General features: G+C 47.4%; 45 protein-coding genes and 2 pseudogenes (1 of these 47 running past the window's edge). 22 read left to right on the forward strand and 25 right to left on the reverse strand.

Annotation, left to right across the window (positions count from 1 at the left end; translation table 11 throughout):
• Positions 1 to 163: 163 nt before the first annotated feature.
• The 11 genes from NK638_RS01955 (at position 164) to purF (ending at position 10905) form a co-directional block, all read left to right on the forward strand.
• Positions 164 to 820 (forward strand): alpha/beta hydrolase, encoded by a 657-nt coding sequence (locus NK638_RS01955; RefSeq protein ID WP_198336051.1) that lies wholly within the window; start codon positions 164 to 166, stop codon positions 818 to 820.
• A gap of 117 nt (positions 821 to 937) precedes the next feature.
• Positions 938 to 2038 (forward strand): cell division protein ZapE, encoded by a 1101-nt coding sequence (gene zapE, locus NK638_RS01960; RefSeq protein WP_274631724.1) that lies wholly within the window; start codon positions 938 to 940, stop codon positions 2036 to 2038.
• Between the two features lie 182 nt (positions 2039 to 2220).
• Positions 2221 to 2865: a nitroreductase family protein gene (locus NK638_RS01965; RefSeq protein ID WP_274631725.1), complete on the forward strand. Its 645-nt coding sequence runs from the start codon at positions 2221 to 2223 to the stop codon at positions 2863 to 2865.
• Positions 2866 to 2982: 117 nt separating this feature from the next.
• On the forward strand, positions 2983 to 4272 hold the full coding sequence (locus NK638_RS01970; RefSeq protein ID WP_274631726.1) for an NAD(P)H-dependent glycerol-3-phosphate dehydrogenase: 1290 nt from the start codon (positions 2983 to 2985) through the stop codon (positions 4270 to 4272).
• Between the two features lie 74 nt (positions 4273 to 4346).
• Complete coding sequence (gene sixA / locus NK638_RS01975; RefSeq protein ID WP_274631727.1) at positions 4347 to 4805, forward strand: phosphohistidine phosphatase SixA; 459 nt, start codon at positions 4347 to 4349, stop codon at positions 4803 to 4805.
• A gap of 116 nt (positions 4806 to 4921) precedes the next feature.
• Complete coding sequence (gspL, locus tag NK638_RS01980) at positions 4922 to 6157, forward strand: type II secretion system protein GspL (protein WP_274631728.1); 1236 nt, start codon at positions 4922 to 4924, stop codon at positions 6155 to 6157.
• Between the two features lie 44 nt (positions 6158 to 6201).
• Positions 6202 to 6777, forward strand: a complete 576-nt coding sequence (gspM, locus tag NK638_RS01985; RefSeq protein WP_274631729.1) for a type II secretion system protein GspM — start codon at positions 6202 to 6204, stop codon at positions 6775 to 6777.
• A gap of 200 nt (positions 6778 to 6977) precedes the next feature.
• Positions 6978 to 7382 carry a DUF4870 family protein gene (locus NK638_RS01990; RefSeq protein WP_105246715.1) on the forward strand — a complete coding sequence of 135 codons (405 nt, stop codon included), beginning with the start codon at positions 6978 to 6980 and terminating at the stop codon, positions 7380 to 7382.
• 119 nt (positions 7383 to 7501) lie between these two features.
• Complete coding sequence (locus NK638_RS01995) at positions 7502 to 8536, forward strand: quinone-dependent dihydroorotate dehydrogenase (RefSeq protein ID WP_274631730.1); 1035 nt, start codon at positions 7502 to 7504, stop codon at positions 8534 to 8536.
• 60 nt (positions 8537 to 8596) lie between these two features.
• A complete protein-coding gene (locus NK638_RS02000) occupies positions 8597 to 9094 on the forward strand; it encodes a CvpA family protein (RefSeq protein WP_192992885.1) in 498 nt (165 codons plus the stop codon).
• Positions 9095 to 9369: 275 nt separating this feature from the next.
• Positions 9370 to 10905, forward strand: coding sequence for an amidophosphoribosyltransferase (purF, locus tag NK638_RS02005; RefSeq protein WP_274631731.1), 1536 nt, complete (start codon positions 9370 to 9372; stop codon positions 10903 to 10905).
• Between the two features lie 98 nt (positions 10906 to 11003).
• Here the strand turns inward: purF and NK638_RS02010 are convergent, their stop codons facing one another.
• From NK638_RS02010 to yajC, 6 genes are all read right to left on the reverse strand, one after another.
• Positions 11004 to 11363, reverse strand: a complete 360-nt coding sequence (locus NK638_RS02010) for an AzlD domain-containing protein (RefSeq protein WP_274631732.1) — start codon at positions 11361 to 11363, stop codon at positions 11004 to 11006.
• Positions 11353 to 12084 (reverse strand): AzlC family ABC transporter permease, encoded by a 732-nt coding sequence (locus NK638_RS02015; protein WP_446739796.1) that lies wholly within the window; start codon positions 12082 to 12084, stop codon positions 11353 to 11355. Before NK638_RS02015 ends, NK638_RS02010 begins: the two co-directional genes overlap by 11 nt.
• A gap of 236 nt (positions 12085 to 12320) precedes the next feature.
• Complete coding sequence (locus tag NK638_RS02020; protein ID WP_274631733.1) at positions 12321 to 13727, reverse strand: MATE family efflux transporter; 1407 nt, start codon at positions 13725 to 13727, stop codon at positions 12321 to 12323.
• A 307-nt stretch (positions 13728 to 14034) separates the two neighbouring features.
• Complete coding sequence (gene secF / locus NK638_RS02025) at positions 14035 to 15258, reverse strand: protein translocase subunit SecF (protein ID WP_274631734.1); 1224 nt, start codon at positions 15256 to 15258, stop codon at positions 14035 to 14037.
• Positions 15259 to 15267: 9 nt separating this feature from the next.
• On the reverse strand, positions 15268 to 17145 hold the full coding sequence (secD, locus tag NK638_RS02030) for a protein translocase subunit SecD (protein ID WP_274631761.1): 1878 nt from the start codon (positions 17143 to 17145) through the stop codon (positions 15268 to 15270).
• A 381-nt stretch (positions 17146 to 17526) separates the two neighbouring features.
• Positions 17527 to 17856, reverse strand: coding sequence for a preprotein translocase subunit YajC (gene yajC / locus NK638_RS02035; RefSeq protein WP_274631735.1), 330 nt, complete (start codon positions 17854 to 17856; stop codon positions 17527 to 17529).
• 585 nt (positions 17857 to 18441) lie between these two features.
• Here yajC and NK638_RS02040 point away from each other — a divergent pair.
• The 3 genes from NK638_RS02040 to NK638_RS02050 all read left to right on the forward strand — a co-directional run bounded on the left by NK638_RS02040 (position 18442) and on the right by NK638_RS02050 (position 23822).
• Positions 18442 to 19722 (forward strand): CNNM domain-containing protein, encoded by a 1281-nt coding sequence (locus NK638_RS02040; protein ID WP_274631762.1) that lies wholly within the window; start codon positions 18442 to 18444, stop codon positions 19720 to 19722.
• Between the two features lie 389 nt (positions 19723 to 20111).
• Positions 20112 to 20606 (forward strand): hypothetical protein, encoded by a 495-nt coding sequence (locus NK638_RS02045; protein WP_274631736.1) that lies wholly within the window; start codon positions 20112 to 20114, stop codon positions 20604 to 20606.
• A 273-nt stretch (positions 20607 to 20879) separates the two neighbouring features.
• Complete coding sequence (locus NK638_RS02050) at positions 20880 to 23822, forward strand: LysM peptidoglycan-binding domain-containing protein (protein ID WP_274631737.1); 2943 nt, start codon at positions 20880 to 20882, stop codon at positions 23820 to 23822.
• 76 nt (positions 23823 to 23898) lie between these two features.
• Here NK638_RS02050 and NK638_RS02055 read toward each other — a convergent pair whose 3' ends face one another.
• Positions 23899 to 25107 carry a transglycosylase SLT domain-containing protein gene (locus NK638_RS02055; protein ID WP_274631738.1) on the reverse strand — a complete coding sequence of 403 codons (1209 nt, stop codon included), beginning with the start codon at positions 25105 to 25107 and terminating at the stop codon, positions 23899 to 23901.
• Between the two features lie 1038 nt (positions 25108 to 26145).
• Positions 26146 to 26976, reverse strand: coding sequence for a Nif3-like dinuclear metal center hexameric protein (locus tag NK638_RS02060; protein ID WP_274631739.1), 831 nt, complete (start codon positions 26974 to 26976; stop codon positions 26146 to 26148).
• 336 nt (positions 26977 to 27312) lie between these two features.
• Between NK638_RS02060 and NK638_RS02065 the strand changes: the two genes are divergently transcribed.
• Entirely contained in the window at positions 27313 to 28617 is a 1305-nt protein-coding gene (locus tag NK638_RS02065) for a S1C family serine protease (protein ID WP_201585598.1), read from the forward strand.
• Between the two features lie 34 nt (positions 28618 to 28651).
• Here NK638_RS02065 and yfaE read toward each other — a convergent pair whose 3' ends face one another.
• The 11 genes and pseudogenes from yfaE to NK638_RS02120 all read right to left on the reverse strand — a co-directional run bounded on the left by yfaE (position 28652) and on the right by NK638_RS02120 (position 43296).
• The gene (yfaE, locus tag NK638_RS02070) at positions 28652 to 28918 is read right to left on the reverse strand and encodes a class I ribonucleotide reductase maintenance protein YfaE (protein WP_192992875.1); all 267 of its coding nucleotides are present in this window, start codon (positions 28916 to 28918) and stop codon (positions 28652 to 28654) included.
• 103 nt (positions 28919 to 29021) lie between these two features.
• Entirely contained in the window at positions 29022 to 30155 is a 1134-nt protein-coding gene (nrdB, locus tag NK638_RS02075; protein WP_274631740.1) for a class Ia ribonucleoside-diphosphate reductase subunit beta, read from the reverse strand.
• Between the two features lie 52 nt (positions 30156 to 30207).
• Positions 30208 to 30567, reverse strand: coding sequence for a hypothetical protein (locus NK638_RS02080; protein ID WP_274631741.1), 360 nt, complete (start codon positions 30565 to 30567; stop codon positions 30208 to 30210).
• A gap of 64 nt (positions 30568 to 30631) precedes the next feature.
• Positions 30632 to 31813 (reverse strand): helix-hairpin-helix domain-containing protein, encoded by a 1182-nt coding sequence (locus NK638_RS02085; RefSeq protein ID WP_274631742.1) that lies wholly within the window; start codon positions 31811 to 31813, stop codon positions 30632 to 30634.
• 182 nt (positions 31814 to 31995) lie between these two features.
• A complete protein-coding gene (nrdA, locus tag NK638_RS02090; RefSeq protein WP_274631743.1) occupies positions 31996 to 34272 on the reverse strand; it encodes a class 1a ribonucleoside-diphosphate reductase subunit alpha in 2277 nt (758 codons plus the stop codon).
• Between the two features lie 533 nt (positions 34273 to 34805).
• Positions 34806 to 35183, reverse strand: a complete 378-nt coding sequence (locus NK638_RS02095) for a YbeD family protein (protein WP_105246079.1) — start codon at positions 35181 to 35183, stop codon at positions 34806 to 34808.
• A gap of 81 nt (positions 35184 to 35264) precedes the next feature.
• Complete coding sequence (locus NK638_RS02100; protein ID WP_274631744.1) at positions 35265 to 35963, reverse strand: class I SAM-dependent DNA methyltransferase; 699 nt, start codon at positions 35961 to 35963, stop codon at positions 35265 to 35267.
• Between the two features lie 126 nt (positions 35964 to 36089).
• Entirely contained in the window at positions 36090 to 36665 is a 576-nt protein-coding gene (gene tenA / locus NK638_RS02105) for a thiaminase II (RefSeq protein WP_274631745.1), read from the reverse strand.
• A 644-nt stretch (positions 36666 to 37309) separates the two neighbouring features.
• Positions 37310 to 39179: pseudogene (gene rpoD / locus NK638_RS02110) on the reverse strand (RNA polymerase sigma factor RpoD).
• Positions 39180 to 39823: 644 nt separating this feature from the next.
• On the reverse strand, positions 39824 to 41971 hold the full coding sequence (locus NK638_RS02115; protein WP_274631746.1) for a DNA primase: 2148 nt from the start codon (positions 41969 to 41971) through the stop codon (positions 39824 to 39826).
• 155 nt (positions 41972 to 42126) lie between these two features.
• Positions 42127 to 43296 (reverse strand): outer membrane protein assembly factor BamD, encoded by a 1170-nt coding sequence (locus tag NK638_RS02120; RefSeq protein WP_274631747.1) that lies wholly within the window; start codon positions 43294 to 43296, stop codon positions 42127 to 42129.
• Between the two features lie 720 nt (positions 43297 to 44016).
• On the opposite strand from NK638_RS02120, the gene NK638_RS02125 reads away from it, so the two are divergent.
• The 3 genes from NK638_RS02125 (at position 44017) to NK638_RS02135 (ending at position 46981) form a co-directional block, all read left to right on the forward strand.
• The gene (locus NK638_RS02125; protein WP_274631748.1) at positions 44017 to 45264 is read left to right on the forward strand and encodes an RluA family pseudouridine synthase; all 1248 of its coding nucleotides are present in this window, start codon (positions 44017 to 44019) and stop codon (positions 45262 to 45264) included.
• A 60-nt stretch (positions 45265 to 45324) separates the two neighbouring features.
• Positions 45325 to 46281 carry a polyphenol oxidase family protein gene (locus tag NK638_RS02130; protein WP_274631749.1) on the forward strand — a complete coding sequence of 319 codons (957 nt, stop codon included), beginning with the start codon at positions 45325 to 45327 and terminating at the stop codon, positions 46279 to 46281.
• 82 nt (positions 46282 to 46363) lie between these two features.
• Positions 46364 to 46981 (forward strand): flavodoxin family protein, encoded by a 618-nt coding sequence (locus NK638_RS02135; RefSeq protein WP_446739797.1) that lies wholly within the window; start codon positions 46364 to 46366, stop codon positions 46979 to 46981.
• Between the two features lie 428 nt (positions 46982 to 47409).
• Here NK638_RS02135 and NK638_RS02140 read toward each other — a convergent pair whose 3' ends face one another.
• Entirely contained in the window at positions 47410 to 47544 is a 135-nt protein-coding gene (locus NK638_RS02140; protein ID WP_264298675.1) for a hypothetical protein, read from the reverse strand.
• Between the two features lie 728 nt (positions 47545 to 48272).
• Between NK638_RS02140 and NK638_RS02145 the strand changes: the two genes are divergently transcribed.
• From NK638_RS02145 to NK638_RS02160, 3 genes and pseudogenes are all read left to right on the forward strand, one after another.
• Entirely contained in the window at positions 48273 to 49727 is a 1455-nt protein-coding gene (locus NK638_RS02145; RefSeq protein ID WP_274631750.1) for a cytochrome c, read from the forward strand.
• Positions 49728 to 49967: 240 nt separating this feature from the next.
• A pseudogene (locus NK638_RS02150) lies at positions 49968 to 51523 on the forward strand (flavin monoamine oxidase family protein).
• Positions 51524 to 51553: 30 nt separating this feature from the next.
• Positions 51554 to 52207, forward strand: a complete 654-nt coding sequence (locus NK638_RS02160; RefSeq protein ID WP_274631753.1) for a c-type cytochrome — start codon at positions 51554 to 51556, stop codon at positions 52205 to 52207.
• Between the two features lie 112 nt (positions 52208 to 52319).
• Here the strand turns inward: NK638_RS02160 and NK638_RS02165 are convergent, their stop codons facing one another.
• From NK638_RS02165 to tolQ, 5 genes are all read right to left on the reverse strand, one after another.
• Complete coding sequence (locus NK638_RS02165; protein ID WP_274631754.1) at positions 52320 to 53612, reverse strand: translocation protein TolB; 1293 nt, start codon at positions 53610 to 53612, stop codon at positions 52320 to 52322.
• A gap of 135 nt (positions 53613 to 53747) precedes the next feature.
• Entirely contained in the window at positions 53748 to 53894 is a 147-nt protein-coding gene (locus NK638_RS02170) for a hypothetical protein (protein ID WP_274631755.1), read from the reverse strand.
• A gap of 26 nt (positions 53895 to 53920) precedes the next feature.
• Positions 53921 to 54835, reverse strand: a complete 915-nt coding sequence (locus NK638_RS02175) for an energy transducer TonB (protein WP_274631756.1) — start codon at positions 54833 to 54835, stop codon at positions 53921 to 53923.
• 78 nt (positions 54836 to 54913) lie between these two features.
• Entirely contained in the window at positions 54914 to 55372 is a 459-nt protein-coding gene (gene tolR / locus NK638_RS02180) for a protein TolR (RefSeq protein WP_274631757.1), read from the reverse strand.
• A 4-nt stretch (positions 55373 to 55376) separates the two neighbouring features.
• Positions 55377 to 56117, reverse strand: a complete 741-nt coding sequence (gene tolQ, locus NK638_RS02185; RefSeq protein WP_105246049.1) for a protein TolQ — start codon at positions 56115 to 56117, stop codon at positions 55377 to 55379.
• A gap of 426 nt (positions 56118 to 56543) precedes the next feature.
• Between tolQ and NK638_RS02190 the strand changes: the two genes are divergently transcribed.
• Positions 56544 to 57671, forward strand: the 5' portion of a protein-coding gene (locus NK638_RS02190; protein ID WP_274631758.1) for an NCS2 family permease. Its footprint extends 168 nt past the window's final position; 1128 of the gene's 1296 nt are visible here — the first part of the coding sequence; the start codon lies at positions 56544 to 56546; the stop codon falls past the right edge of the window.

Genomic DNA, 57671 nt, shown 5'->3' on the forward strand with positions numbered 1-57671 from the left:
TATTAGTCAGCTATTTGACACCGTTTGGCCAGATTTAGCCCATTTAGATGGCTATTGATTGAATTGAGGACACGCCCTAGGGCGTCTGTACAGCAAATCACTTGAAATATAAACCATATCTAGGATAATTGAGACATTCATTCTTAATTAAGTAAGTAATAATATGCACCTGATTCCTGCTCCTGCTGGCGTGCTCGAGGTCGATGCGCTCTGGCAACAAGACAACCCTAACGATCCCAATACCGATACGGTGGCGCTGCTTTGTCACCCCAATCCTTTGTTTGATGGGACGATGAATAATAAAGTGGTCACGACCATGTACCGCTTTGCTCGCGATAGTGGCATGCATGTGGTGCGGTTTAATTTTCGCGGTGTCGGTCAGTCCACAGGCGAGCATGATTATGCCGATGGCGAAGTCGTCGATGCGATGACCGTGCTACAATGGATCGCTGAGCAAACCGGCGCGCGCAAGCTGTGGTTGGGCGGTTTTTCCTTTGGCGGGTATGTCACCGCGCGCGTCGCCGAACAAGTGCTTGAGGCCTCACATATCTGGGACGTGAGCGATTTTGAGCTTATAAATATCGCGCTTATCGCGCCATCGGTAGAAAAAAACGACAGCAGTGATATCGACTTACCTGCTGATAAGACCTTTGAGATTTATGGGAATGCTGATGAGGTGATTGACCCTGCTAATATGCAAGCATTTGCGGATCGTCTGGGTATCGCCGTCAGTGTGGTCGATGGGGCGGGGCACTTTTTTCATGGGCGTTTGTCTGAATTAAAAAAACTGCTTGAGCACCACAGTTTTTCTGGACGATAGTTTTTCTGGACGATAGCTAGGATCGATTGCTATGAGCACCGCCTCAGCTATATACAATCGTAAAAATACAACCATTTGATTTTATTAAATAATTTTTATTAAACAATGAGTCGCATTATGAGTTTATCCCCGTTGCAACGCTACGAGCAAGCCATCAGCACAGGTGAATTTACGCGAGATGAACAGCAATATCAGGCCATGAGCTACCTCGATGAGCTGTATCACCAGCTCAATGACAGCGTGCCACAAAAAAAGCGCTTTTTTAGCTTTTTAAAATCCAAGCCTGCTGCCCCAAAGGGTCTGTATATGTGGGGCGGGGTAGGCCGCGGTAAGACGTGGATGATGGACATGTTTTATGACTCGTTGACCATCGAGCGTAAGATGCGGCAGCACTTTCATCATTTCATGCAGCGCGTGCACCAAGAGCTTAACGCGCTCCAAGGTCAAAGTGATCCACTCGAAAAAGTCGCTGATATTATTTACAAAGAAGCGGTGGTGATTTGTTTTGATGAGTTTTTTGTCTCCAACGTCTCTGATGCCATGATCTTAGGCGATTTGTTTACTATGCTGTTTAATCGTGGTGTGACGTTGGTCGCCACCTCCAATATCGAGCCAGCAGGTCTGTATAAAGATGGCCTGCACCGTGACCGGTTTTTGCCTGCGATCGCTGAGGTCGAGCAGCATACTACGGTGATGAATATCGACTCAGGCATCGACTATCGTTTGCGGGTACTGCAGCAAGCTGAGCTGTATGAGTCGCCATTGACCAAGGCCAATCATCACTGGCTGGCCAACCGTTTTGCCAGCCTGTCTAACAACCAAAAAATCAGCAAAGAGCCCATCGTCATCAATGGCCGCTCGATTAAGGTCAACGCCCGTACCGAAGATATTTTGTTTTGTGACTTTAGACACTTGTGTATGGAGCCGCGCTCTGCTGCAGATTTTATCGAAATCGCCAAACAGTTTAGTACGGTGTTGGTCGATGTGGTGCCAGCCTTAGACGATGATTTACGTGATCCAACGCGGCGCTTTATTTATTTGGTTGATGAGTTTTATGATCGCCGTGTCAAGCTACTGGTGCGTGCCGAGCAATCTATTCTTGAGCTCTATCAGGGAGAAAAGCTGGCTTTTGAGATTGAACGTACACGTTCGCGTTTGCTTGAGATGCAATCAGAAGACTACCTGCGTACGGAGCATCGCACCGAAGAGGCTGCGTAGCGGCAATGGCTGTTAAGTACAGTAATAGCTGTTGAGGGCAAGGGTGTGTTAAAGGTATCACAAAGGCATGATATCAGTGTGCGCATGCAATGGTTTTTAGTCGTTTTGAGTAAAAATAGCTTCAAGGATTATCAAAGCTTGACGCAACCCGTCTGTGACCACAAAATAAATAAGGAGCGGTAATGACTACCTCTGATAAAAATAATAAAAAGCCGTCTATACAAAGTATCGACACGGATGAGATGCCAGTCAATAGTGAAGCGATGATCGGCTGGATTGGCTCGAGGCGCAGCATGGGCAATCTAGACACGCCTGCACCTACCCGTGCTCAGATAGAAGCAGCAATCGCCTGTGCGGCCACAGCGCCTGACCACAAAACGCTGCAACCGTGGCGGTTTATCGTCACCGAAGGTGAGGCGCGTCGTCAGTTGGGCGCGGCATTGGTGAGCGCCGCAAAGGCACAGGCTGCACAACAAGGTGAAGTGCTGACCGAAAAAACCATCAAAAAAACTCATACCATGCCGCTACGTGCACCTGTTATCATAACGGTCGTGACCAACATGCAAGCACACAAAAAAGTGCCGCCTTTTGAGCAGCTGCTCAGCGCAGGCGCCGCTGTCCAAAATATGCTACTGGCTCTAAAGGCACAAGGCTTTAGTACGGTATGGCGGACAGGTTTGCTTTGTAATGAGCCTGCGGTCAAGGCATACTTTGGCGTGGGGGCAGATGATTATATTACGGCTTTTGTTTATACTGGCACCAGTCCTAAGGACGAGCCTACACGCAAGCCCATTGACATTGAGCCGCTCATACGTTTTGAGTCATAAGGTTTACAGGCGCTTTGGTTTAGATGCCCACAATATACAATAAACACGGTCGGCATCTTGGTTTTCAATCACGATAATGCTATTTATAAATAAGTCAGTCAACACGGATACCAGAACATGACTAGCCCTAACGACAGTAATAAAGACACCAATAACGAGCATAATGACACGGATAAGCAAAGCTCTGATAAACAAAACAGTCTGCTGGCAGGCATCATCGAGCGCGCCACCAAGTCAGGTCTGGGCCGTAAAAAGCTCAATCCCAGTGCGGTAGAGTCTGCCGTTGCAAAAAACATGGCCAAAATCAGCAATCCGACCAAGCTACGTTTGGCGTTTTTGGGCGGCGGCAGCTTTGGTACTGCCATGGCAAACCTCGCGGCGAGGAATGGCTGTGATACCACGCTTTGGGTGCGCAATAAGCGCACTGTTAAGGCGATGGCAAAAACCCAAACCAACAAAAAATATTTGCCAGGACATAAGCTTGATGATCGCTTAAAATACAGTCATGACTTGGCCGCCGCAGTCAAAGACAAAGACATTGTTTTTATCGCGGTGCCTGGTTTGGCCTTTCGTGAGACACTAAAAAACATCGCGCCTTTTATCAGTGGGCAATCTATTGTTTCTTTGACCAAAGGTATGGAAAAAGACACGTTTGCCTTGATGAGTGACATCATCAAAGAAGAGTTGCCAGAGGTGAATTTTGGCGTGATGTCAGGGCCCAATCTGGCCATAGAAATCATGAAAAACATGCCCTCTGCTACGGTGATTGCGAGTGAGTCTGAGCCGCTGCGTCATGCGGTGCAAGCCGCGCTGCATAGTGCGTTTTTTCGGGTATTTGCCAGTGATGATGTCAAAGGCGTAGAGCTGGGCGGCGCGCTCAAAAACATTTATGCGATTGCTATGGGTATGGCGGCGGCCTATGAAGTCGGCGAAAACACCAAGGCCATGATATTGACTCGCGCTTTGGCTGAGATGAGCCGTTTCGGGGTTGAGGCGGGGGCCAATCCATTGACCTTCTTAGGCCTGTCAGGTGTTGGTGATTTATACGCAACCTGTAACTCAGAGCTCAGTCGCAACTTTCGTATCGGTAATATGCTTGGTCGTGGTATGAATATCGATGCAGCAGTCAAAAAGCTGGGTCAGACCGCGGAAGGGGTCAATACCATCCAGCAAGTGCACGAAAAAGCCACCCGCGAGGGCATCTATATGCCCATCACTCATGCCCTATACGCCGTCATTTATGAAGACAAGGCTGCCTTGGGTGTGGCTTTGCATCTGATGGAAGCTGGGTTTCGTAGCGATGTCGAGTTTGTGATGGCGCATGATCATAGCAATGCAGCGCTGACAGCACATATGAAAAGCTCAGCCAGCAAAACCGCTGACAAGGATAGTGATAAAGACAAATAATACGCCAAATAAAAAGCCGACTTGTTAAAAACTCGCAGTAGATATGCAAGGCTTAGGCGGTATTAAGGAAGATTATGAAAATTATATTGGTACGTCATGGTCAAGCAGAGAACGACACGCGGCCAGACAGCGCGCGTCAACTGACAGATCTGGGTAGAGAGCAGGCGGCGCAAACGGCAGAGTTCGTGATGACGCGCTATCAGCCAGATCAGTTTATCGTGAGTCCTTATGATAGAGCGCAGCAAACCTTGGCCGCGTTTCAAGCCTGTGCGCCAACGGTGCCCTTTGACATACTAGATAACATTACGCCAGCAGATGATGCGCATCAAGCCTTGATCGATCTCGGTCATATTGAAGCCGAGTGCTTGGTTGTGGTGTGTCATATGTCAATCGTCGCTCACATCGCAGGGCTACTGATAGGGGAGTATCCTGAGTCGTTTGCCTTGGCAGAAGCACGAGTGTTTGAGATGGACTTTGTGATGGCTGGCATGGCGCGTGAAACGGATCGCTTTGTACCGAAGCAGCCTTATTAGTTTGTTTGATGTGATGTGTGTTTTGCCCGTGATTATGGTCGTTACCCAGTAGTAGTTGTCTACACAATAACGCCACCTACCTTTGATAAATGCTTTAATGATTAAGGACACGCTTAGTGATACATGTTTGGTTACGGGCGCAGCATAGCCCACTGGCTGTCTGGCATGAAGACCTTCAACACTGGCAAAGCGTTGAGGGGTGGCAGCAGCTACAAGAGCGGTATGGGAGTTATAAAGCCAATGAAAAAAATGCAGTCTGCCTGTACTTTCCATCCAGCCATGTATTGCAGGTAGATACTGAGCTAAATACTGCCCAGCTCAAGCAGCTGGGCAATAGTGGCAAGCAGTATTTGTTTGAAGAGATGTCCTTGACTCCTGTGGAGCAGTTGGCCGTTCGCCAGATCAGTCACGCTGAGCGTCATCAATTGTATGCCTTGGCGCAGAGCGATATCGACTCATGGCAACAAAGCGCGCAGTTGGCTGGCATGAGCCTCATCGCACTATTGCCTGATTTTTTGTTATTACCTGCGCCAACGGAGCAGGCCGGTCAGCAAATCACGCTTTATCAAGACGAGCAAACCACTTTGCTGCGCCAGTCTGTATGGCAGGGCATGGCGGTCAGTTATTTACCGCTGATTTTTGAGCGTTTTCCGCACTTAAGCGAGGTGAGCCTTTTGCCGCCTATCGCCGCTATGGAGCAGCAAGACGAGCTGGACGCTCGGTCTGATTGGTTTGCCCACACCGCTGAGCTTATCGCTGATCATCAGCTGCTGCTGACGCCGTTATCTGCCTCCCCAGTACCGCTTGAAAGCCCTGAGCGCCATGCGCTAAATTTCTTTGTAAAGTCCGCTGATTCTCAGCTATCGCCGTATTTACGGATGGCGATGATGGTGGCGTTGGCAGCGCTAGTGCTACAAATAGCAACCGATGGCGTGCAGTGGTATCAGTACCAGCAGGCAGCCACTGCGACCAAAGCTGAGATTGCAAATCAGTATAACTCTTGGTTTGCCAACGAGCCACTGAGCAGTCGCAACAAGCTACAAATACAGCTGCAACCAAAACTGCGCCATGACAGTCAAGCACAGGCGTCTCATATGGCGACACTGGCACGGCTATCACCCTTGATCAAACAGTCTTCATTGCATGCACAAGCTTTGGTGATGCAGCCCTCTGCGCTGAGTTTTACCTTGATTGCTCCTGATCGTGGTAGTCTTGACCAGTTTACCAGCACCTTGGTCGCCCAAGGCATCGATGCAAAGCTGGCTCAGGTCAATAGCACTGAGCAAGGGCAGTTCAGTGGTCAGATCACAGTAGCGGTCGCAGAGAGTGCGGACTTGCAAGCGGCCTCATAGTCTAAGTCTTTCTTACTTATCGTAAAATCAGCAAAAGGTAGAAAATGAAACGTTTACAGCGCCGTGCCAAGAGCCGCAACAGCATTGCTGAGCCGAGTAAGCCAATAAAGGACAATGCTTTATTGGAGCGTTTTAGTCATTACCGAAACACATTATCGTCGCGCTGGCATGCCTTGCCATCACGCGATCAGCTAGCGCTAACGGTACTGTCTGTGTTTTTATTGGTGTTTGTGGGCGGTTATGGTGGCTATAGTATGCATCAAGCAGCAACAGACAGTAAAAACGCCTATCAAGCGCAAGTGGCCGATTATTTTTGGCTGCGTGCTCAGGCAGGCAATATCGATAGTCAGGCGCTCACTGCATCTGCCGCCTCAGACGGCGCAGCGGCCATGCCGCCTGCCAGTCGCGTCAGTACGCTACTTGATCACTCAGGTATTGCCAACGCGCAAGTCGTCGCGGCGGGCGATGCGGTACAGCTCAGCTTTGATCATACCAGTCAAGCGGTGGTCAGTGGCGCACTTGCCAAGCTGCAGCAGCAAGGTTGGCAGTTTACTCAGCTATCGATGCAACAAGATTTGACCAGTCAGCTAATACAAGTGCAAGCGACCATCGCTCAGTGAGTCATCTATGAGCGTCAATCACGGCGCTCATGCTACAGAGTCATTAGCCACTGAATCATCTACGGCAGGCTATTGATAGATGCACCATTGAAAACCCCTTTGTTTGACACAATGAACTAAGTATCAGTCACTGTCAGATATGGATGCGTACAATGGCCAATTATCCTACAAATAACAATAGCAATCAGGCGAAGGATACTATGAATAGCGACAAACGCCGCTCCTTAATCACTTACAATCACATCACTTATCTGCTCTATGTGGTCAGTTATTTTACTGCAGGTCTGTTGTGGATTGTGCCGATCGTGATGAACTATGCTAAGCGTCATGATGCCGATGGCTCATGGCTTGCTACTCATTTTGATTGGCAAATCAAGACCTTTTGGTACAGTATTGTTTGGTTTGTCTTGGGCATTGTTATTATTGCCTTTGCGCTCGGTGGATTTGGGGTGAGTATGTTGACCGATAGTAGCAACAACATGGCCATCGGTTCGGTACTACTGGCAGGGGTTGGCTTGCTAATAATGCTGTTTACTTTTATTTGGCATCTCTACCGAATCATCAGAGGTTGGATTGCACTCACAGACAATCGCCCTGTGCCTTAATATAAAAATTTAGCCCATGAAACTTTGCTCTTATTTCTGTTAAGCTGATATAATCGCAGCGCTTGATCTTATTCGCACTTTTCATTCACCATAACTTTCGAGCAGGGTCTGCCACCATTATGTCTTATGCCTTACTTCGCCCTTTTTTGTTTAATATGGATCCTGAGCACGCCCATGAGATGACACTGTCTTTATTGGACAAAGCGCACAGAGCGCGTGTATTGGGGTTGGCCTATGGTCAGTTGATGCAGCCCACTGACTGTATGGGGTTGCAGTTTTCCAATCCTGTAGGATTGGCTGCTGGACTGGACAAAAACGGCGATTATATCGATGCGCTGGCGGAGCTAGGTTTTGGCTTTATTGAGGTCGGGACCGTCACGCCTCGAGCGCAGGCGGGCAATGAGAAACCCAGACTCTTTCGAATCAAACAAGCCGATGCGATTATCAATCGTATGGGGTTTAATAATCAGGGCGTTGATTATCTGATAGAAAACGTTAAGCGGTGTAAATACAAAGGCAATATCGGAATTAATGTCGGCAAAAACGCCGACACCCCTGTAGAGCAGGCGGCCGATGACTATGTATACTGTCTTGAGCGTGTCTATCCGCATGCCTCTTATATTACGGTCAATATCTCCTCGCCCAACACCAAAAACTTACGCGATTTGCAAAGTGGCGAAGCACTGACGCAGCTGCTGCATACGATCAAAAACCGCCACAGTCAGTTGGCTGGCGAATATGGCTTTTATGTGCCATTGGTGCTAAAGGTCGCTCCAGATTTAGAGCCATTACAAGTTGACTATATATCGCAGCAGTTAATAGACTTTGAGATTGACGGTCTAATCGCAACCAATACCACGTTGAGCCGAGTCGGGGTTGAGGATCTGCGAGATGGCGACCAAGCAGGCGGGCTATCAGGTCGTCCTGTGAGCCATACCAGTACCCAGATATTGCAGCAGTTCTCAGATCAGCTAGAGGGCAAGGTGGCACTGATTGGGGTTGGCGGTATCGACAGCGGTGCCAAAGCGGTCAAAAAAATCGAAGCAGGGGCCGATATGATACAGCTATATACTGGGCTTATCTATCGTGGGCCTGGTCTGGTACAGTCTTGTATTCAGGCGATCGGCGGCTATTATGACGCCATGGAAAGCTAAAGCCTGTCATCAGCGGCACTCTCTCACCATACAAATGATAAAACCAATGAGGCATAGGACATGAGTGGTTTGGATATCGTGATTGCTATCGTCGTCTTGGTTGGACTGTGGCGCGGCTTTCAGGTAGGGCTGATTAAGACAGCAGTGGGTTTGCTGGGCTGGTTTGTCGCCCTTATCGCCGCCACTCGGTTGGCAGGTTCGATTGCTCCGCAGCTGGTGGGTGTGGTGCAAAACCCTGTTTTGCAGATAGCCATGGCGTTTTTATTGGTGGTGATTGTTATTTTGGCCATTATGCACTTGGTTGCTTTTGTATTCTCCGGCGTCCTTCAGACGCTGCGTTTGGGTGTGTTGGATAAAATGGCAGGCGGCGTACTCGGTGCGGCAAAAAACGTACTGATGGTCTTGGTTGTACTGAGTGTCAGCGCGCCTCTGCTGGTACAAATGCCGCAGTGGCAAACGTCCGTCCTCGCGCCAGAGCTATTGCCTTATGCACCGATGGGTAAAGCCTTGGTGTCAGACGTACTGGGCATGGCGTGGGATCAGGTCAATCAGTCTTAAGCGCCCGATACCATCGGCCAATTTTGGTTAGACCAAATTTTATGACATTATCTTCGTATTTTTCCTTGATAAAAAATGATTTGATAGCAATTACAGCTCATAAACGGGCAATCGACATTCTAGAGTCGATGGCGGGCGTTTTTGACAAATAACACATCAGTGTAGTAAGAGATATCATCAGGTAGATGGCAGGGCGATGCTGGCTGCTAAACAGGCCGCTCTAAAGTGTCGTCGTCATTGTAGTACTAATGTATGGGTCAAAATAGGATAAAACTATGTGTGGAGTCGTTGGGGTTGCAGCTCATGAGCCAGTCAATCAGATTCTTTATGATGGCTTGACGATGCTACAGCATCGCGGGCAAGATGCAGCAGGTATTGTGACGTTGCAAGATGGACGACTCTATCTGCGTAAAGAAAACGGCATGGTCCGTGATGTGTTTATGAACCATCATATGATCAAGCTGGTCGGCAAATTTGGTATCGGCCACGTACGCTATCCAACAGCGGGCACCTCTAGCAGCGCAGAAGCTCAGCCATTTTATGTCAACTCGCCTTATGGCATCACCTTGGCACACAATGGTAATTTAACCAATGCTGAAAGTTTGGCAAAAGAGCTGTACATCGAAGATCGTCGCCATCTAAATACCGACTCTGACTCTGAGGTCCTGCTCAACGTACTAGCGCATGAGATGCAAAACTTGGGCAAAACCAACCCAAGCGCTGACGATATTTTTGAAGCGGTAAAAGCGGTATATAGCCGCTGCGAAGGCGCTTATGGCGTGGTCGCTTTGGTCACAGGTCACGGCTTATTGGCGTTTCGTGATCCAAACGGTATTCGTCCGCTGATTTTTGGTAAGCGCATGGCACCTAACGGCGGCACCGAATACATGGTGGCATCTGAGTCTGTGGCATTGACAGGGTCAGGCTTTAGCATTATTCGTGATGTCAAACCAGGCGAAGCAATTTTTATCGATTTGGATCACAAGCTGCATACCCATCAATGTGTTGAGCAAAAAGAATACACGCCTTGTATCTTTGAGTATGTTTACTTTGCCCGTCCAGACTCTATTATGGACAACATCTCAGTTTACAAATCACGCTTGCGCATGGGCGAAAAACTGGCAGACAAAATCCTTGCAGAGTGGGGCGACGATCACGATATCGACGTGGTGATTCCTATTCCAGACACCTCGCGCACCTCTGCGATGGAGCTGGCGCTAAAGATGAACGTCAAGTACCGTGAAGGGTTTATGAAAAACCGCTATATCGGGCGTACCTTTATTATGCCAGGTCAGCAGCAGCGCAAAAAATCTGTCCGTCAAAAGCTCAGTGCAGTACCGCTTGAGTTTAAGGGCAAAAACGTATTGTTGGTAGATGACTCTATCGTCCGTGGTACGACTTGTCACGAGATCATCCAGATGGCGCGTGATGCTGGTGCCAACAAAGTGTTTTTTGCTAGTGCCGCGCCGCCAGTCAAGTATCCAAACGTGTATGGTATCGATATGCCGGTGCGTAGCGAGCTGATCGCCTCTGGTCATACGGTAGAGGAAGTGCGTGATATCATCGGTGCTGATCGTTTGATTTTCCAAGATTTAGAGGATTTGATTGACGCGGTCAAGGACACCAAGTACAGCAAAGTAGAAGGGTTTGATTGTGCCGTGTTTAATGGCTGCTACATCACAGGTCAAATCAACGAAGCCTATCTTGACTATCTACAAGAGCAGCGCAGCGACACTGCCAAAACAGGTAAAAAAGGCGTGCAAATCGTCGCCGACACGCCAGTCGATATGATGGGCGTCGAAGAGCTATAATGTCTCACTGAGCAGCCGCTCATAGTATCTAATAAAAAGGCTGGACTCTTATCAGAGTTCAGCCTTTTTCATCACAAGATAAAAATAAGATAAAACTGTTAGCCCAAAAACTGAGTAAACAGCCATAGCAGCCCATTAATGGCAGCGATACCAACGATCATACTGACCAATAGCTGACGGCTGATATGATAAATCAGTAGCACCAACAGTAGCGCGCCAATCTGTGCCATCAGCAAATGTAGCTCTGCGCTATGCATACCGGTGGTTACTGATAAGTTTTGATAAGAAAGGCTGGTGAGGATAAGCAGCACCATTACTGATAAGGGCAGGCTTTCGTTTAAACGGTGTAGCCACGGCGTGTCCAGCAGCTTTTTTGGTATCAAAGCGGGGAGTGCACGTGTCACAAAGGTCACTGCAGCCATTGCAAAGGTGGCCAAAATCAGATAACTACTGCTCATGAGCGTCTCCTTTTATACCGCGCTGTACCCAAAAACCACGTGCCAAAATCATCAACATACAAATAGAAATGGCCACCAATAATAACCAGTTGCTGGTAAATAGTGAGGCAATCAGTAACGCAACAATGGCAATGCCAATAGGAAAATAGCGTTTGATGCTCTGAAACTGCTCATAGGCCAATATCGCAAACAGACAGACCAGCGCAAAATCTAAATGCGGCACCATATCACTAAGGGTGCTGCCGATCATCACGCCGATCGCGCTCGCCAACACCCACCAGCTTTGGTTAAACAGACTAATGGGTAAAATGAGCGACCGCCTTGACTCCTGAGGTAGGCTGGTCATCATCGAAAATGTCTCGTCGGTCAAGGCAAACAAACAGTAGGTTTTGGCGATTTTATTCTGCGGGAGAGAGTGGAGCAATGGCATCCCATAAAACACGTGACGCAGGTTAATTGCGGCAATATTGGTTGCCATATTGCCAATCGGTAGGCCGGCACTTAGCATGGGCAAGCAGGCGTACTGAGCGGCGCCTGCATAGAGTACGACACTGAGCATAATGGTCGCCCATATAGGGATGCCCGCCACCTGCGCGAGCACACCAAAGGCTATCCCCGCTGGCAGATAACCCATTGCCACAGGCAAACTTTTTTTAAATCCCTCGGCCCAGTTATAGTGGGCCCTATGCTGCTGATGTAATGATTTTGATTGAGTAGTCACGTGACATCCTAATTTTCTTACTGACTTTTTTTTATTAACTTGCTATAACGTTTTTATATCGAACTGACGATATCAACATCGGAGCAAATACCGCCTTACGCGTCTATAGTTAGCTGAATGTAAAACTGTTATGGATTTAAACGCGCTACTGGTATAAATTTTACTTGCGTGCTGCGTTCCCAGAGGCTGCGCACAATTCATCCCAGTAGCGCTATGACATTTTTAGAATGTATCGACTATATTTGGAGCTTTTCATAATCGCCTGTCTGATGAGCGCGGTATAAAAAACCTATTAAAATAATAAGTCTGAGTAGCAATAGGCTCCAGACGCTGAGCCAAATACCAGTCATATCCCACTGCTGATAGAGTAGCCAGCTTAGCGGAAAAAAGACAGCCGCTAAGATAAGCGCGGCATTCCGAATCACCTTACCAGCAGTCAGACCAAAAAATATGCCATCCAGCCAATATGCGCCCACACCGACTAAGGGTAAGAGCACTGCATACCAGTGATATTGGTCAGCTAAGCGAAACACCGCCTTGATATTGGTCATAAATGGCAGGTAGATAGGCATGGCCAGCCACCAAACCGCGCTTAATAAGATAGCCAGCGTGTAACTGACGACCCCAGTGCGCTTGATAACGACGCGAAAGCTTGCCCAGTCGCGTCGCCCAGCTGCCTGTCCGCTCAGCGTCTCAGCTGATACAGCGACGCCATCTAAGGCAAAGGCAGATATGCTCAATACTTGTAATAATATGGCATTGGCCGCCAATATAACATCGCCACTTTGAGCAGATAGACGGGTAATCCAAGCAAAGCTTAACGTTAGAATCAGCGTACGTATAAAGATGTCTTTATTCAGTGAAAATAGCCTAAGCATTTTTTCTTTGGTAAAATGCTGGCTGTCAGCACAAAACAAGGTTTGCCAAGATATCTTTAGGTGTCGGCAGCTCAGCCATAAAGCCAATAATACACCTGACCAAAACGCAATGGTGGTGCCCAGTGCCACACCGACCAGCTCCATCTGTAACCCAAAGACAAAAAACAGCGTTAGGATAATGTTGAGTATGGCAATAAAGCCCTGCTGATACAGCATATAACGGGTTTTGCCTTGCCCTGCAAACCAGCCAATAAAAGCAAAGTTCATCAGCTCGGCGATGACACCCCAAAAACGCACATCCAAATACGTCTTGGCCGCGCGGCCACTTTCAGGATTGGCCGATAGTGCCTGTAGACCAAAATCTATCAGCCAAGGCTTTGCTAGCAGCAATACCAAGCCGATGGCCGTGGCTAATAATAAAGCACGCTGTAAGATGGACAATAAAGGAGTGATAGCATGATAATCAAGCGTGTTTTTATCTTTGCTTGCTACGTCCAGTTGCCCCAGAGCTTGCGCGGATAGTCCAGACGATGCATATTGCAAAAAGTTAAAACTAACCAGCAGTAAAGACAGCAATTGTATCGCAAGCCCCATACCTGCAAGCTTAGCAGTATCATTCATATTGCCGACGATGGCCGTATCGATCACGCTTTGTAGCGGCATGGCCAGATTTGCCAGCAAAACTGGCAGTGCAATTGCGATGATGCGCGCGTAGCGGGTATCAATCGGTGGTAAGGCGTTAGCAGAGGAGGCGGTAACTGACATTTTTGACCCGTTTTATGCCCTTTGTTAAAGACAGTGCGCTGTCGTAGGCGATGCTAAATAAAATCAACATACAATATGATGACACGTGATGGACATACGTCTTTTTGCTGGCTGAGGTTGTCTTATATTGACCTAATTGTGGTCAGTAGTTCGTAAACGCAGCAAAAAGACAAAAGCACCTAGACTCACAGTTGGTGAGTCAGGTGCTTATTTTTACACGCTATTATTGTATTAAAGATACGAATTTTGTGTTTATGTTGTCAGTTGGCCATAAGATAAGAGAATGCCATCATGGCCAAATACGGCTTTATTCGTACATTTTTGGATCGTTAAACGTCACGATTTCTTCTTCAAACTCAGGCTTTACTTTTACAATAAAGTCGTCACGTGACAGTCCCATACGTAGTGGGATTGAGCTTGCGATGTAAGTCGATGAATACGTACCAGCCAGTAGACCAATAAATAGCGCTACTGAGAACCAGTATAGTCCATCACCGCCTAAGAACATCATGGCCAATACTACAAGTAACACGGTTGAGATGGTCATAATCGTACGGCGCAACGTCTCTGTCAAAGACAGGTCAATGGTTTGTCGCGGTGAGATACCACGGACGCGGCGGAAGTTTTCGCGAATGCGGTCATAGACGACAATCGTATCGTTCAATGAGTAACCGATCAAGGCTAAAATAGCAGCCAACACCGTCAAATCAAATGGAAAGCCGAATAGGGCAAAGACACCAATAGTAACGATGGCGTCATGAAACAGCGAAAGCACCGCTCCCAATGATAGCTTAAATTGGAAACGTAAGGCCACATAACCGAGCATACAAACCAGCGCCAGTGCCAACGCCATGACGGAGTTTAAATACACTTCGTTGCCCACTTGGCTACCGATGATATTGATGTTACTGATATCAGCAGCATTATCGGGCAGTGTCAATGCTTGGGTCAAGCTGGAATTTAGTCCATCGACATTATCAGACTGCGGCGGTAGGCGTACCAGTAGCTCTTCTCGAGTACCCAAATACTGTACGACAGCATCATCAAAGCCACCATCGGCTAAAGCCTGTACGACCTCTACTTGCTCGACAGGTTGCTCATAGCGTACGTCTGCTGAGACGCCCCCGGTAAAGTCAAGGCCTAGGTTTAGGCCATTGACCGCAATTGCAATGATACTACCGATGACCATCAAGAGCGATAAAAGCGCCATTGGCTTTTCTATCTTCATAAATGGAATGATACGCTGATCGCCTACCGCTTTGATGCCGCCTTCTGCTTGCGCTGCTGCATAGTCCTCTGCATCACCTATATCCAGATTTGGATCGATGGCTTGGGTGCTGAGCGTTTGTGCGGCGTTATCACCGCTATTGCCGCGGCGTGCTTTTTTTGATTTGGCTTGGTTGTTGCTGCCTTTGCCATCACGGCGTGGTTTTTTGCGACGGCGCGTGCTGCTAGCGTCTGTGTTTGAGCCGCCTGGACCATTTCGATCTGGATTGTTTTGTTCTAAAGGGTTGTTCTTATCGATCGCCATAGTGTTCTCCTAACCGATGCTCAAACGTTTGATAGATTTACGCTTACCATAAGCAATTTGTACCAACGCACGTGTCACCATGATGGCGGTAAATAGTGAGCTGACAATACCGATAGCTAACGTAATTGCAAAGCCTTTGATCGGGCCTGTACCGATGGCAAATAAGATAAACGCCACCAACAATGTGGTGAGGTTGGCATCAAAAATACTACTAAAGGCGCGATCAAATCCTGCCACAATAGCGGATTTTGGCCGTACGCCGTTGGCCAGCTCTTCGCGTATGCGCTCAAAAATCAGGACGTTGGCATCGACCGCCATACCGATGGTCAAAACGATACCTGCAATGCCTGGTAGGGTAAGCGATGAGCCTAAAATCGACATAATAGCGATGATAATAATGACGTTTACCGCTAGAGCCACGTTGGCGATGACACCAAAGAGGCGATAAAAAATAATCATAAAGGCAAAGACCAGCAAATAACCGACCTGCGTCGAAAATAAGCCTTTTTCGATGTTTTCTTGACCGAGTGATGGGCCGATGGTGCGCTCTTCGACGAAATACATCGGAGCCGCTAAAGCACCTGAGCGTAGTAACAGTGCCAGTTCAGCTGCTTCAGCACTACTATCTAGCCCCGTGATGCGGAAAGATGAGCCAAGTACCGCTTGAATATTGGCGCGGTTGATGACCTTTGCCTCAGCGTAAGGCGTGCGTACTTCGACGGTCTCGCCAGTCTCTGGGTCTTCTTCATAGGTGATTCTTTGTTTGTTTTCGATAAACAAAACCGCCATCTGTTTGCCAACAGCAGTACGGGTGGCATTTTGCATTAGCTTGCCACCAGCACTGTCTAGCGTGATGCTCACTTCTGGCGAGCCGTTTTCGTCGACGCCTGTCTGTGCATTGGTGACTTTATCACCTGTGACGATGGCTTGACGGTCTAGCAGTACTGGAGGGCCATCGAGCGTCTCAAAGGGAAAAGCCTCAGTGCCTGCTGGTGGAATGCCGCCTGTGTAGGTGTCAGCGTCTTCAGCGACCATGCGAAACTCAAGGTTTGCCGTACGTCCAAGGACACGTTTGGCCTCGGCTGTGTCCTGTACGCCAGGTAGCTCTACCACGATACGGCTAGCGCCTTGTGACTGTACGAGGGCTTCAGTCACGCCCAGCTCTGCAATACGATTACGTAGGGTCGTGAGGTTTTGATTGACCGCGTAGCTTTTGATCTCATCGAGGGTGGCGTCATTGTATGCCAAGATTAGCGCTGGGCCTTGCTCATCAATCGAAGACTGCAAATTAAAGGTATTGCCCATTGATCCTTGTAGGATGTTTTGAGCACGGTTACGCGCGTCCGTATCAGCAAAATGCAGTACGATGCTTTGATTTTCAGTTTTGATGCCCTTGACCGCCACTCGTTCAGCACGTAGCTCACGGCGCATATCACGGCTCGCACTACTTAAGCGCTGCTCGAGAGCCTTATCCATATCGACTTCGAGGACAAAGCGCACACCGCCGCGCAAATCCAGACCAAGTTTCATCGGTTTTGCGCCGATGCTACGTAGCCACTCTGGCGTGGTCTGTGCTAAGTTGAGCGCTACGACATAGTCCTCGCCCAGATTTTGACGCAATACTTCTTGCGCCTTGAGCTGATCGACTGGGTTTTTTAGGCGTACCAGCGCACTGTTGCCCTCAAACGTACCATCATGACTGTCCAGACCTGCCTCAGTAAGCAGTCTTTGTGACTCGGTCAAAATACCTTCAGACAGCTGAGTACCTGCGGCAGCACTGGTAATCTGTACGGCAGGTTCGTCAGGGTAGAGGTTGGGGGCAGCATACAGACCGGCAATGATAAGCACGACGGCGATGAGTAAGTATTTCCAAGCGGGATATTGCATAATCACTTCTTTAGGTTGATAAACGACTGGCGACGTAGGCCACAAGTTAGCAGATGGGAAGTTAGCGATAGCAATGGCCGAGTGCCGTATTTGGCAGTCGTTGTCATGTACCATTGCGATCATCCGCGATGATAATAAAGCATAAAACAATAAAGCAAATAATACAGATGACGCTTTGCGCCGTCATCCAAAATATCTGTTATCGAAAGATTATCGATAACATAAAGCTGACAACTTATCGCCGTCTTTGGCATTATAAAATGTAAGGTTTTGCTACTTTATAGCGAAAAACGACCGTAGACAAGGTACGGTCATTTTTTAGGCACGTACGTATTTATCAGTGCGACGAGCGCACGATCATAAATACAGAACGGCTGATAATTATACGCTCTCGATAGTGCCAGCAGGCAATACTGAGATGACAGAAGCGCGCTGTATCTTCACATCTGTGTTGTTGTTCAAGCTGACGACAGCATAATCGCCCTCAATGTCTTTGATACGGCCCATCAGACCACCGGCAAAGATAATCTCATTGCCGACACTAAGCGCATTGACCATAGCACGATGCTCTTTGGTACGCTTAGACTGCGGGCGAATGACCAAAAAATAAAAAATCGCAAAAAAAGCGACAGGCAATAAGATCTGGCCAAATATTGACCCAGCGCCTGCAGTTTCTGGGGCCGCATGGGCGGCTTGGATAAATAGCAACATAATTTAACCCTCCGCGCCTGCAGTTTCTGGGGCCGCATGGGCGGCTTGGATAAATAGCAACATAATTTACTCTCAGTAAGTCATAGACAATAATAAAATTAGACGCATAGTAACAAAAAATCCCAGACTTGGTAACTGTTAATCATAAGCTGGGTGTGTTTTCTCTGGTATATCGGGCGATTGATCGCATCAAATGCTAGCCAAAAACCCATATGACGAAACGTAAAACATCGGGGATAAACGGCGTACGTAAAAAATCGCACTTAAAAAGCGCGGCTTATTGTGAAATATTATCATCAATGCTACTATCAAATGGCAATAATTGCCGCCACACGATACCCAGAGGGTAGGGCTGGTAAGCTGTCCTTATAAAATGTCACGCGCAGCAGCCAGATGTTGGTTGTTGACTGATTGGGTTGTTAGTTGCCTATACGACAAGCTGTCAGGCAAGGTGGTGGGCATCGATGAGTGCCTGTTTATCGAGCATTAACCAGCTTTTATGCGGTAGATGCTCGGCGGCGCGTACTCATGATATTATCTTTTTCTTCTTTTCTGTTTAGGTTACCTAACTTGTCCACCTCTTTTATGTTTGTACCTCGTTTAAATCGTCCGCGGGCTTGTCGTCAAGATGAGTCAGCAGAACCTCCCCCAAAGATGTGTCGTCCTGCTCGTTTTGGTCGGCCGTTACTCGCGATGCTGCCGTTTCCTGCCGTCTTGCTACTACCGCAGATGGCTTGGGCGGCTGACGCGGCGGTTGCACCAACAGCGCTGAATGTGATGCTGCTGATATTTTTTGTCGTACTGGCCATTGGCGTGTCTTTTGCATGTTCGTTGGCCGAGTCTGTTTTGCTGAGTATGACGCCGTCGTTTATCGCGGACGTACAAGAAAGCAACCCCAAAAAAGCGGAAATGCTTAAAAGTCTAAAAGTTGATAATATCGATCAGTCGCTGGCCGCTATTTTGACATTAAACACAGTGGCGCACACGCTTGGCTCTATCGGCGCTGGTGCCCAAGCGACTATCGTCTTTGGTAGTGCTTGGTTTGGACTGTTTTCGGCGATTATGACGCTGGCGATTTTGTTTTTGTCTGAAATCATTCCCAAGACTTTGGGCACGCTGTATTGGCGTCAGCTTAGCGGTCTGGTGGCTTATTTTGTCCGAGGTATTATCTTGCTGCTGTATCCACTGATTTGGATATCAGAGCGCCTCACCAAACTGCTGGTGCGCGGCAAAGAGCCGCAAACCTTTAGCCGTCGTGAGTTTGCCGCTTTGGCCAGTATCGGTGAGGAGTCAGGTCAGATAGACCCGCTAGAGTCGCGCATTATCCGTAACTTGCTGGCCTTTGGTGCTATCAAGGTTGAGGACATCATGACGCCGCGCTCAGTGATGCTCGCTTTTGAAGAAAATAAAACCGTGGCTGAGCTGCTGGTGGATCGCCCTAAGCTGACGTTTTCGCGTTTGCCGATTTATGATGGTGATTTGGACAATATTACCGGTTTTGTGCTAAAAACAGATATGCTGCTGGCCAAAGTCAACCACGCCATGCACAAACCGTTGACCCAGTTTAAACGAGAGATCACCTTTGTATTCTCAAAGATGAAACTGTTTGACTTGCTAGAGCTGATGCTAAAAAACCGTGTCCACATTGCCATTACTGTGGGTGAGTATGGTGAGGTCAAAGGTTTGGTGACGTTGGAGGATGTGTTTGAAACCTTGCTCGGGTTGGAGATTGTCGATGAGATAGACCGCGTCGAGGACATGCAAGCGCTGGCACGGCAAATGATGGACAGACGCGTAGAGCGGCTCGGTATGAAGCTCAGTGATGATGAACAGTCTGAAGACAATGGCTCAGAAACCAAGTCATAACGCTAAGCGTGACTGATTACACTGCTCTGAGTTTCCGTCACTATCAAGCCTTATTGTGATAATCAGTGAGGCTTGATATGACGGTATATTTCAAGATAGTCTATCGTTATAGATGTTCGCAATAATTACACAGGGTGTCACATGGCTGTGAGAATTGAGTGATAGTCTCACACTATGATACGAGTCTGCCGTGATTGGACTAAAAAAATTACCAAAATGGCTCGTAAAGTCAATATTAAGGCGTCAATACCTATACTCAGTATAGGTGGCCTATTTAGTCAAACGATAAATGCGCTTGTGGTCTCTACGTCAATACATAGATAAATATAAAATGTATGATAAATAGAAACTGTATGACCATAACGCCGATAATATCGCTAAGGATTATCATGAAACGAGTATGGGGAAACGGGCTTTTGGCTCTGATGATAAAAAGTACCAGTGTGGCTGCTATCGTTGCTGCTGCAAGCACCATCACGATCAATGCGCAGGCGGCGACCATGACCGAAGCGCTAGTAAAAAACTACGCCGCTGCCATGAAATCATCAGCGAACAGCCAAAACATCAACCAAGTTGCACGTTTGGTCTCGGATGATGCGCTGATTTCTTTATCTAGAAAAGGAAAAACAACCAGTCTGGACAAAGAAGCTTATCTAAAACTGCTGCAAAACAGCTGGAACGACACCTCCAATTATCGCTACGATATCTCTGTCGATAACATCGTCATCACAGGCGGACAGGCCAAAGCCAATGTGACCACCAATGAAAGCTGGGTAAAAGATGGTCAGCAGGTCTCGTTTGTCACCACCTCGCGGGTGACCTTGACGCTCTCGACGGGCAATGCTGTCTTATTGCGTGCGGTCTCACAAGTGACTATTAATTAAGAGTATTTCATTAAAAGTATCTGATTAAGAGTAGCTAATTAAGACCATCAATCATTAAGATGGTGAGTAAATACAGCTCATCCATGATATATAACCATTCCTTATAAGGTTTTGTTTATATATCTATGCTTATATTCATAAAAGTCACAAAAAAGAGCGGCCGTAATTTTTGCTTAAGGTCTTTACATCAGACTGGTCTTTGCTTTACATTGCAGACTATACTATCAAGCAACTTATCTCATTACTTCTTGTCGTTAGGAAACCTCCAATACCATGTCTACTGTGCTCTCAAACTCTCGCTCATTTATTGCGTTACCATTGACGCTTGCGGTATCGACGTTACTCATCAGTGCTTGTAGCAATACCTCGCCGGTAAAAAACAAAGGCGCGACCAACACCTCGGCGACGGTTGCCAAGCGTGCTGGTAAGCAAGCAGTAAAATCTGCCACCACGGATTACTCTACCGCTTATCTTGATGCTGAAAGCTTAGACGAGTTAGCGGATTTGTTAGAAGCGACAGACATGACCATGGTAGAAGGCAACAAACTTGCCATTCAGCAATACGGTGATTTGTGGAATCGTTTGCGTGCCGGCTACCGTATGAACGGCGGACAGCCAATTTATAACCAGCGTATCGAAGCACAAAAAAGCTGGTTTACCAGTCGACAAGAGTATCTAAACCGTTTGACTGCGCGTGCCAGTCGTTATATTTATCACACAGTGCGAGAAGCAGAGCGCCGTAATATCCCAACCGAGCTGGCGCTATTGCCTGTGATCGAAAGCTCTTATGACCCAAGTGGGACCAGTAGTGCCGCAGCAGCTGGCTTATGGCAGTTTATCCCTAGTACGGGCCGTATTTATGGGTTAAATCAAAGCAGCACTTATGATGGTCGCCGTGACGTCATTGAGTCGACGCGCGCTGCCTATGACTTTCTGACCGCATTGCACAACCAGTTTGGTAGTTGGGAGCTGGCGTTAGCCGCTTATAATGCAGGGCCCGGTCGTGTGCAAAATGCCATCGATGCTAATGCGGCTCGTGGTCTGCCCACGGATTACTGGTCACTTAGACTGCCCACCGAAACCATGAACTACGTGCCACGCTTTTTAGCAGTGGCCGAAATCGTTGCCAAGCCTGAGCAGTACGGTGTCTATCTACCAGCTATTGCCAACCGTCAGCATTTTCGCAGTGTGCCTGTCAATTATGGTGTCAGTTTATCGGAAGTATCACAAATCACAGGCGTCAATGCCTCAGGCCCACAGCGGGTGATTATCCCTAATGATGTGAGCCTCAACCTAGATGCCAAGCTCAGCTCGCTGCGTGGTAATGGCATGGGTAATGTGTTGACTGCCAGTGATAACAGCACCACCACTAGCAGCTCAAGCTCATCAAGCTATAACAGTAAGCCTTATACCAATTCTGCTTTGCCATCTACTGGCAGCGCATTGGCAGACTATGCCGCTAGCGCCAGTGTGCCGCAGCAGACGACGAGCTATATCTCACCTACAACGACACAGACGAGCAGCTCGGTCTATAGCAACACCGCCGCCGTACATACTGAGCCGCCGTTGACCACCGCCGAGACCAATAAAATCAATGCTGAGCTAAAAAGCAGCAACAGCCTACCGACCACGTCTGCAAAAATCACTCAAAACAATACCATCGTTCAAGAGCCGCCTTTGAGCAAAGAAGAACGTGATTTTATCGCCAAGCAGATACGCAGTAGCACGCCTGAGACCAATGTCATCAACGCCGATGGCAACATCAACTTATCTGCGGTACAGACGCAGCAGTCTATCTTGGAGGCGACAGGCGATGAAAAAAAACTGAGCTTTGCAAAAACGCCAGTCAGCAAGCCAAAGCCACAAGGCACACGTAGTACCTATACGGTAAAACGTGGTGATACGCTGTCCAATATTGCCAGTCGAGCTGGCGTGAGCTGGCGCGATATCGCCGAATGGAACCAAATAGATGCCAGCGCCAAGCTATTATCTGGTACCACTTTATATCTATATAATGCCAAAACTATCGAGCCGCTTAGCGCTGCCAGTAATCCAGCTGCCAATCAACCCGAAAGCTATGTTGTGCAAGGTGGCGACACGCTTATTGGTACCGCCAATCGTTTTGGCTTATCAGTGACACAGCTTGCCAGCTATAATAATCTTAGCAGCCGTGCTGATCTGCTTCGAGGACAAAAGCTCTGGCTAGTGCCTGGCAAAGTGAAAGCACCTGCTACAACACCAGCGGCGCTCTCTACCAGATCAAAAAAATCAAGCACTGCAACCAAAAACTACAAGGTCAAACCGGGTGATGGCTTGATTGCTTTGGCGCGTCAGTTCAATGTGCCAACCGCTACTTTGGCCAGTCTCAATGGCCTTAACAGCACAGACTCTCTATATGTCGGTCAAACCCTAAAAGTACCTGCCAGCGCAGACATAGACGCGGCCTCTCGTACTAGCAGTAGTAGAGCGCAGAGTAGTACAAGCTCAGTGGCAACCACCAGTTATAAGGTAAAATCAGGTGAGACTTTAATTGGTATAGCCAACAGTATCGGCGTCAGTCCAGCAGAGCTGGCAGCGGTAAACAGTAACTTTGATGCTAAAGCTCGCCTGCAACGTGGTCAAACGATTAAAGTGCCTGCGCCCAAAGATATCGTCGATCGTCAGCTAAATGATAAAGCGGTCAGTTATAAGGTCAAATCCGGTGATACCCTAACGGGCGTGGCAAGACGTTACAATATCGGTCTGAGTGACTTGGCTGCCGCCAATAACCTAAAGACCAACTCAAACTTGATACTAGGCCGTACCATTACGATTCCTGCTAGCGGTAGCCCAGTGGGCTCTCGTGCCAGCAGCCAAAGCATCAATGCGACGAGCAATACCTCAACCAGTACAGTCAGCAGTGGCAAAAAGCTGGGCAATACCGAAAACTACAAGGTCAAGTCAGGCGATGGCTTGATTGCGCTTGCTAGAGAGTTTGGCGTATCGGTAGAAGATCTGGCGGCGACCAATGATTTGGCAACCAATGCCCAACTGCAACGCGGACAGACGCTAAAAGTACCAAAAGCAACCGTCAGCTATACCGTAGGCTCAGGAGATAGTCTCATCGGGCTGGCGCGTAAATACGGAGTGTCGACCCAAGAGTTGGCAGATATGAATAATATCGCAGCCGACACCATGCTACAGCGTGGTCAGCGTCTGACGGTACCCAATCGTTAATAGCGTATATAGTCATCACACAAAAAAGCGGCCCTTATCATAAGAGCCGCTTTTGCGTTTTTTGAGTGTCATGTCATTAGACAGTTTGCGTCTTAATGGTTTCAAGATAGCTTCTGATATTGCTGACATAGTGCATCGCTTGACCATACCGGCTGTTAGAGGCTCTGTGTTCTGCGAGATAGGCATAGACGTTGGCCCAGCTCTTATCATCGATGCCTTGCGTGCGCAGTTTACGCTGGATGCTTTTGACCGCATTTGGACCCATATTGTATCCTGCTAGTGCAAACCAAATTCGATCAGACTTTGGCACATCAGCGAACTCATCTTTCATTTGCTCTAAATAACGCGCGCCGCCGCCGATGCTTTGATACGGGTCCACACGGTCTGATACGCCCATCGCTTTGGCGGTACTGTTGGTAAGCATCATCAGGCCGCGTACGCCGGTGGGCGAGACCGCATTGGCATCCAGATGTGACTCTTGATAGCCCATCGCAACCAACAGCTCCCAATCATGATTGTAGTTACGTGCTTGCTCCTCAAAAGACGACTGATAATCAGGCAGCCTCTCTGTTAGTGTTTTTTTAAAGTGATCTTGACTATAAGCGTCTTTTAGTAGGGTTTGATTATAAAACGCGGCCAGCTTTTGGGTGTTTTTTAGCTTAATACTATCGCACAAAAAATAACTGGCTTTTTGTGACAATGGATCATCAGGGGCATTAAACGACCAGCTGACCTTTGGATGCAGGCCGTTTTTGGTCAAACTGGCATCATAGCCGCAGCTGACGTTGATGGATGACAAATTTAGCTGGCTTTTTAGTTGAGTACTGGCGGTGGTCAATGCCATGTCCGCCTCACCAGATTTTAGAGCATGTAAGGCTGCTTCTTCGCTGGCGTAGGCTTTTAGGTCGATATCGACACCGAGCTCGTCAGCATAAGTACGCACCAAGTCAAACCCAAAACCATGCTGAAACCCATCGGTCGCAAAATACGTGCTATTTCCTGGGACAGCAGCGACGGTCAAGGTATTGTCTAGCATGACATGGTCATAGGCCGGTACGCTTGCCTGCATCGTCGTTAGGCTCTCAGCAGGTAGCGAGAGCAGGGCGATACTAGATACTTGCGCCAGTTTTTTGGTCTTGGCAAACCGATTTGAAGTAGTAGGGGTAACGGATGAAACGATGTTACTTTTGGTGTTTGGTAGGCGCTTAGATGGACGCAGCAGATAAGAAATACGGCGTTTGGCCCCTTGCGCTGATACTTTCACACGATAAGTAATACGCTGCATGGATGTCTCCTGATTTTAGCCATCCTACTTACCGTAAATGCTCACTTGTGTATGCCAATAGCACATATACCGAGGTTGCATTTCAACTGAGGGACACGGTTAAATAACTGTCGTGTGCGCTCAGTTTGCTTATTAAAAAGTCGTGCCGCGTATGAGTTTTCTATAAACACGTGCAGCGCTGTCACAGCCAAGTATCTATTGTAAAAAAAAGCTTATCAAAAAAGCCATGCCTGCAAAAAACAGACGCAAAAATCCCAGAAGGCGATAAATCAGATGATTCCTTCATCGACAATAGATAAGACTGAACGTAACGACTCCCTAACAAACACAGGTAAGGTCATGATTAAATTATTGAAACAAACACGTAGATATCTGTATCAAAGCGACGCCAAACCATGCGTCTCAATGATAAAGTCAATGCACTACGCTAATATCAGCAGCGGCTTACTCTTTATATCGTTTAGGGTAGAGTAAACCGCTGATCATATTTGCTGTTCAGCGATACAGGGTTATTCGTTTTTATCCAGTCATAACACCGACTGACAACAAACATCAAACCACCATCGCAACACTAAGATAGTAATGCGCCGTTAAAGCCGCGCGCCCTCTCACTATAGAAAATAAGTATATAGATAATAAGCCGTGCGTAAGTCTCGCGAAACTTAAGTCTCGTAAAACTCAAGTCATAGATAAATAGTAACGCTAAATGGCTGTCTATTATCTATTTGTTATCTATCTTGGTGCCATAACCGGAAGCTGTAATAATGGGAAGTTTCATGACAAAACGTTCTTTGTTACAGGTAGTAATATGCGGTTACTGGTTTTATTATTCAAGTAGAGTTAAGAAATTAGCGATAAAACTTAACAATTTGCTTATAAACGGTCAAATTTGGCTGTATTATGAAATAGAAGCTAAAAAATGACTAAGTTTTATCGTTAGATAACCGTCAAATAACCAGCACTGACGTATCGAATTTTCAATATCGTAAACCAATAGTATTGGTGTTGAGCTTTGCTTGTGCTGGGTTGATGCCGACTCTAAGCGGGGTTATCAATATCGATAAAACGCACAGATAGACCAAATTGTTGAGCGATGATGTCTCCGAGGGCTTGAATCCCTGCGCGCTCTGTTGCGTGATGGCCACATGCAAAGTAATCAATCCCAAGCTCACGGGCGCTATGGGTCGTGCGCTCTGATATTTCGCCTGAGATATAAGCATCACAGCCCATGGCTGCGGCTTGCTCGATCATATCTTGCGCGCCGCCAGTACAGATGCCGATACGTTTTAACAGTTTTGGGGCTGCTGTATCTGCGGCTGCATCTGCCAAATACTGATAATGACCTGAAATATGTAGCGGTATGCGTCCTAGAGCTTGCGTGATGGTCTGAGTTAGGCTTTCGGCGCTTTGCGGCGGGCATGTGGCAATATTGCCGACGGGATGCGACTCATGAGGGTATAGCGCCTCTGTGATGGTGAGCCCTAACATCTCGGCGAGCTTGACATTATTACCGATTTTTGGATGAGCATCGAGCGGCAAGTGGTAGCCAATCAGCGAGATTCCGTGTTGCATCAATTTACGAATACGCTGGCCTTTCATGCCAGTGATGGTCATCGGTTCGCCTTTCCAAAAATATCCATGATGGACCATAATCGCATCGGCGTCCTCAGCGATGGCAGCATCGATGAGTGCCTCGCAAGCCGTCACCCCAGTCACGATGCGTCTGATAGGCCGGCCGCCATCGACTTGTAGGCCATTTGGCGCATAGTCTTTAAATGCGCTGGCAGACAGATAGTCATCACAAAATTCAGTCAGCGCTTGGGCAGTAATCGTCATATCGGCAGAGGTCGGGGTATCGTGAGCGGTCATGGTGGTTCCTTGTCGTTATTTGCGTTATTTGATTGGCCGGTGAGACAAATAATCTGCATTTTAGCATGACAGTGCCAAAGAGTAGACAAGGCCAATAACTGAAATGGTACACGATGCGTTACTATTCGGTAGAATGGGCAGTTATAATTTGCCTATGGTGGGTCAGCTTTAGAACTGACGATACACAAGACCACTTGAGCGATAGCGTTTTGCTGCTGATATTTGCTATGCTATTGCTCATAGTAGGCCAGTAGTAACTGGCCTGCGATTTGTCCCGGTTTTATTTATCATTGTTTTTTTATTGTTTGTGTGCATCAAAATTATAGAGGTTTTTATATGTCGCCATCCCCGAACACCAATAACAAGGCGTCTGTGTTAAAGTGGCTTCCTTGGATCTTATTGCTGCTAGTATTGGCAGCGTTTACCTGGTTGTTCATGAGTATGAAAACGACGTCAGAGGCGACGTGGGAGCCACCGAGGACGTCACCTGCTGAGCAGCAAGCATCGGCTCCTGTCGCTGACACGCCTGCACCGATCTCCTCTTATCATAATGCCGTCGCCCGCGCGTCACAGTCGGTCGTCAATATCTATACCACGCAGACCATGGCCGAGCATCCATACATGAATGACCCTGTCTTGCGCCGTTTTTTTGAGTTTCATGGCGGGCCATCGCAGGATCAAGGCTCTACCAACTTAGGCTCTGGGGTGATTGTCTCAGAAGACGGCTATATCGTGACCAACGCCCATGTCATCGAAAAAGCCGATGAAATCACCGTCGCGTTTAATGACGGGCGTAAGAGCCGCGCCAAGATCATCGGTACCGATCCTGATAGTGATTTGGCGGTGATCAAAGTCGATATGACCGGACTGACGCCGCTTGGTTTCCGCGAGGATCCTATCCGCGTCGGCGATTTGGCCTTGGCCATTGGCAACCCGTTCGGTGTCGGCCAAACGGTAACGCAAGGGATCATCTCCGCCACTGGGCGTACTGGTCTTGGGGTCAATAAGTTTGAAGACTTTATTCAGACTGATGCGGCGATCAACCCTGGTAACTCAGGCGGCGCGCTCGTCGATGCGCATGGCGAGCTGGTCGGTATCAATACCGTGATATTCTCGCGCTCTGGCGGCTCGATGGGCATCGGCTTTGCTATTCCGACCGCCCTTGTCGAGCAGGTGATGAATGCCTTAATCAAAGATGGCAAGGTCAGTCGTGGCTGGCTAGGTATCGAGATTCAGTCACAGCTTCGTGATCCTACACAGCTTGAGACCTCGACCGGTGTAGAAGTATTAAACGTCATCGACCAAAGTCCTGCGGCCAAAAGTGGCCTACAAGTGGGCGATATTATCTTGACCATCGACGGGGTCGAGATGACCGATGCCAATACCTTGATTCAGTATGTGGCCCGTAAGCCGCCCAATACTGAGCTCAATGCCCAGATACTACGCCAAGGCAAAAACGCGCAGGTAAAAATCGTATTAGAGGAGCGTCCGGTACAAGAGCCAACCCCGCGTCCCGTCATCATTCATGACGAAACGCTTGGCGGTTCCGGTCAGCCATACTTACCAGATGAAGAGGTACCGATGATGTCAGAGGCAGAGCGTGATCGTATGCGTGAGGAGCTACTTAAGCTGTTTGAATAGGGTATAGAGGTCGGTAACTGCCACAAAAAAAACTTTATTTAATCACGGGCTCATGATTGATATGAATGACCCCTTGCACACGGCAACAGCAAGGTAGGATCTCATCCTCATCTATCATCGCCAGCGGCTCAAATGGATAGTCGACGCTGTGTGAGCTTGAGATACGCTTGACGCGGCAGCTACCGCAGTAGCCTTCGCGGCACTGATAGCTGATATCGTGCCCAGTACGCAGTAAGCCGTCTAGCAAGGTCTCGCTATCGTGCAAATAAAAGCGCTGTTTGCTGGTCACTACCCACGTCATTGCCCAAGCTCCTGATGGTCATTTTTATTGGTGTTTTTTGCCTTGATGATAGCGCGCCTGTATGACAGCGATATGTCATCGACGCGCTAATAACATCTAAAAATTACAGCTCAAAGTCATCAAAGTCGCTGTCTGATAGATCAGAGTCGATCTGACCGACCAAGTATGAGCTAATCTCTGTCTCTTGCGGTGCCACTTGTACGTTGTCAGACGACAGCCACGTATTAATCCATGGGATAGGGTTTGATTTTGAATTTGGGAACGCCGCTGGCAAGCCGACCGCTTCCATGCGCAGGTTGGTGATGTATTCGATATACTGACAAAGAATGTCTTTGTTTAGACCGATCATCGAGCCATCTTTAAACAGATAACCTGCCCATTGTTTTTCTTGCTCAGCAGCCTTGCGGAATATCTCGATACTTTCCTCATAACAGGCTTCAGCAATCTCGACCATCTCAGGATCATCTTTACCATTACGCATCAGATTGATCATGTGCTGAGTACCGGTCAAATGCAGCGCCTCATCACGCGCGATCAGTTTGATGATCTTGGCGTTGCCTTCCATCAATTTTCGCTCAGCAAAGGCAAACGAGCAGGCAAATGACACATAAAAACGAATGGCTTCTAGGACGTTGACCGCCATGATGCACAGATACATCTGTTTTTTGAGTGACTTTAGATCGACGGTGATCTGCTCGCCATTGATATTGTGCGTACCGGCACCGTATAGGCTATACAGCTGCGAGTTGCGGTACAGATCGTCATAATACTGCGCAATATCAGAGGCGCGCTGCAAGATATGCTCGTTTTGCATGATGTCGTCAAAGATAACGCCAGGGTCATTGACGATATTGCGGATGATATGGGTATAGCTGCGCGAGTGAATGGTCTCGGAGAACGACCACGTCTCGATCCAAGTCTCCAGCTCAGGGATAGACACCAGCGGGAGTAGCACCACGTTTGGGCTGCGGCCTTGGATAGAGTCGAGTAGGGTCTGATACTTGAGGTTACTGATAAAGATATGCTGCTCGTGCGAAGATAAGTTACTAAAGTCGATACGGTCTTTTGAGACATCGACTTCCTCAGGACGCCAAAAAAACGACAGCTGCTTTTCAATCAGTTGCTCAAAGATTGGGTGCTTTTGCTGGTCATAACGCGCCACGTTGACTGGCTGACCGAAGAACATCGGCTCGCTCAAAGCATTGTTTGGCGTTTGAGAAAAAATCGAGTACGTCATTGTTCTACCTTTATCAGTAATACGGTTGTTGGTTTATATGGAGTTGATTGTTTTATAAGTTTTCTAGCGATATTTGTTCTGAGGTTTGTCCGTCATTCATATAGGCTTTGAGTATCTCGCTTAGCTCTGCATCATCTAGGGCGTCTAGCTCGTCGATTGCGCTTTTGCGTCGGGTACTTATGCCGTCGTCATCGGTGTCTTTTGGCGGTTTTCGCTCAGCCTTTTTATTGGCTCTTTTGGTGGGTTTTTTGGGCGTTTTGGTCTCGATTGTGCCGGCGTGCTCGCTTAGCTGCTGTCGTACTTCTGCGATGTCAACGTCTATTTGTACGATATGCGAGCTACCATCGTTTAGGTCAGAAAACACGTTTGGGATAAAAAGCCCACCGTCTTTGATGATTGCGGTATATTGCACATGACCTCCGTCGTTTTATTCTGCTAGGTTTTGATTATGGCAGTAAAGTTCAAAATATTTTTAGCTAAAACTCTATGAGCTCTTTAGCTTTTTCTAAAGTTTTGTTCCCTATACCAGAGACTTCGCCGAGCTGCTTTAAGGTTAAACCACCATTTTTAACTCGTGCCTTAATTATATTTTTTGCTATGTTTCTATTAATATTAAGTAAAGCCTCAAGTTCATCGATGGTAATCTTTTTAATATGTGGCTTTGTGTTTGAAACAACTGAGTCATCTAAATATTCCAATAAGTCCGCTAGCATAAGATATATATGGAAAACAAACTTCGTAGCTTCTAACTGAGTGACCTCATCATGAACTCCTTTATTAGTAGCTTTATTATTTCTTTCTAACCACGATCCAAGATAATCAACATGAGCTTTGGCTAAAGTTTTATTCGTATCTGACTGTATAGCTTCATGCATAAACTGCCATAAACGATTGACATATTGATTTTGTTTGAATGTTCTATTATTTATAATTTTATCGTTGGCTGGATAAAGATTGTCAGCTAAACTTTCTAGCAAACGTCGACAAGTAGTTAGTGCCTGTGACCATTCTTCCTTATTATCAGAAGAGATGGATTTGAAAGCTAGCATAAGTTGTTCAGCTAATTCAGGATTTATTTCAAGAAATTTATCATCGACGGCGTCTTTTAGCAAATCGAAACTACTTTTAACAGTACCTGAATATTTTAGTTTATCGATTAAGGACGAAATGTAGGAATAGCAATGCTTATTAATATAAGATAAATGAGAATTTATATTATAAACATAGTGTGTACCGTCATTACCTTTTTTTAATTTCGAAAGGCGTTCTGCTATCTGCTCAATTAATACAATAGAATTTAAGCCTCCAGAAGCTTCTGTAGATTTATGAGTATATAACTCATTTATATTATTGCTATCACTAAAAGATATATTTAGTTTCTTTGCACTCTCAAGTATACTTTCACGTTTTTTATTCCTTGCTTCAATTGCTTCATCTTCTTTTGGATCTTCATTGAGAAAGTTGAACAGCTTTTCTAAAATAGCTGTGTATTGAACATTTCCTAGTTGCATTTGTGTCCAAGCATAAATTGCATCTTCGCCTAACATCGAAGATGCTCTAGCTAGTTTTTGGACAGCTGTAGAGATACTTCCTTTTTTTGATTCTAATTCACATAGACCTTCTTCTAAAATATTTAGTGCATCTGTTTTCTTGTCCATAATTAATCTTGTCCTTAATCTGCACTATAGATAAATAACTTAGCTCATAGAACTGCTCAGTGTACCAAAATAGCAAGCAGCGGACTCAACCCAAAAGCCAAACCCGCCATCCCTAGAAATCCTATTTAAAGAATTTCTCTTGCGAACCTAAAATTGACATGCAATTTTTTGACGCTTCTCACCTAAATCTTACAAGCCCCGCCAGCACAATCATCTTCCATATCCGCTTGCGCATCATTGGCACCATCACGAGTGTTATGATAGTACAACGTCTTCACGCCAAGCTTATACGCGTTGAGCAAATCCTTAAGCAATATCTTCATTGGAACACGACCACCTTCATAACGCACCGGATCGTAGTTGGTGTTGGCCGAGATACTTTGATCGACGAACTTTTGCATGATAGAGACCAGTTTGATATAGCCATCGTTATTTGGCATTTGCCATAGTAGCTCGTACTGACCTTTTAGCTTGTCAATCTCAGGTACCACTTGCTTGAGGATACCGTCTTTTGAGGCTTTGATAGACACCAGACCGCGTGGTGGCTCGATACCGTTAGTGGCGTTGGCGATCTGACTTGAGGTCTCAGACGGCATCAAGGCCGTTAGCGTAGAGTTGCGCAGGCCATGCTCGGTGATCTCTTGACGCAAGCTTTCCCAATCGAGATGTAGCGGCTCTTGGCAGATGTTATCCAAGTCAGACTTATAGGTATCAATCGGCAAGATACCTTGCGAGTATGTGGTTTCGTTAAACGCAGGGCAGGCGCCTTGCTCTTTGGCCAATTTGTTTGAGGCTTTGAGCAGATAGTACTGTAGTGCTTCAAAGGTTTGATGTGTCAGACCCAATGCTGAGTCATCTGAGTAGCGCACGCCATTTTTGGCCAAGTAGTACGCATAGTTGATCACGCCCACACCTAAGGTACGGCGACGCATACTGCCGTTTTCAGCGGCTTTGACTGGATAGTCTTGATAGTCGAGTAGGGCGTCTAGTGCACGGACGATCAGCTCTGCTGGCTCTTCGATATCGCTGACGTTCTCGACTTTACCTAGATTAACCGCTGATAGGGTACAAAGCGCGATCTCGCCAGTCTCGTCATTGATGTTATCAAGTGGTTTGGTCGGTAGCGCGATTTCCATACAGAGGTTTGACTGGCGAATCGGTGCGACGGTCGCGTCAAACGGGCTATGGGTGTTGCAATGATCGACGTTTTGGATATAGATACGACCAGTGCTGGCGCGCTCTTGCATCATCAGACTAAACAGATCTGTCGCTGGGATCTGGCGGCTACGAATGTTTGGGTCTTGCTCATACTGGGTGTATAGCGCTTCAAATTTGTCCTGATCTTCAAAAAACGCATCATACAAGCCTGGGACATCCGAGGGCGAAAACAGCGAGATGTCTTGGCCTTTGATCAGGCGAGTGTATAGCGTTTTGTTGATTTGTACGCCATAGTCCATATGACGGACGCGGTTGTCTTCGACGCCGCGGTTGTTTTTGAGTACAAGGAGTGATTCAACTTCTAGATGCCATAGTGGGTAAAACAGCGTTGCAGCACCGCCGCGTACGCCGCCTTGTGAGCAACACTTCACCGCAGTTTGGAATAATTTATAGAATGGAATACAGCCAGTATGCTGCGCTTCACCGCCGCGAATAGGGCTGCCAAGGGCGCGAATACGACCAGCGTTGATGCCGATACCAGCGCGCTGTGACACATAGCGTACGATGGCGCTGGTGGTGGCATTGATAGAGTCTAGGCTATCGCCGCATTCGATCAAGACGCACGAGCTAAACTGACGCGATGGCGTACGCACACCCGACATGATAGGCGTCGGTAGGGAAATCTTAAACTGTGAGGTCGCATCATAGAAGCGTTTGACATAGCTTAAGCGGCTAGCCTTGTCGTAGTTGGCAAACAGGCACATACCGACCAGCATATACAAAAACTGCGGGCTTTCATAAACGCGCTTGGTGACGCGATCTTGTACGAGGTACTTGCCTGCCATTTGCTCTACCGCGGCATAGGCAAGATTCATATCGCGCCAGTGGTCGATGTACTCGTTTAACTCATCAAACTCGCTACGGCTATAGTCGGCTAGGATATGCTCATCGTATTTGCCTGCCTCTGTCAGAGTCGTTACATGATCAAATAGGTGCGGCGGGGTAAATTTGTTATACGCAATCTTACGCAAGTGAAAGATAGCAAGGCGCGCGGCCAGATACTGATAATCAGGCGTCTCTTCAGAGATCAAATCTGCGGCAGACTTGATGATGGTTTCGTGAATGTCACGGGTTTTGATGCCTTCATAAAACTGAATATGCGATTTAAGCTCCACTTGTGACACTGACACATTATCTAAATCGTGCGCGGCCCATTCGATTACCTTATGGATTTTATCCAAATCAATCAGCTCTAATCGTCCGTCACGTTTGGTCACTTTGATCTTGTCGATGTGTGTCATGTTGCCCTCTTAAGTTGATTGCTTATTGTGATGCAAAGCGGAAAGAGCCCGCTGGCATGCTTTATGACGCTATAGCTGTCTTGTGGTGGTAGGGTGTTTTTTAGGCAAAACTCTACCGCTGCTCGTAGTAAATTAAAAATTCACTGAGCACTACATATAGCGTATTTGTTAGTAGGTAGGCACAATATAGCGGGAAATTTTTGAAAATGCTATATTGATTTTAGTGGCAATCTATGTTGCCAAGAGGTTGCCGATGCTGCCAATTTTGGCAAAGGGTGATGGCATAAGGGTTAGGGGCGAATAGCCTCGTGGATAATTTTTTTTGTAAAAATGTGGTAGACATTTACTTTTTATTGCCGCCCAAAAAATTGATCTATAGCCTTGTTTTGCAGCTGCACGATGCGGACGCAGATTGTACAGCAGACCATAAAAAATCGCCACCCATATGAGTGACGATTTAGACGAAAAACGGACTGGTTTTTTTAAAAGTCCATCAGCTCGTCGGTTAGCAGCGCTTATCGTGACAAAAAGCCCTACAACACCATGCGGACAGTCTTGGCGCTATCAAGAGCAGCATACAGCGTGTTTACTTGCTCAGCTTCGGTCAGATACAGATTGACGCGTGCTGAGTGAAAGCGGCCTGTTTTTGAGGGTTTGACATCTATCGAGGCCAAATCAAAATCAGGGAACTGACTACCGAGGATAAGCTTGACTTCGTTAAGTAAGGTCTCATGCTCGCCTTCATGACCGATGATGCTCATCGGGTAGTTCATCGGAAAGTCCCACAGCTCTGGGTTTTGGATATCGGTTTTTTTGCCTTTTAGCACACCGTCATTAGGGGTTAGGTTAGTGACATTGACCGCTCGGTGAGCAGTCGGGTTTTGGCCGTTATCTTTTGGGTCGTCACTCATAATGTTGCCTCGCTGTTATAAAAATACATTGTTCTGTTTATGATGGCGCAGCTGGTATTATTCAAGTGTCTTTGGCCACAGCTACTTTTTATACCCACAAATAGCCACATAATCACCGCGATCATACCCTTCGATGACCTCTTGCACTTGGTCATTGGCATACATAGGGTGGGTCAGTAGGGTCTGCGCGTATTGCAAGTCGGTAAAGCCATTGGCCTGCATCAGCTTGATTTTTTCATCAGAGGTGCGCCAATTGGCAGAGCGGACCAGCTCGATAGGATAGGGGTTGGCAGGGGAGATGTGCGCGAGCAGGGGATGCGCCCAGCTATCTACCGCACTGGCCAGATTATAAAGACTGGCAAAGCCGCTTTCTTTTGGGACGTCAATGAGGATAAGTTTGCCGCCAGTCTTTAGCGCGTCAAAGGCTTTTTTGATACATAAGTCCAAGTCGCTGATATAGCTGACACTGCCGTTAAACATAATGATGTCAAATTTATTGGGCGCAATCTGACTGGTTTCGGCAGGGCTGACATCTACTAGCAAGCCGCGTTTTTCAGCGATTTTTGCCATATCTGTTGACGGCTCGATGCCGTGTTTGATGTGGATGTCATAATCCTTGGCCAGTAGCATCTCAAACAGACCACTACCGCAGCCGATAGACAGTATCTCACTGTCCTTATCCAAAAAGTGCGCCACTAGCTTTAGCTCGCTGGCCAGTAAGTTTTGGTTGTCCAAAAACCAGCTGTCGTATGCGCTGGCGTGCTCATCAAATGCTGCCATAAAATCTCTCCTTGAGGGTGGTTGTTGTTTTATCATCAATTTTAAATAAAATGAATGTATAAGATACGATGCGAGTAGGACTATCGCTGATTTAAAGTCGGTGAACCCTACTATAAAAAATACAGTCTAAGACAAGTCCAACGCCTGCTGCCAAAAGCTGACTTCCATCCGCGCGGCGGTGTCAAATAAGCGCTGGAACTTATCGGCCTGTGCTGTGCTGGCATCTGCCAATAGCAGGTCAATCTGTGCTTCGTTTTGCGCGGTAATGGCCTGAAAGTCATCGCTAGAAAAAACATCAATCCAAGGCTGATAAGGGTTGCCGGCGATAAATCCAGCTTGTTTAATGCGCTTGCCAATCTCTCCGTAACCCATCAGACAAGGCGCAATCGCGGCATACAACGCCGCCAAAGAGCCTGACATGGCAGTGTCTAATATATAGCGGCTATAGGCGATGGTAACAGCAGATTCAGGCGCACTCTCGACCTCGTGCAAAGGGATATCCCAAAGACGGCAAAAGTCTAGATACATGCCGATCTCCATATCGAGCATGGCGTTTAGCCCTGCTTGACCGACTCGCATTTGTGCCAGTGTGTCGCTCTTATACACGCTCAGCGCCATCACGCGAGCATAGTGAATTAAGTATAGGTAGTCTTGGACAAGGTAGTGGCGAAAGCTATCAGGGGCGAGGGTGCCGTCGGCCAATTATTTGACAAAGTCATGCTGAATATAGTCATCCCACGTGGGGCAGCGGTGACGTAGTGTTTGGTAATTCATGGTTTTTACTTACCTTTATAAAATACCAGTAAGCAAAGCGTAGGGCGCATAGGTGAAAAGACATGACTCGTTTGCCAGTCTAAATAACATAGATTGGCAAGTTGTGGCGTCAATGTGACTTATATATCGGCACGCTTGTTTCCTACGTCAGTGCTAACTGCATCAGGTTCGCGGGTAACTCTCAGCCATGATTTTAATTGACGACAAAAAAATCAAAGCACCCCGACAAGGTTTGTTTTTAAGGTTTATTTTTTAATAATAACGATAAAATAGCGTTTAAAGTAAATCCGTTCTATGATAGGTGAGAACAGCCACCATTAGCAAGTGATGCTCAAATAACCATATAGTTAGCTGAATGTAAAACTGTTATGGATTTAAACGCGCTACTGGTATAAATTTTACTTGCGTGCTGCGTTCCCAGAGGCTGCGCAAAATTAATCCCAGTAGCGCTATGACATTACAATGAATAGACACAAAAAAAGCTGAGATATACTCAGCTTTTTCATGTTAGCAAAATTATTATTAGCAAATACTTGAGACCTATTATCTAGACTCCGTATATCCCTGATAACTTAGTCGTTCTCTAAAAAAGAGCGTAGATGCTCAGAGCGCGAAGGGTGGCGCAGTTTACGCAGGGCTTTTGCTTCGATCTGACGGATACGCTCACGGGTGACATCGAACTGCTTGCCGACTTCCTCTAGTGTATGATCGGTTGGCATATCGATACCAAAGCGCATTTTTAACACGCGCGCTTCACGTTCGGTGAGATTGCCCAATACATCACGCGTGGCTTCTTGTAGGCCAGCTGCTGTGGCATCGTCAACAGGGCTTGAGATGGTACCATCTTCGATAAAGTCACCTAGGTGCGAGTCTTCATCATCACCGATAGGCGTCTCCATCGAGATCGGTTCTTTGGCAATTTTGAGCACCTTACGGACTTTGACTTCGTCCATTTCTAAGCGTTCGCCTAGCTCCTCAGGCGTCGGCTCGCGTCCCATCTCCTGTAGCAGCTGACGTGAGACACGGTTTATCTTGTTGATGGTCTCAATCATGTGCACAGGGATACGGATGGTGCGCGCTTGGTCAGCGATAGAGCGGGTAATCGCCTGACGAATCCACCATGTCGCATAGGTCGAAAACTTATAACCACGGCGATACTCAAACTTATCAACGGCTTTCATCAGACCGATGTTACCTTCTTGGATGAGATCCAAGAACTGTAGGCCACGGTTGGTGTATTTTTTGGCGATAGAGATAACCAGACGTAGGTTGGCCTCGACCATTTCTTTTTTGGCGCGGCGCGCTTTTGCTTCACCGACGGCCATACGGCGGGCGACGTCTTTCATATCGTGGATTTTCATGTCGAGCTGCTGCTCGTAGTCACGAATGCGGCGCTGCAATAAAATCACATCATCGGCGACTTTTTCTAGGGTGCCGGCAAATGCAGGCTTACCTTTGATACGCTCAATGAGCCAATCCACATTGGTTTCGTTGCTAGGGAAGGTCTTACGGAACTCGTCACGCGGCATACGACCACGGCGAATCACCAAACGCATGATTTGACGCTCTTGCTTACGCACATCGTCATAGACATCGTGCATGATGGCCATGACTTGATCTGATAGGCGGTTATTGAGTTTGAGCATCATAAAACGCTCTGCCAATAGCGCGTAGGCAGCATCTGCTTCGACACTACCACGGCCATAATCAAGCAAGGCTTGTTTGGCTTTGATAAATAAGTGCTCGATCTCTTCTAGGCGCAGACGGACTTCTTCTGGATCAAGGCCGCTGGTTTCTTCTTCCGCTTCCTCTTCCACGTCGTCTTCGTCTTCGTCGTCCTCATCGTCAAGCGCGGCTGCCTTGGCATTGACTTTGGCTTTGATAACGGGTGGAGTTTCTTGTAATTTTGTCTTCTTCAGTTTCAGGATCTAAGAAACCTGTGATGACATCGGACAGTTTCTTTTCACCATCTTGTACTTTTTGATACTCGTCAAGGACGAACTGTACGGTACCCGGCCAGTAAGCCATGGCATGCTGCACGTCACGAATACCTTCTTCGATACGCTTGGCGATGGCAATCTCGCCTTCGCGGGTCAACAGATCGACCGTGCCCATCTCGCGCATATACATACGCACAGGGTCCGTGGTGCGACCAGGCTCAGTCTCAACAGAGGCGAGTACAGCCGCTGCTTCGTCTGCTGCCATGTCATCATCACTTGAATCATCATTCATCAAGATGTCATCGGCATCAGGCGCAGATTCAAAGATTTTGATACCAACGTCTGTCAGCATTTGCACAATATCTTCGATCTGATCGCTTTCGGTAATAGAGTCTGGCAGTTGGTCATTCACCTCAGCATAGGTTAGATACCCCTGCTCTTTACCCATTTGGATTAAGGTGGCCAGTTGAGATGTGGACTGAGAAACTGACTTATCTTTCATAAATACTCGCTTACTTGCATCGGACATTTTTATATTGTGACTCGCTATCGCTCTTGGGGTGCGTTGATCTTATCAATCGATTGATCAAAATATGGCGTAGAGGTTGTCAATAATATCAAAAATGAGTGGATATGAATAAAGGCCCAAAACACTACAATAATTTTGCTAAAAACAGCTAAAAACTTAAAAAACATCAAGTACTAAAACAAGACGCAATATCGGTATTAGGACATGCCCTCAATTCAGTCGATAGTCACACAAATGGGCTAAAAAAAGAGGACGCGCCCTAAAATCTATCTAAAGACATCTGCCAATCAGCAGAGAGCAAACAAGGCTGTCAATACGCAGCGCCACAGTTTACCACAGACCGCAGTCATCAAGCACGAGGTAGTGATGGTGACCAACGGTTTTTTACTGATTATTTGCGGTCTTTTTATTTAGCCGCTCATCAAGTCGTGCGCAGGCTATTTGGCATAATCACTAGTAGTGGGGGCGGCAGCCATACTTTTAAAGGGGATGTGCTTTTTTAATAAAAACCAGCGGTTTTTAGCAGGTCTAATTATTATTTTAAAAAGGCATTTTTAAAGGCATTATTTTTAGAAATAACATTTTCAAAACTGTCATCCCCCATACATCAATCGACCCTAGACCGTGGTCATCTGTGCTGACTGCTCTGCTTGCTGCGCGCGTAGCCAGTCATTTAGCAGTTGGGTCTGCTTACGGACAATCGCCAGCTTGATATGGTCAGGGTTTTTTATCAAATCTTGTATTTTTTTCTTCATGCTGCGCTCAAGTAGCTGGCTGACCAGCTCTTCAATGAGACCATCGAGGCTTAAGATATTGCGCGCCGTCAAGGCGCGATAAAAACCGCTCCAGCTACGGCTTAGGTTTTCTTGCGTGCCGGGCTGGACATTGGACATAACAAAATGAGCAGCCGCGTTTACATCTGCAGGCAAGTACTTTAAGCAGCGCGTGATGGTACTGACGATATCCAGCAATTCGTTATCTTGCAAGTCTTGCCACGCCAAAGGCCGCAAGGTATCGGCTGAGGTTTTTTGTCTGATATGGGCAGGTAGCTGCAAATCATGAATACCTGCCTGCCGCCAAATCGACTCTATTGGGTCATCGAGCAACGCCCGCGGCTGAAACAAAAAGCACAGCTGCAACTGCTGGCTGATGGTCATCTCACCATCAAAATCTAGCAGCGCATCTTTGGCGTCTTTGTTTTGGTTGCGTCTGCCGCCAAGCTTTTGGTAAATATCGTTGTTTAGCAAGTAACGAAAGCTACTGCCTTTGGGCAATGCCGCGGTCAATGAGCGCACTTGCGACATCAGCTTGGCTTTGCCTTCTGCCAAGGATAAATCGTGGCGCTCACTGAGATAGGCAAAAATATACTGCGACAATGGCATGGCGTTTAAGATTTGCTCGCGCATGGCATCGCTGCCATGAGCCTTGATAAAGGTATCAGGATCATGGCCATTGGGCAGGGTCAAAAAGCGCAGCTCTTTGTCGTCACTGAGTACCGGCAGTGCCACCTCAAGCGTCCGCCAAGCGGCTTTTTGTCCGGCGCTATCACCATCGAAGCTCAGGGTGAGGGTCGGGTTGAGCGTTAGTAATCGCGATATCTGGCTTTCATTAATGGCGGTGCCCATGGACGCCACCGCGCCATAGATGCCCGCTTGGTAGAGAGCGATGACATCCATATAGCCTTCGACCACCAGCCAGCTGTCGGCGCGCTGCTGGCGAGATTCATAGTAACCATACAGCACATGCTGCTTATGGAATACAGGCGAGTCTGAGGAGTTGATGTATTTGGGTTTTACCTCGTCATCGAGCGCTCGACCGCCAAAGCCGATGGTGCGCCCTTGGTTGTCTCGAATTGGAAAAATCACCCGATCACGTAGTAAGTCGTAGTCGCGGCCAGACTCAGATTGCCGCACCAGTCCTAGGGCTTTTAGGCCTTCGATATCCTGCGGAAACTGATGCTCAAGGTGCTGCCAGCCAAAGGGCGCGTAGCCAAGACCAAAGGTCTCAAATGTATCCTCTGTGATACCGCGTGACAAAAAATAGTGCTTGGCATGCGGATGCGTGGTCAGATTGTGCTGATAAAACTGCTGGATTTGTTCGAGCAGATCGTACAAGTTGCCTTCTTGATCAAGCGCCCCGTCATTGATACTGTTGACACTCTCAAAACCCATACCACTATCTGAGTCGCTTAGCCAAGCGGGCGGGTAGCTGGCGTCGTTTGGGTAGTCTGAGCCATAGTCCTCTGCTGCATAAGGGGCCAAGTCATAGGCGGCTAAGGGTGGGTAATCGTCATAGCCATGGCTATCGTGGGCCGGCTGTTCGGCATAATGGGTATGATTTGTTTGCTCTTGATTATCAAAAGACCTATGTGGTGATGAGGGACTATCAGCTTGTGACTTGCTAATTGGCCGCGCCGCTGATTTCGTAGTAGGCGGCTGCTTGGTGCGCTGATAGCTCACATTTCGCTGTTCTTCTTGCGGGACTTCAATGCCCGTTTGTTTGGATAGCTCATTGACCGCCTCAATAAAGGTAAGGCTTTCATAATCACGCAAAAAACTGATGGCATTGCCGCCGACACCACAGCCAAAGCAGTGATAAATGTTTTTTTGTGGATTGACATAAAACGACGGCGATTTTTCGCCATGAAAGGGGCAGCAGCCTTTATACTCATTACCTGCACGTTTGAGCGTGGTATGACGACCAATGATGCTGATCAAGTCAGCTTGGCTGTTTAGTTGCTCAAGGATATGGTTAGGGATGCTCATACAAAAAACAGTTTACCATAGGTCAGTGGTTTTGATGGATATATGTGTCTATATGCGTTTATGTGCGTATGGCTATCATACAAAAACAGAAAAATAAGGCCAACAATGTGTTGACCTTATTTTATGATGTCAGAAACTGTGGGCTAAAAAACCGCCTATTCTACGGGTGTCGTACGGCGTACCGGATTGGTGTTCTGCGGATCGACGTTTGCTTCTCTGGCGGTAGAGCTTGTACTGGCTTGATCGGTCACGCGCTCCGTTTCAGCTTCAGGCAAGCCCAGACCTATATTGATACCGCGATTACGGGTAGGCGCGCTGCTAGTCGATGCGCTGCTTGGCACTGTATTGGTATTTGCTGTGTTGTTCGCGGGCAATCTGAGCTGCTGAGCATTGCGCACTATTTGGGTTTTGGTTGCGCCATTGTACTCACCTGTCGCCACCGAGGTGTCTTTCATGCCTGAGCGTCCAAGCTGACCAAAGGTAAGCTTATTAAACCAGCTACGGTCGCGTTTGGTACTTAGCTTCACGCGGCCATCACGGGTCAGCCACGTGGGGTAGTTGATCTGCAACAGCGTCTTATATTCATTTGCCAAGTCCGTCATGCCAAGCTTGTCATAGCTATAAGCAAGGACAGCGATGGCTTCTGGGATAGATTCGCTAAGTGGGTAGTATTGAAACACCCATTTGGCACGGTTGGCTGCTGCCACATAGGCTTCGCGCTCGATATACCATCTGGCTGCACTCATCTCACTTTCGGCAAATTGATTATAAATAAACGTCATGCGCTGCGCAGCATCTGGCGTATATGGGCTGTTTGGGTATTTGTTGATAAGCTCTTGAAAATTGGCAAAAGCCAGACGGAAGTAGGCTGTATCACGTTCGGCTTGATTGAGCTTAAATAGTTTAAGACCCTCAGATGAGCCTTGCATATTGGCAACGCCGCGCACATAGTAAGCGTAACTGACCTGTGGGTTAGAAGGATATAGACGAATAAACTGCTCAGCACTGGCCGCCGCCATCTCATATTTGCCGCTTTCGTATTGGGCATACATCATGTCGAGCAGCGCTTGCTCTGCATACTGACCGGTGGGATAAAAAGTGCGCAAATTGGTCAAATCTTCGATCGCTTGGGTATAGCGTCCTTTATCAATCTGAGTAATCGCATCGTTATAGTAAGCTTGTTCGGATTTCTCTGCCGTTTCTACCGCGTCGACGTCTTTGCCGCCAGTCAGATTTTTAAAGGTCTGACAACCCACAAGGTTTACGCTCAGCGCCAGTAGGGTGATTGAGGACAGTTTGATAAACGTATTGCCAACAGCTTGCATACTTTTTCTCCGACACAGGACGCATAATAGTAGCGGCGCTACCATGCTATATAAAAGGTTAATAATAAAAAACGATGCTTAGGCACCGGCTCATGGTCTGTTATTGAGCATGCCAATATCAAAAGACAGCCCCATAGCATACAGCAAAATATGGCTTACTTTATATAATAACTTGTGCTTCGTCTATGGTTTATCTTTATGCCCATCACCATACATGCCATATTTTGGCGGCTGCGTGCTTGTGCTGCGCCTGCTTGACACTGACAATATAGCAGACCCTCGATGATTTTTGCAGTTTAGCATGAGCGGCCTTAGCGAGCGATAAGCAATGCCCCTGACGATGACAAATATACAGTAAATTACAGCCATGTTATATTTCAGAGAGTTAAGCGATATTACTGACTGACCTATGAGGCGCAAAATCTGACAGATACTGTACTGCATCTATAGGGCTTAGGCGCTGAGCATGATACACTATGATGATATTGTTTTTGCTTTTTTTTGTGAGGGCAGTGCTTTGGAGATAGTCGATACACTTTAAAAATGACATATTATTTTGAACGAATGATAGCCTGTAACAAGCAGTTAATATAGGGTTTTATCAGGATGTCTGAGCCAAAGTATGTCCACAGTAAACAAAGAGAGCAGATAAAGACCGCCTGACAAAATCGACTTATTGGCCCATGTCAGCGGTATGACCATATGATAAATGATGATGCTATGACAAACCCTTCCCATCCAATATCGAATCACTCGCTCATGACTGATTCAACAGCGCAAGAGTCACCTAACCCGATGCCAAATGATGTTTTGAATGATAGTAAGCCAACTGCTGACACGCAGATGACACTCAATGAGCCGCTACATGATAGTGTAGCAGCAGAGGAGGCCGCGCCCGAAAATAGCGAGATATTCGCGTATGAAGAGGGCGATGACAGCGACGATGGTGACGATGGTGATGTCATTGAAGATAGTGAGGATGATGATGCGCCAGCCGCTGACCAAGCCGTGGTGAATGTGATCCATACTGTCACAGAAGACGAGGCTGGTCTGCGTATTGATAAGCTGGCTTCGCAAGTCTTTACGGATTTTTCGCGAGTGCAATTACAAGGCTGGATCAGTGATGGTAGCCTGCTACACAATGGCCAAGTCCAAAAACCCAAAGTACGTGTCAAAGCTGAAGATGTGCTGCATCTGTCCACGACTTTGCAGCAGCACAGCGAAGATCAACCCGAGAATATCGACATCGATGTCGTCTACGAAGACGATGATGTGCTGGTGATTGACAAGCCTGTCGGTATGGTCGTCCACCCTGGCGCGGGCAATCAGACGGGCACCTTGGTCAATGCGTTACTGTATCATTATCCGCAGCAGCACCATCTGCCGCGTGCAGGTCTGGTGCACCGTATCGATAAAGACACCTCAGGGCTACTACTGATAGGAAAAACCAAACCCGCCCAAATGGCCTTGATGGAACAGTTAAAAGACAAGTCTGTCTATCGTCATTATCAGTGCGTAGTCGCAGGAGATGCGGCAAGCCTGCTACGTCATCGCCGTATCGATGCGCCAATCGGTCGCCACCGTAATCAGCGTACAAAAATGACTGTGATGACAGCAGGGCGTGAGGCGGTCACTCATTTGTTAGAGGTGACCCCGCTGAATGAAAACTACTGTCTATTAGACGTCGGTTTGGAGACGGGTCGTACTCACCAAATACGTGTGCATTTGAGCCATATTACTTATCCGATAGTTGGTGACCGTGTCTATGGCGGGCGTCGTCAATTACGCGCAGGTTTAAGCGATGCCCAGCGGCAAGCGATTAGCAGCTTTCCGCGTCAGGCGTTGCACGCCTATACGTTAGGGTTTGTCCATCCGACCACAGGCGAGGATATCGAAGTCACCACACCGCTGCCAGAAGACATGCAAACGCTTATTTCGGTATTAAGTGATGGTTACGATGACGAGTAACCGTCATACTATTGTTAACTCGTGCTATCGTTAACGCGTGCTAAGAGACAGGAAGCTGCTATGACAAAAAACCTGCCAATGACAGTGCTGGCACACATTGATGATGTGGTGGTCTTTCAAACGGCCGCTTGTCTTGAGACAGATACAGATATTAGTAATGATTTATATCAAAGCCAGCAATCAACCGCTCAGGCAAACTACGGTGCGCTGAATTTAGGCCTGCATGTCAATGATCATGCAGTTAGGGTACTAGGCAACCGCATGCGCGTATTGGCGGCCATCAACGAGCAGCTCAGGCCAGTTGACGCTCTAGCGACTGACCGCGCCCAAGGCCGCTATATTAATCGTTTGCATTGGGTCGATCAGGTTCATGGAAAACATGTTTATGATGTCGATGCTTGTCCGCTAAGTATGCAGCCCGTGGCAGCGGACGCCATGGTCAGTCAACAAGCAGGGTTAGGGCTGGCTATCATGACCGCTGACTGTGTGCCTGTGGTACTGTACCAACCCGCCAGTGGTCAGATTGCCGCGATTCATGCTGGTTGGCAAGGGCTGGCGGGCGGTGTCATTCCAGCGGCGGTGCAGCGCTTTACGCAGGCAGGAGAAATTCAGGCGTGGATAGGGGTGTGTATCAGCCAAGCCAACTACGAAGTAGACAGCCGCGTGCGAGACAAGCTATTGGCAGGATGCCGAGACAGTCAGGCATTACCTGCGCATACCCTAAGCAGTACAGAGCGTTTTGATCAGTTGTATGTGGCCACATCAGCGGCGCATCAAACCACCGATTCTGCTGCCTGTAAAGATAAGATCACACTAGATTTGCCTAAGATAGCCGCCGACCAGCTCAGCCATGCGAGCGTGAACCTAGCAAACAAAGCGCCGATTAGCTGCAGCTATGCCGACTCGCACTATTATTCTTATCGTCGGCAAACTCACTTGCAGCAGCCTGCGACTGGGCGGATGGCACTGATTATCGTGCGTGGCGCTGTGAGCTATACGGGCGGCGAGATGTCATAGACGATACGCCGTTTGATTGGTCACTGATTTGGCCTTTATTTATTTTCGTTTTTTTATTTTTATTTATCATTATAGAGTTTGTATGAACACATCAACCGAAGCCTCTGCATCAGCTGCCGCTCCCCAAAGCCCGCCTAACGTAACGATGGCGGTTATTTATCATAGTAACTATGGTCATACCAAGCGCGTCGCAGAAGCGATAGTACAAGGTGCGCGTACTCAGTTGCCCGCCGATCAGGCACGCGCGATTGATGTGCACGACATCGATTGGGCGTTTGTCGATCAGGCAGATTTGTTGGTATTTGGCAGTGCAGTCTATATGGGCAGTGTCACCGCTGAGTTCAAAACTTTTATGGACGAGACCTCAAAGCGCTGGTACCACCGAAAATGGGAGGGCAAATGGGCTGCTGCTTTTGCCAATTCAGGCGGTTTAAGCGGGGATAAGCTCGCAGTCTTACAGCAGATATCCTTGTATGCGATGCAGCATGGTATGAACTGGATTGGCTTGCCGCTAATGCCAACGGGGCACGAAGCGACAGACCTCAACCGTTTGTCGAGCTTTTTGGGCTTGATGACCCAGTCGCTTGATGGGCCGCCTGAAACGACGCCAGGACCTGGCGATATCGATACCGCGATTTGGTTTGGTAATCATTTGGCTAAGACCATTATCAAACATCAGCCAGCCGCTAGTAGACCCTAGTATCAGCTTTGCCATATCATATGGCCGTTTATTTCATATAGTCGATTTATTCTAAAGGTGACAGGGCGCTACTGGTATAAGTTTTATGTACGTGCTGCTCCCACAGAGGCGGCGCATCCTACATTTCTAACAATATTGTTTTAAGCTGCTTATGTCGATTTGAGGATGGTTTGAGCATCAGTGATTATTCTCTCTTAACTTAAATATAGTTGATTTGCTTTAAAACCGATACAGTGCAGCTGGTATGAATTTTGCGCCGCATCTGTCAGCGTAGACACAGCAAGCAAGGAAAATTTGTACCAGACCAGTTACACGTGCATATGAGCGTATCGACTTTATTTCGAACTGACTATAGTATCCAAAAAGCAGACAGCCAATGTTGTCTGCTTTTTTTTGTTTTATACCCAATCGACTATAGAGAGAGGTTTTTATTTGGCCTCATGAACGTGAGCGTGCAGAGTGGTAGGCGCAGAGGTGACAGGAATAGGACTTTCAACAAACTGAAACGACTGGCAGCCTGATAGCAGCATCATCGTGCTCAATAAAGCAAATAGTGACTTCATAATAAAATCTCAAAAAGGGCCCTACCAACTACAAACAAGTCGGTGAAAATCATATAAACATAGAAAAATATAAGTAAGCGATATTACTGTATGACAGGTCTGATAGGCGATACAGCATCCAGCAATGTATCTATTATGTACAATAAAGGCAGGCCAAAGTAAAAAATAACGCCAGTGTTTTAGTATTATACAAGATTATGGCGCGTTTTAATAAAATATAAAAATGAATTTTTTAAGGTAAGCCATTGTTTTTGATTGTTATATTTTTAAACTATTTTATAAAATATGCTTTTGTATATTATTAAAGATATAAGCGAGTCGGCTCAGGTAGTTTTTTAACTTTTGTAAAAAAATGGGGGTGATAAGTTACTACGCAAGCAATAGTAGAAAAATAGCTTTACATTAGTGAGGGAGTAGAGAGTATCGAGTAACCATTTATAACGCTGATTTAGACCGGTCATTAGTCAATAAAAGATAATAAATAAGCGCAATATACTGGCCATGAGTGTGTTATCTGCTGCTTTAAATAAGACATACAGTGCCAAATAAGTGATGGTCAACGCAGATATATTATCTGGTCAAAAATTATTTGATAAGTCATATGCTGGAAAAATGGATTTTTAAGATACGTCAGGAAGCCAATATTAAAAGATAACAATAATGAAAACATCTTAGTGAATTAAAAATATCAAATCATTAAAACTAGATGCCAGCTATAAGAGGATATTATGAAGCCATTTTCTATGATGTTATCGGTGCTCGTCATCGGTATGACCTCTGGTACCGTCATGGCGCAAGGCAGTAACGTTGCCGATGCCACCCTACCAAATGCCAGCTTACCCAATGTCAGCCCCGCCAATAGCGAGCTGGTCAATCGCGGCGCTTATATCGCACGGGCGGCTGACTGTATGGCCTGTCACGGTGAGGACTATACAGGCGGGACCGCCATAGAGACTCCCATGGGAGATATTTACTCTACCAATATCACCCCTTCAAAACGTTATGGCATCGGTGATTATACCGAAAAAGACCTAAAAAATGCTTTGCAAAAAGGCCGTGCTCCTACGCATATGCTCTATCCTGCCATGCCATATCCTTCTTATCATGGTATGAAGGACGAAGACATCAAGGCACTATTTGCGTATTTACAAACGGTGCCCGCTGTCGATGAAGCGCCCAAACAAAAGACTGATTTGCCGTTTCCCTTTAATATCCGTGCCCTAATGCTGGGCTGGAACTTCTTAAACGTGCCAGCGACCGAAAACCGTGAAGGCTTGAGCCCAACGCAGCAGCGCGGTGAGTATTTGGTCAATAATCTCGAGCATTGCGGTACTTGTCATACGCCGCGTAACAGTACCATGGGGTTTGATAAAGAAAAATACCTATCTGGTGCCCAGCTCGGGCATTGGTATGCACCCAATATCACCCCTGACGAGTCAAGCGGTATCGGCAGTTGGAGTGAGCAGGATATCGTCACCTATCTACGGACAGGGGAGCTGGATCAGCGGGCGTATGCTGGCGGTCCGATGGGCGAGGCCGTGGCTCATAGTACGCAGTACCTCACACACGAAGATTTAAGCGCGATCGCCTCTTATCTAAAAGCCATCCCAGTGGTGCAGACAGATGACAAAGTATCAGCTGTCGATGTGGCACGCTTGCCAACCCCTATCAATGACTCAATTACTCATGATCTTTTGGCACAAAAAGACTATCTGGCTCAAGCCAAAGCAGATGCGGGCAATAGCAGTAATTCGCCTGAGTCTTTGTACCTAGCGACATGTGGTAGCTGCCATGGTGTCAATGGTTATGGTCAACCGGATGCCCAGTATTCTCCTATCGTCGGTCTGAGCAGTATTCGCCGTGACAACCCTGACGCGCTTGTCAATATCATCCTGCATGGGGTAGTCGGCAGTACCAATACCTCACCGATTATGCCTGGGTTTGCCGACCAGCTCGATAGTGAACAAATTGCCAGTATCGCCAATTATGTACGCATAAACTTCGGCGGACTGACAGACAGCGACGTCAGTGCTGCTGATGTCGAACGGATTGCGTCAGCAGGGAATGAGCAGCCGTTTTTAATAAAATACGCAGGTCTGCTGGCGATTATTGGCATCATCGTAGCGATTTTGCTCATCATCTTCATAATACGAGCCATCATGCGCAAAAGACGTCAGTCGTAACCTTGCTGTCTTTTGTCATGGATGCTACTAAGTAACGCCAGACTATTTAGCAAAACCAATCACAAATAATAATAGGGCAGACGGCTGCGCACACGTTGAGTATCGCATAGTAGCATCATCAGTCTGCTACCAAGCTGATAGCTTTATAGGAAAAGAGCCTATCAATACTCAAACTGGCGGTGCCACACAGAGTAAAAAACCACAAGCGAACCGTCATGCACCAACTTTAAGGATATGATTATGAAAGACATGCTCCAATCCCCAACACGGCGCCAATTGCTCTCCATGATCGGTAAAACAGCCGGAGCAACGGCGATGTATCAGGCGATGACCACGCTAGGGTTTGCCTCTGAGTCGACATTTCAAGAGTCCATGGAGCTTGAAGGGGCACCTCCGGGCGCTAGTATTATCGTCCTTGGGGCAGGCTTGGGTGGTCTGACGGCCGCTTATGAGCTGCGTCAGGCAGGCTATAATGTCAAGGTTTTGGAGTTTCAAAACCGCGGCGGCGGGCGTAGCTGGACGCTAAATAGCGGAGATAGATATACCGAGCTTGGCGGTGCGGAAGTGACATGCGACTTTGAAGAAGGCAATTATTTTAATGGTGGGCCTTGGCGATTACCGAGCCATCATTATGCAGTGTTTCATTACTGCAAAAAATTTGGCGTAGAAATGCAGCCGTTTATTCAAACCAATGATCGAGCTTATTTGCATCGGACCAATCACTTCGGCGGTGTCCCTCAGCGCCTAGGGGATGTTAAAAACGATATTCAAGGCAATATCGCAGAGCTGATGTCCAAGGTGGTCAACGTCGGCGGCCTGGATCGCTCAGTCAATACCGAAGATAAAGAAAAGCTACTAGAGGGCTTAAAAGGCTGGGGCGTTTTGGACAAAGACTATCGTTATCGCGCGAGCAATGCCACCAGCAAACACCGCGGTTATAGCGTCTTGCCAGGCGGCGGGCTTATGCCGACAGAGACACCCTCAAAACCATTACCGATGAGTGAGATACTAGACTCAGGCATGTGGTCTGATATTTATAGCAATCATATGACGTATGCGCACCAGCCCACAATGTTTCAGCCAGTAGGTGGCATGGGTAAGATAGGCGACGCCTTTACGCGTGAGTGCCGCGATATGATCGAATTTAATGCCAAGGTCACTAAGATTCACCAAGATGAAACGGGTGTGACGGTCAGCTATGTGGATAGCAATAACCCAGAAGGGACGGTGAAGACGGTACGGGCGGACTGGTGTGTCTGCAATATTCCTCTGACTGTTTTGACCCAGCTTGATATCAATGTCTCAAAGCCTATGAAGCAGGCGATGGCGGCAGTGCCTTATGATACTTCTTATAAAGTCGGTTCGGCTTAACCTATACCAATATGCCAATTACCCAAATCGCTTATCCCTCTGAGGATATGTTTAAAGACGGCACAGGCGTTTTATTAGGGGCGTATGGTTTTGGCGCTACTTCTTATAAATTTAATACCCTAACGCCGCAGGAGCGCATCAACGTCGCACTGGCTTATGGTAAGTACATCCACCCACAGTATCCCAAAGAGTTTCGTGCTGGGACATCAGTGGTCTGGCATCGCATTCCGTGGACTTTGGGCTGTTATGGTATCTGGAGCGAATCTAGCCGCAAACAGCACTACGATACGCTGTGCAGCATAGACAATCGTATCGTCTTAACTGGCGAGCATTGCTCTCATATCCCAGCATGGCAAGAAGGCGCTATTTTATCTGGCATAGACGCCGCCAATCGCCTGCATAAAAAAGCAAAAATGCTTGGTTAATATTGATAACAATAAAATTCAGAGGCTATCATGGACAATGCAATCGTAAAAAAAACAATCAGGGAGAATACAACATCAAAAATGCTGCCTGTGATGTTGCTGAGTGTGATGAGTGGCGCGGTGGTAATGGGCTGTAGCCAGCAAGCAGATGATGTGGAGACAGTGGCCAGTGTACAAGAAGCTGACCTTGTTTCAGATTATCAAGCCAGCCGTAATACGGGCAGTTGGGGCGGTGTCTATATGAGTCGCGATGAGCTAAAAGCCCCGCAGATCAACGTCGTCGATGACAGCTCGTTGCCAAGTATGGCGCAAGATGCAAGCCTTAGCAAATGGGAGGCAAAGTTTGAGGGCACCAATGCTTTTGTCACCACCGATGGCAAAAAGCTATACCACGACTCCTGTGCAGGCTGTCATATGCACGAAGGTCAAGGCGCGTACGGGGCAGGGTATTATCCGCCGCTGGCGAACAACAGCAAGATGCAGTCAAAATATTATATTATCGATATTCTGATTAATGGCTTTCGCGGTATGCCGTCTTTTCATATGATGATGGACGATGAGCAAATGGCTGCTGTCACGCAATATGTGGTCAGCGATCTCAATGGGTTTACCGATACGGTGACCGCCGCCGATGTTGCCAAATTAAGACACGCCAATCCACCAGGCCATGATCCAAGCGAGTAGCTCGCTGGCATACAAAAACGCCTGATTAACTATCAGGCGTTTTTTGTGGATGCTGTGGCCTCCAAGATAAAGTCGCCGCATCGTTTTCATATCGGATTGATGATATGAGAGTCTATTGTGGGCTGGCTGACCAAACGGGCGAGCGTATCACGCCTTGACCAGACTTGCCAAAGGACTCACCGCCATTTAGGGACTTGATGATTAGCACTCCTTTGCCACCTTGGGTAGTGGCATATACCACACGCTTACCATTTGGCGAAAAACTTGGCGCTTCATCGATGCCCGTATTGCCTAAGTTGGCTGTCACCGCGCCATTGCTATTCATCACCGCTGCGGCTCGCCCACTCAAAAAGGCGATCTGCGTGCCATCATGACTGAACTGCGGACTGGTGGCGTAGCTACTGTTTGAGACTTTGGTCGTGCGCCCTGAGCCAAACTCATAGCGATAAATCTGCGGCTTATTAAAGCCTGCACGGTCACTGACAAACACAAACGATTTACCATCTGGAGCGTAGCTTGGCTGTACCTCGCTGCTTGGCCAGTTGGTCAGTCTTTTGGGCTGGCCGCCGCTAGTATTCATTTCATAGATATGCGCGCTGCCTTCAAAGCTGCTAGAAAACAGTATCTTGCTACCATCGGGCGAAAACGACGGGCTAAGATTGCTGCCTTTAAATGGAGTAAGTGCGCTGGCACCGCCGCCACTCACGTTTTGGATATAAATCACTGGATAAGACTGGTCGCGTTGGATAGCATAGGCGATACGGTTGCCATCAGGAGACCAAGCAGGCGAGAAGATAGAGCCTGCCACTTCGGTGATGGTCTTGGCGTTTTCGCCATCGGCATCCATCACTTTTAGGCGTGAGACTTTTTGTTTGCCGGTGCCTACTTCTTCGATATAGGCGATGCGTCCTGAGAAGTCGCCTGGCGTACCGGTGATCAGCTCATACACCTTATCAGCGATGACGTGACCGGCATAGCGCATGCTGTCTTTGTTGTTGTCAGCGCTGAGGCTTTGCTTGCCTTGTAGCACCCGACCTGATTTGACATCGATGACCTCATACTCTGTGATGACTTTACCGCGATTGCTGCGAGTACTGCCCACCACCAAATAAGGAATACCCATGCTCTGCCAGACCGGCAAGCTACCTGCCAGCTCGCTGCTACTATGCGGCTGCTGCGGCAGGTCTTTGCTGGTGACTTTTAGCTCTGTTTTGCTCAAGTCATTGAGAATAATCGGCGATAGTACCGAGTCTCCTGCAAAGGGTACAAACGCGACTTGGTTTTGTTGTACCGGAATTTCGTAGTTCAGCTCTAAAACGACAGGCGCTGCCAACACACTGGCAGAAGCAAGCAACGTGGTGACACTAATGCATAAAGGGGCAAGTAGGTTTTTATGGATAAGCATGAGTAAGTTGGGCTCCTAAGGGAATGTAAGTCTCGTTTTTTATAGGTTTTAGTTTATTATTAGAATAAGGGAGTATCGTCTAGGGTACAAGCTATTTAAGTAACGTTATCAATAATATGTGCCTTAAATTGTGTGTTAGTTGCTTCCTTTAAACTGTATGGTAAAGGTTGGATATCTGGGATCATTAGTATCGATCGGTAGGTTGCCATCGAGATCGAGTACAGCTTGTTTGGCGGCCTCGTTGACCGCACTGTCTGGCCCCGATGCTGTGACATTGACCACGCTGCCGCTGGCATTGACCGTGATGATTAATGTGGCGTGCTGGGTAGAGCCTTTTGCGGCGGGGGGCGGATTATAGTGGCGTCTGTTAATGTGGCGTGCTGGGTAGAGCCTTTTGCGGCGGGGGGCGGATTATAGTGGCGTCTGATTAAATTGATAATCTCACTATTGCTAGCACCGCGGTTATCGCTGGCAGCTGTTCGGCTACTGCCTTTGTTTGGGCTGGTGGTGACCGTGTCACCAAGGAGGGTGGATTGACCTTCTGATAAGTCAAAGGTTTTACCTGCGCTACCAGAACCACCAGTATTAATTTTTAGGTTTCGGTCGGTAGTCGTAGGACGAGTAATCTTGGGTGGGTTGTTTTGTTTCTGATGAAACTCATCCAGCCGCCTTTGTTCCTCTATCAGCTGCTTTTTTTTATCTTGTTCAACTGCTTCGTGTTCTTCTAATATGGCTTCATCAAGCTTGGCTGCCCACTCTGCCATACGGCGTTCATATTCTTGATTTTGCTCAAGCAGACGTTGATGCTGCGTCTCACTCATGAGAATTGGTGCACTCGCAGGATCGTCAGAGCGTGTGAATACAGGTGCTCGCTGCGCATTCGGTTGGTCAGTGCTTTGGCTGGTAGAGCCGCTATCAAATGTCTGAGGGGGCAAGGTGCTGGATATGCCGTTTGTACTACTGTCGGTTTGCATGGCCTCTGCAGCGGCAGCTCGGTTGGCCAATATCTGTCCTTGCATCTCAGCGAGTTGCTCTGGCGAGACCATGACCGTCTCGATACTACCTGCTGTCTCTACATCGGTATGTTGATACGCGTATATCAAGATGCCCAGCACCAGCCCATGTGCGAGCAAGCTCAGCAGCATAGGTAAGGTGAGCCCGTTGCCTTCAGGCTCGGTGGGCACATAAACGACAGGGGCATTATGCATGGTGTGATTACTCATGAGCGTGGTATATCAGATTGTTTGCTATGGTTTGCTGTATCATTGCTTGGCACTGTATTAGCACAAATAGCGAGACGATCACAGCGATGGGGTCGGTAAAGGCGCACCAGTGAGTAGTCCGACTTTTTCGACCCCTGCTTGTTGTAGGCTGGCCATCAATGTCATGATAGCGCCATACTGATTGTTTTGATCGGCATTGATCATCACTTGTACTGGTGGCTTGCCAGTATTGCTGTTTTGTGTTTGGAGATTGGACAGCGTATTGATCAGCTCAGGCTCACTAATCGGCATGTCAATGTTGTTTTCATAGCTGATAAATAGCTCGCCGCTCGCCGTCAAAGACACAATGATTGGTAGCTGACTTTGGCTCATGGTGTTGGTCTGCTCTTTGGGCAGATCTACATCGACACCAGTGATGAGCAGCGGCGCGGTCACCATAAATATCACCAGTAGTACCAGCATGACGTCGATATAAGGAACGACATTCATCTCTGCATTTAGGGGTTTTTTTTCACGGCGATAGGGGCTTTGTCTCATATACTTAGCGTCCTTGCACCTGACTGGCACTCGATGGTGCCTCTGAGCTTGGGTTGTTTTCGCGGTTTGTGCTGCGCTCAGCGCTGGTCTCACGCTGGAGCATACCAGTCATTTCATCACAAAACAGCGCGCGCGACTCATACAGACGGCCAGACTTGGCGGTGAAATGGTTGTAGGCCAGTACAGCAGGAATCGCAGCAAATAGACCCATAGCAGTGGCGATCAGTGCTTCAGCAATCCCAGGAGCGACCGCAGCGAGGGTGGCTTGTTCAGTTTGTGATAGCCCCAAAAACGCATTCATAATGCCCCAAACCGTCCCAAACAGTCCAATATAAGGCGCCACTGAGCCAATACTGGCAAGCGTGGTCAGTCCTGACTCTAGTAATAACTGCTGACGACCCAATCCGACACGTAGCTTGCGCTCCACACCATCGATGATGTCGTCTTTGGGTTGGCGTTTTTTATGCATTCTTAAATATTCAGAAAACCCAACATAAAAAATCTGCTCAAGCCCTTGCCGATCAGGCGAGCCTTGAACGCCTTGATAGAGCTTGGCCAAGTCTTCACCCGACCAAAACCACGTCTCAAATTGTTGATCGAAGTTTTTGGCAGTACCCAGCCGTGCACTCATACGAAAAATAATTACCCAGCTAAGTAGCGAGGCCAATAACAACAACGCCATGACGATTTGTACCAGCAAACTGGCTTGGGTAATAAGGTCGATAATGTTTAAGGATTCAGGCATGTATTTGACTCATGAGTGATGAATAACAACTGGTAGGACAAGTCCTAGTGTAGTGTACTGTGAAATGAAAAAAAGGTCATTTATTAAAGTGTTAAACGGTAAATAAAACCGGTAAAAATGATACGTTGTTATTTTCGATTGATTTGGTGACTTATCATAGGAGCTAAACCACAAAACAGTTATAAATAACGCGAAAACAGCTGTTTGCACCCATCAGGCACGGGTAATGATTGAATTTGTACGCCAATTTCTCTAAAATGTTGCACTTTGTTACCGTTGCCGTTTTGATAATGACGTCGCAATCTATTTGCTGACGTCATATTTATTTTAGGCACCAATAAATTTGTTCTTTCTCTAAGATACGGTCTATTTATATATTTTGATGTTTAAATAAGGCCATACCTTAGCAAGCTGGGCGCGACACTTATGAATGCAATTGAACGCTATTTTGGGATCAACGGTGAAAACACCACGGTCAAAACGGAAATCCTCGCTGGTATAACCACCTTTTTGACGATGGCTTATATCATCTTTGTCAACCCCAACGTATTGGCAGAAGCTGGTATGGACAAAGGGGCGGTGTTTGTTGCTACCTGTTTGGCAGCGGCATTAGGCTGCTTTATCATGGGTATCTATGCCCGATTGCCTGTGGCATTGGCTCCTGGTATGGGCTTGAATGCCTTTTTTACCTATGGTGTCGTTTTAGGCATGGGCTATGCGTGGGAAACCGCGTTAGGCGCTGTTTTCTTATCAGGTTGTTTGTTTATTCTCTTAAGCTTATTTAAGATTCGCGAGTGGATCATCAATGCCATTCCAGCTAGCCTCAAGCAAGGCATCGTGGCGGGTATTGGTGCATTTTTGGCCTTTATTGCCTTACAAAGCTCAGGCATCATCGTTGGCCGTGATGCGACACTAGTGATGCTAGGCGATATGACCGCGTTTGCACCGATGATGGCGGCGCTGGGCTTTTTTATTATTATCGGCTTGGTCTACAAAAAAGTCCCAGGCGCGGTGACGATTGGTATTTTGGCGATTACTCTGATCAGTTTGTTTACAGGGCATACACAGTTTACAGGCATCATGTCGACGCCGCCATCTGTCGCACCAACCTTTATGAAACTCGATATCGCAGGTGCCTTTGATATCGGTATGATCAGTGTGATTTTTGCTTTCTTGTTTGTTGATTTGTTCGATACCACAGGCAGTCTGGTGGGTATCGCCAACAAGGCAGGTCTGATCGATAAAGACGGTAATATCCCTAACATGGACAAGGCGCTGCTTGCTGACTCAACAGCGACAGTCGCAGGCGCTATGCTAGGTACATCATCGACGACCAGTTATATCGAGAGCGCCTCAGGTGTGGCCTCAGGTGGCCGTACAGGTCTGATGGCAGTGACCGTGGGCGTGATGTTTGTGCTGAGTATTTTCTTTGCACCCCTTGCTGGGATGATTCCTGCATATGCGACTGCTGGCGCAATTTTTTATGTCTCGGTATTGATGTTGTTTACGCTAAAAGACATCAACTGGGAAGACTTAACCGAAGCGGCACCAGTG

Origin of the sequence: Psychrobacter sp. A3 (assembly GCF_028823565.1) — a bacterium.
Classification (GTDB): Bacteria; Pseudomonadota; Gammaproteobacteria; order Pseudomonadales; family Moraxellaceae; genus Psychrobacter; species Psychrobacter celer.

Bases quoted from the DNA above. Each gene is read 5' to 3' on its own strand.
- NK638_RS01955 (WP_198336051.1), top strand. From the start codon at position 164: ATGCACCTGATTCCTGCTCCTGCTGGCGTGCTCGAGGTCGATGCGCTC.
- zapE (WP_274631724.1), top strand. From the start codon at position 938: ATGAGTTTATCCCCGTTGCAACGCTACGAGCAAGCCATCAGCACAGGT.
- NK638_RS01965 (WP_274631725.1), top strand. From the start codon at position 2,221: ATGACTACCTCTGATAAAAATAATAAAAAGCCGTCTATACAAAGTATC.
- NK638_RS01970 (WP_274631726.1), top strand. From the start codon at position 2,983: ATGACTAGCCCTAACGACAGTAATAAAGACACCAATAACGAGCATAAT.
- sixA (WP_274631727.1), top strand. From the start codon at position 4,347: ATGAAAATTATATTGGTACGTCATGGTCAAGCAGAGAACGACACGCGG.
- gspM (WP_274631729.1), top strand. From the start codon at position 6,202: ATGAAACGTTTACAGCGCCGTGCCAAGAGCCGCAACAGCATTGCTGAG.
- NK638_RS01990 (WP_105246715.1), top strand. From the start codon at position 6,978: ATGAATAGCGACAAACGCCGCTCCTTAATCACTTACAATCACATCACT.
- NK638_RS01995 (WP_274631730.1), top strand. From the start codon at position 7,502: ATGTCTTATGCCTTACTTCGCCCTTTTTTGTTTAATATGGATCCTGAG.
- NK638_RS02000 (WP_192992885.1), top strand. From the start codon at position 8,597: ATGAGTGGTTTGGATATCGTGATTGCTATCGTCGTCTTGGTTGGACTG.
- purF (WP_274631731.1), top strand. From the start codon at position 9,370: ATGTGTGGAGTCGTTGGGGTTGCAGCTCATGAGCCAGTCAATCAGATT.
- NK638_RS02010 (WP_274631732.1), bottom strand. From the start codon at position 11,363: ATGAGCAGTAGTTATCTGATTTTGGCCACCTTTGCAATGGCTGCAGTG.
- NK638_RS02020 (WP_274631733.1), bottom strand. From the start codon at position 13,727: ATGTCAGTTACCGCCTCCTCTGCTAACGCCTTACCACCGATTGATACC.
- secF (WP_274631734.1), bottom strand. From the start codon at position 15,258: ATGGCGATCGATAAGAACAACCCTTTAGAACAAAACAATCCAGATCGA.
- secD (WP_274631761.1), bottom strand. From the start codon at position 17,145: ATGCAATATCCCGCTTGGAAATACTTACTCATCGCCGTCGTGCTTATC.
- yajC (WP_274631735.1), bottom strand. From the start codon at position 17,856: ATGTTGCTATTTATCCAAGCCGCCCATGCGGCCCCAGAAACTGCAGGC.
- NK638_RS02040 (WP_274631762.1), top strand. From the start codon at position 18,442: ATGTTTGTACCTCGTTTAAATCGTCCGCGGGCTTGTCGTCAAGATGAG.
- NK638_RS02045 (WP_274631736.1), top strand. From the start codon at position 20,112: ATGAAACGAGTATGGGGAAACGGGCTTTTGGCTCTGATGATAAAAAGT.
- NK638_RS02050 (WP_274631737.1), top strand. From the start codon at position 20,880: ATGTCTACTGTGCTCTCAAACTCTCGCTCATTTATTGCGTTACCATTG.
- NK638_RS02055 (WP_274631738.1), bottom strand. From the start codon at position 25,107: ATGCAGCGTATTACTTATCGTGTGAAAGTATCAGCGCAAGGGGCCAAA.
- NK638_RS02060 (WP_274631739.1), bottom strand. From the start codon at position 26,976: ATGACCGCTCACGATACCCCGACCTCTGCCGATATGACGATTACTGCC.
- NK638_RS02065 (WP_201585598.1), top strand. From the start codon at position 27,313: ATGTCGCCATCCCCGAACACCAATAACAAGGCGTCTGTGTTAAAGTGG.
- yfaE (WP_192992875.1), bottom strand. From the start codon at position 28,918: ATGACGTGGGTAGTGACCAGCAAACAGCGCTTTTATTTGCACGATAGC.
- nrdB (WP_274631740.1), bottom strand. From the start codon at position 30,155: ATGACGTACTCGATTTTTTCTCAAACGCCAAACAATGCTTTGAGCGAG.
- NK638_RS02085 (WP_274631742.1), bottom strand. From the start codon at position 31,813: ATGGACAAGAAAACAGATGCACTAAATATTTTAGAAGAAGGTCTATGT.
- nrdA (WP_274631743.1), bottom strand. From the start codon at position 34,272: ATGACACACATCGACAAGATCAAAGTGACCAAACGTGACGGACGATTA.
- NK638_RS02095 (WP_105246079.1), bottom strand. From the start codon at position 35,183: ATGAGTGACGACCCAAAAGATAACGGCCAAAACCCGACTGCTCACCGA.
- NK638_RS02100 (WP_274631744.1), bottom strand. From the start codon at position 35,963: ATGGCAGCATTTGATGAGCACGCCAGCGCATACGACAGCTGGTTTTTG.
- NK638_RS02115 (WP_274631746.1), bottom strand. From the start codon at position 41,971: ATGAGCATCCCTAACCATATCCTTGAGCAACTAAACAGCCAAGCTGAC.
- NK638_RS02120 (WP_274631747.1), bottom strand. From the start codon at position 43,296: ATGCAAGCTGTTGGCAATACGTTTATCAAACTGTCCTCAATCACCCTA.
- NK638_RS02125 (WP_274631748.1), top strand. From the start codon at position 44,017: ATGACAAACCCTTCCCATCCAATATCGAATCACTCGCTCATGACTGAT.
- NK638_RS02130 (WP_274631749.1), top strand. From the start codon at position 45,325: ATGACAAAAAACCTGCCAATGACAGTGCTGGCACACATTGATGATGTG.
- NK638_RS02135 (WP_446739797.1), top strand. From the start codon at position 46,364: ATGAACACATCAACCGAAGCCTCTGCATCAGCTGCCGCTCCCCAAAGC.
- NK638_RS02140 (WP_264298675.1), bottom strand. From the start codon at position 47,544: ATGAAGTCACTATTTGCTTTATTGAGCACGATGATGCTGCTATCAGGC.
- NK638_RS02145 (WP_274631750.1), top strand. From the start codon at position 48,273: ATGAAGCCATTTTCTATGATGTTATCGGTGCTCGTCATCGGTATGACC.
- NK638_RS02160 (WP_274631753.1), top strand. From the start codon at position 51,554: ATGGACAATGCAATCGTAAAAAAAACAATCAGGGAGAATACAACATCA.
- NK638_RS02165 (WP_274631754.1), bottom strand. From the start codon at position 53,612: ATGCTTATCCATAAAAACCTACTTGCCCCTTTATGCATTAGTGTCACC.
- NK638_RS02175 (WP_274631756.1), bottom strand. From the start codon at position 54,835: ATGAGTAATCACACCATGCATAATGCCCCTGTCGTTTATGTGCCCACC.
- tolR (WP_274631757.1), bottom strand. From the start codon at position 55,372: ATGAGACAAAGCCCCTATCGCCGTGAAAAAAAACCCCTAAATGCAGAG.
- tolQ (WP_105246049.1), bottom strand. From the start codon at position 56,117: ATGCCTGAATCCTTAAACATTATCGACCTTATTACCCAAGCCAGTTTG.